Raw genomic sequence first — 56,169 nt, forward strand, 5'->3', positions numbered from 1 at the left:
TCGAGACTTGGGTAAGCAGCGCCGATTCTGGACACCCTCGCCCGTGCCGTCACGCATCCACGCCGGACACCAATCCCCGTGCATCAATCATCTAGATGAGCCCCCCACACCCCCGCCGCACTGTCTCAACCACCCCTCCACGCTGAGCCCGCCCGCCCTGGTCGCCTGCCTCCAGGAAATCCCTCCTAGGAGCGAAATGCCTCGTCAGCGGGTGAAAACCCTCCATCGTCCGACGACAACCGCCGCCCATCAGCTGCCCACACCCCGGCGCGACACAGGCAGGCACCGAAACCCGGCGCGACGAAGTGAGTCGCGGATGCCGTGCCGGGCGGGTACGGCGACTGCGCCATCCGGTGGTTGTCCACAGGCCGCAGATCGTCGACGCCGCGGGCGGCGACGAGGGGCATCTTCTTGGGTGAGGAATTCGCGATCGACGATGGGAGGAGCAGTGGGTGACGAGGTCGGCGTACCTGCAGATGAGGAGCGAACGAGGCGGTTCGTCGAGCTACGGGAGCAACAAAGCGGAGCGTTCAGTCGCGCCCAAGCGCTCGCGTCCGGGATCGGCGACAAGACTCTCGACCGCCGATGCCGGAACCGGCAGATTCAGCGGATCCATCACGGCGTGTACGCGGACTTCACTGGCATCCTGCCGTGGCAGACGCGGGTGTGGGCAGCCTGGCTGGCTGTCGGTCCAGAGGCGGCGCTCACCGCCGACACCGCGCTGCGTTGGCACGGGCTGAGCGGTGACTGGGCGGACTCGCCGATCTTTCTCGCTGTGCCGCAGCAGCGAAGAGTCGAACGCCGGGCCGGTCTCCGGATTTTCCGGCATCAGGACCTGGATGCGTACCTGCAGGTGGGTCGTGAACCACCTGTGGTCCGGCTCGAGCTCGCCGTCCTCACCGCGGCCGCCCGTCGGACCGACCCGGATCGTCGAACTGCGCTGCTCCTCGACGCATGCCGGCAACGGCGCACCACACCTGACCGGCTGCTCGCGGAGTTGGAGCGGCTGCCGCGCCTGCCTGGCCGCAACCTGCTCCGACAGGTGCTCGCCGACGCTGCCTCGGGCGTGCATTCGTTCCTCGAGCAGACGTACTCGATCCGAGTTGAACGCGCCCATGGGCTGCCCGTCGGGACCCGGCAGGTCCGGGTGGACGACGGGACGGTGCGGTATCGCGATGTCGAGTACGAGCCGTACGACCTGTTCATCGAGCTCGACGGCCGGACCGGACACGACGATGCACTCTCCACGTGGCGGGACATGCGCCGAGACAACGCCGCGACACTGCAAGGCAAAGCCACGCTGCGGTTCGGATACCAACTGGTGAGCAATCCTTGCGGCGCAGCCGGCCAGGTCGGTGCGGCGCTCGCCCAACGCGGCCGGTCCGGTACGCCGACCCGCTGCTCACCGACCTGCGCCGTCGATGGACAGTTTTCCGCATCTCTTAGGAGGATTCCTGGCGCTGTTCGCGGAAGATCCTCCTAGTTCCCACCTGCCCGCAGCGCGGTGCGGTGCGTGCGCGATGGCGGGGCGGTGTGCGTGGGGCGGGATGCGACAGGAGAGATGCGACAAGCGGGATCGGACGGGCGGGATGGGACGGGCGGGATGCGACTGGTCAGGCGAGGGAGCTGGCGTCTGGCGGTACGTCGACGGCGTGGCGGCGCAGGACCGAGAGGGGGATGGTTTCGAGGGCGCGGACGTGGGTGGCTGCGAGGACGACGGGAGCCGCGGCGCCGGCGTGGTACGACTGGAGCCAGCGGGCGGCGACCACGCACCAGCGGTCGCCAGGGACGAGGCCGGGGAAGCTGTACTCGGGGCGCGGCGTGACCAGGTCGTTGCCCACCGAGGCCTGGTGGGCCAGGAACTCGGCCGTGACCACCGAACACACCGTGTGACTGCCGAGGTCCTCGGGTCCGCTCGTGCAGCAGCCGTCGCGGTAGAACCCGGTCAGCGGGTCGGTGCCGCACTCCTCGAGCGGCTCGCCGAGCACGTTCAGGTCGCTGTCCATGCCGCCCATCCTCGCGGCCGACCGGCCGTCAACGCCAACCACCCGTCAACGCCAACCACCTGCCAGCCCCGAACCGGCCGCCACCACCGCCGAAGCGGGCGTCAGGCGCACCGGGGCGGCCGTCGGCGGTGCCGGTGTGGGGCGGAGTGGCAAGTGGTCAGCTGGCCTTGGTGTCGCCGAGGCGGACGTGGTCGTCGACGGACTCGCCGGCCTTGATCAGTTCCTTGGCCTTGTCGGCGTAGATGTCGACGTACTCCTGGCCGGACAGTTCCATCAGCGCGTACATGATCTCGTCGGTCACCGAGCGCAGGACGAAACGGTCCCTTTCCATCCCCTCGTACCGGGAGAAGTCCAGCGGCTTGCCGAAGGCGACGCCGGGGCGCACCAGGCGCGGCAGCAGCTTGCCCTTCTCGCGGTAGAACCATTGCGGCCAGATCCGGCCCGGGGGCTGCAGCTTCTCGGTGTCGATCATTGCGACCGGGATCACCGGGACGCCGGCCACGATCGCCATCCGGGCGACGCCGGTCTTGCCTTTGTAGAGCCGGCCGTCGGGCGAGCGGGTGCCCTCGGGGTAGATCCCGAACAGGCCGCCCTTCTCCAGGATCTCGAGGCCGGTGTTCAGCGCGGCCAGCGAGGCGCGGCCGCCGGAGCGGTCGATCGGGATCTGGCCGACCGACCGGAAGAACGTGGCGACCAGTTTGCCCTTGAGTCCGGGGCCGGTGAAGTACTCCGACTTGGCCGGGAAGACGATCTGCCGCGGCACCGAGACCGGCAGGAAGATCGAGTCGCAGAATGCGAGGTGGTTGGACACCAGCAGCGCGGGCCCCTCGGTGGGGACATGCTCCAGCCCGGTGACCTTGGGCCGGAAGAACAGCTTGATCAGTGGAGCGACCAGGAACCGTCTGAGGAACAGGTACAGCATCCGACTCGACCTCCGTCACTCGCCCGACACCCGACAGCACTCACACCAGGGACTCACCACAACTCACCAAGGTCTCTGGCCCATGGTCAGCCCGTACCCACTTCCGGCACCAGTGCTCGCCGGTGGCGGTCACGCGACGACTCCGGCGCGCCACCTTCCGGTGCGGACACTACGTTCCAGCTTCCCCCTCAGGCAACGTCACCGCAGGGAATGCGGGTGTCGCTGACCGTGTTGTGCCACCGAACGTGCCGGGACGAGGATCTTGATGCGACGATTGTCACGCGCCTTCGGGGCGCGTCGGTGAGGACCGTGAGCGGCGAGGAGTCGAGCGTGCCAGTGCAACCCCACGCGGAGGAGTTTCGCAGTCCCGGCAGCGGGGCGAACGCGGCCGTCGGCGTGCTGCTGAGCCACGGATTCACCGGCTCGCCCCGCTCGATGCGGCCGTTCGCCGAGCATCTGGCCGCCCAGGGGTACGGCGTGGCGCTCCCCCGCCTGCCCGGTCACGGCACCACCTGGCGGGAGATGAACCGGACCGGCTGGCCGGACTGGTACGCAGTACTCGACAACGAGTTCGAACGGCTGCGCAAGGACCACGACCAGGTGTTCCTGATCGGGCTGTCGATGGGCGGCTGCCTGGTCCTGCGGCTGGCCGAGCAGCACGGCGCCGAGGTTTCCGGTCTGGTCCTGATCAATCCGTCGGTGCAGACCGACGACAAGCGGCTGGCGCTGCTGCCGGTGCTGGCGAAGCTGGTCCCGTCCTTCCCGGGCATCTCGAACGACATCAAGAAGCCCGGCGTCGACGAGGGCGCGTACGACCGGATGCCGCTGCGCGCGCTGCACTCGCTGTCGCAGCTGTGGAAGGTCACCCGCGAGGATCTGGCGAAGATCACGCAGCCGGTCCTGCTGTTCCGCAGTACTGTCGATCATGTGGTGGAGCCGAGCTCGGGGCGGACGGTACTGTCCTCGATCTCGTCCCGCGACGTGACCGAGACCCTGTGCGAGGACAGCTATCACGTGGCAACCCTGGACAACGACGCACCGCGGATCTTCGCGGACTCGACCGCCTTCATCAGCCGGCTGAGCGTGCGCACCGATGCGTGACAACGGCCTGACGGCGACGTCGTACACCTCGCTCGGCCGGATCGACCCGCTGGTCGCCGAGCCGGTCCTGGACGCGCTCGCCGCGGCCGGCATCGCGGCGTACTGCGAGAGTCAGAGCGAGGCGCTGAGTGAGGTCGTGGCGCCGGACGAGGCCGAGGAACCGGTCCGTGTTCCGGCCGGGTACGACGAGATCTTCGTCGACGCCGAGGCTGTGGACCAGGCCCGCCCCGTGATCGACCGCAGCACCGAGGACGCCGAGTGGGAGTCGCTGGTCGAGCAGTTCAGCAAGCCGTCCGCGCCCGGGCACGATGGTGCCGATCCGGTGCCGCGCTGGCCGGTGAGCGAGGACGTCGACGACAAGTACGAGCCGCTGATCGACGTCCCGGCCGGGCTGGACGTCGAGGACCGGCCCGCGGCCGACGAGGAGGAGGCCCCGCCGCCGAAGCGGCGGGCCGACGACCCGCACGACCACTATGTTCCGCCGGAGCCGCCGCGCGGCCCGCGGCTGGACTGGATCAGCCGGCTGGCCTGGCTCGGGCTGATCGGCGGGCCGTTGCTGCTGATCGCGGCCGCACTGCTCGACTTCGGCACCGGCAGGATCACCACGCTGGCGGTCGCCGGATTCATCGGCGGGTTCCTCACACTGGTGTTCCGGATGAAGGACCGGCTTCCACCGGATGACCGCGGCGACGACGGAGCGGTCGTCTGAGCTAGAGTGCGAATCGTCGGACAATCCGACAGATTCGCTTCGAGTTGGGGAGGGCGCCCCGTGCAGGTCACCGAGACCGTCGAGATCACCGGCCACCTGATGGACTCCGGGCTGCTGTCCCGCGTCCTCGACGACATCCGCGGCTACGGCGGTGAGTACACGCTGGACAAGTTCGACCTCGGCTACGACAAGGACGACCCGTCCACGGTCCGGATGACGGTCGGCGCCGAGGACGAGGAGTCGCTGCAGCGGCTGCTGATGCGGATCCAGACCAAGGGCGCGAACCTGGTCGACCCGGGGACGCCGGAGATCACCGAGGTCTCTCAGGACGGCGTCTTCCCCGACGGCTTCTACTCGACGACGAACCTGCCGACCAGCGTCCGGCTCGGCGGCCACTGGGTGCCGGTGCAGAACCCGGAGATGGACTGCGGGCTGCTGGTGGAGGGCGACCCGCCGACCAGCGTGCGGACGATCCCGATGTCGGAGGTCCGCGCCGGGATGCGGATCATCACCAGCGCCCAGGGCGTCCGGGTGACGCCGCCGATCACCGTGAACACCGAGGACGGCTTCGGCTTCATGGAGTCGGACGTCTCCTCGGAGAAGCCGCAGCGGGTGCTGGTCAAGCAGGTCGCCGACGGCATGCGCGAGGCGAAGGCGAACGGGCAGAAGGTGCTCTGGGTCGGCGGCCCCGGCATCGTGCACACCGGCGCCGCACCCGCGATGGTCGCGATCGTCGAGGCCGGGTACGTCGACGTGCTGTTCGCCGGCAATGCGCTCGCGACCCACGACATCGAGTCCGCGCTGTACGGGACGTCGCTCGGCGTCGACCTGGCCCGCGGGCGGGGTGTCGAGCACGGCCACGAGCACCACATCCGGGCGATCAACACGATCCGCAAGGCCGGGTCGATCGCGGCCGCGGTCGAGCAGGGCGTGCTGACCTCGGGCGTGATGCACGCGCTGGTGAAGAACGGCAAGCGGTTCGTCCTGGTCGGCTCGGTCCGCGACGACGGTCCGCTGCCGGACGTCTACACCGACGTCCTCGAAGGCCAGCGGGCGATGCGCGCCGAACTGCCCGGCGTCGGGTACTGCCTGATGGCCGCCACCATGCTGCACTCGGTTGCCACCGGCAACATCCTGCCGGCGTCCATCCCGCTGACCTGCGTGGACATCAACCCGGCGACCGTGACCAAGCTGGCCGACCGCGGCTCGTCGCAGGCCCGCGGCATCGTCACCGACGTCGGCCTGTTCGTCGAGCACCTGGCCCGCGAGCTCTCCCCGGCGTACGCCGAGGGCAAGTGACCCCGTCGGCGGTCAGGCTGGAGGTATGAACACCAGCTTCGAAACGTTCCTGCAGCGCTTCGAGGAGGCCAACACCGCGTTCGTGAACGGCGACCCGTCGTTGTGGCTGCCGATGGTGTCGCGGAGCGAACAGAGCTCGATCTTCGGCGGGTTCGGCGGCCAGGAGGTCGGCTGGTCCGAGATCGAGTCCCGGTACCGGTGGGCGTCCTCGCAGTTCCGCGACCTCGGCGGGACGGTCGAGTTCGAATACCTCGACAAGTACGTCGGCGCGGACACGGCGTACACCGTCGCGATCGAGCGCTGCACGGTCCAGCACATCAGCCGGCCCGAACCGGTCCCGCACGAGTTGCGGGCGACGATGATCTTCCGGCTCGAGGACGGTGAGTGGAAGATCACCCACCGGCACGCCGATCCGCTCAGCCCCAAGTCCTCCCCTTCCGGGCCCTGACGGTGTTTGGATGACCGCATGACCGAACTCGTGCACCTGGACGTCGCCGGCGGGGTGGCCACCGTCACCCTGGACTCGCCGGGCAACAAGAACGCCTTGTCGCAGCAGCTCACCGGTGAACTGCTCGAGCGGCTCGAGGCGGCCGGGGCGGACGACGAGGTCCGGGTGATCGTGATCCGGTCGGCGCTCGAGGTGTTCTGCTCCGGCGCCGACCTGTCCGAGGCGACGACGGTCGGGATGGGAGTCGGCGCGCAGCGGATGGTCGACGTGCAGCGGGCGATCGTGGCGAACCCGAAGCCGGTGGTCGCGCGGGTGGCCGGGCCGGTGCGCGCGGGCGGGATCGGGATCGTCGCCGCGGCCGACCTGAGCGTGGCCGGCGAGAGTGCGACGTTCGCGTTGACCGAGGTCCGGCTGGGCCTCGCGGCCGCGACGATCTCGCTTACGGTGCTTCCCCGGCTGACCGACCGCGCGGCGGCGTACACGTTCCTGACCGGCAACGGCTTCGACGCGCTCGAGGCCGCCCGCCTCGGGCTGCTCACGCTGACGGTTCCCGACAGCGAGCTGGACGCAGCCGTCGACACGGTGCTGGAGTCGCTGCTGAAGGGGTTGCCGCAGGGTCTTCGTGAGACGAAGAAGCTGCTGAACCGCGAGCTCCTCGCCGATATCGATGCCCGCGGCAAGGACCTCGCCGAGCTGTCGGCGTCCCTGTTCGCCTCCCCCGCCGCCCAGCAGGCCATGCTCGCGTTCCTCAACCGCAAGAAGCAGTAATTCGGTTGCCGCCCGGCCACGGCGTTGCTGGACTGACCACATGCGGCTGACCGACTCGCACCGTGAGCAGTTCCGGAGCCACGGGTACGTCGTGGTGCCCGGCGTCCTGTCCGACGCGCAACTGAGCGCTGCACGACGGACTGTCGCGACGATGCTCGACCGCGAACCGCCGAACGGTTTCGGCGTGCACTTCCGCTGGCCGTCGCTCGCGAGCGGCCACCCGTTGCTGAAGCTGTACCGAACCGCCAAGATCGCCGAGCTCGCCGCGCAATTGATCCGGCCTGAGCTCCCGCTGCTGGAGCCCGACCAGGCGCAGGTCGCCGTCACGATCCCACCGTGGCCGCACGTGCCGGGCAGCCCGCACGTGGACGGTGTCACGCCGCCACTGGAGGACGGCTCCCCCGGCAGCTTCACCATGCTCGCCGGGCTGTGGCTGACCGCGCACGACCAGGTCGATCGCGGCAACCTGTACGTCTGGCCGGGCACTCACCGCACGCTCGGCAACTACCTCGCCGAGCACGGCGCGGACGCTCTCACGCGGGTCGACGAGATGAATCCGGGGCCGTACCCCGACGTTCCGCTCGGTGATCCGATCCAGGTGACCGGACCGGCCGGCAGCGTGTTGTTCGCGCACTATCTGCTCGCCCACAACATCGGTGGGCATTTCGGCGCCGCCGACGACGTACGGCGAGAGACGCTGTACTACCGGCTGCGGACCGAGACGCATCGCGCCAACTGGCGAGACGTGGTCACGAATCCGCTGCTGGAGTTCCGGTCCTGAGCTCGATCAGCATCGGTAGGTGGTCGGAGGCCGCGGCCAGATCCTCGGCGGCGGCCGGGACCGGGATGATGCGGCCGTCGAGCGTGGGCGACAGATGGGCGCCGTCGATCCGCTTGTGCGGGTCGGTCGAGCTGAACGTCGGTCCGGCGTCGGCGCCCAGATCGGTCAGCCCCTCCTCGGCGAGGCGTTTCCAGACCGGACCGTCGGGCTCCTCGTTCAGGTCGCCGGCCAGCAGGTACGGCGTGCCGAGCGTGCGGCAGCGCTGCAGGATCTGCTCGAGTTCGCGGCGGCGGCCGAGGATGTGCAGGCCGAGATGGCAGCACACGACCGCGGCGCGGGTCGCGCCGACCTGGACGTAGCCGCCGACCGCACCGCCGGGCAGCTGGGTGGCGACGAAGTTCAGCCGGCGCCGGACGAACGGGCGCCAGATCCGCCAGTGCAGCGCCTCGGCCAGCTCGATGCCCTCGGCAACCAGGATCGCGTTGCGCGCGGACGCCGCGACGTACCGCAGGCCGAAACTCGCCGCCATCGCGCGCCGTTTGCGGCGGGTGCCGAACCAGGTCGGCGCCTCCTGCACGAGCATCACGTCCGGAGCGCAGGCCCGCACCACCCGCGCGAGCGCCGTCCGGTCGTCACCCCACCGATGCACGTTGTACGACAGCACCCGCAGGATGCCGCCGTCGGTCATGTCTCGGTGTCGCCCTTCACGTCGGCGTGGTGCAGGCTCGGGTCGGCGCGCATGCCGGTACGGCGGGCCGCGGACTTGCGGGCCGCCCGCTCCAGGCGGGTCGAGCGCCCACGCGCCGCGGCCGTCTTCGCGGTCACCGCGGTGGTCTTCACCCGGACCCGGCGCAGCCAGGTCGCTTCCTCGCGGGCCAGGTCGGCCGCACCGACCAGACCGGCCTCCGGGCCGAGCACCGCGCGGACGATCCGGGCCTCCGGGCGGAACCCGCGGCCGGTCAGCGTCCGCTTGAACGCCTCCCGGGCGGGCGCGAGCAACAGCTCGCCCGCATCGGAGACGCCGCCGCCGATCACGAACGTGCCCGGGTCGAGCGCGGCGGCCAGGTTCGCCAGGCCGACACCGAGCCAGCGGCCGACCTCCTCGAGCAACTCGACCGCCACCGGGTCGCCGTCCTTCGCGAGCTCGGTGACCATCGGGCCGTTGATCTTGGCCGGGTCGCCACCGGCCGCGCGCAGCAGGTTGTGCGCGACCGGGGAACCGGACAGCGCCAGCTCCCGGGCCTCCCGGGTCAGCGCGTTGCCGGACGCGTACTGCTCCCAGCAACCGCGGTTGCCGCACTCGCAGCGGTGTCCGCCCGCTACGACCTGCATGTGCCCGAATTCACCGGCGATGCCGAACTTGCCGCGCTGCAGAGCCCCGTCGTTCAGGATCGCGCCGCCGATGCCGGTGCCGAGCGTGACACAGACCAGATGGCTCTCGCCCTGACCGCCACCGAACCGCCACTCCGACCAGGCCGCCGCGTTCGCGTCGTTCTCGACCACGACCGGCAGGCCGAGCCGGCGCTCGACCGCGTCCCGGAGCGGCTCGTGCCGCCAGGCCAGGTGCGGCGCGAACAGCACCGACGACCGGGTGCCGTCGACGAACCCCGCGGCGCCGATCCCGACCGCGATCACGTCGTGCCGCGACTCGAGATCGTGGACGATCTCCGCGATCGCGTCCTCGGTCTCCTTGGGATCCTTGGTCGGCGTGTCCCGGCGCAACCGGTCCAGGATGTTGCCTTCGGGGTCGACGACCCCGGCGGCCACCTTCGTCCCGCCGATGTCGATCCCGATCGTCAAAGCCTGCGTCAGCGCCAAGGTTCGACCTTCCTCGTGGCCCCCGGACTGGCTCCAGTATCCCAGGTCAGGACAATCACCGTCGTCGGCACCACCCGTCGCCCCGGCGTCGCCTACAGCGCCGGCGCCGGTCGCCGGGCCAGGTCGGCGGCGCCGATCAGCCCGGCGTCGTTGCCCAGCTCGGCGAGGCTGAAGGTGGCGTGCGGTCGGTTCGACCGGGCCGGCAGGTTCTTCTCGAACGCCTGCAGCGCCGACTCCATCAGCAGGTCCTTGGCCGCGCTCACCCCGCCGCCGATGACGATCAGCGTCGGGTCGAACACGGTCGCCAGGCTGGCCAGTCCCTCGCCGAGCCAGCGCCCGAGGTCTTCCAGCAGCTCGACGGCGCACGGGTCGCCCTTGGTCGCCGCCTCGGTGATCATCGGCCCGGTGAGCTCCTCGGGGTCCGTGATCCCGCACACGCTCAGCATCTGCGCGGCCGTCAGCGACCCGGACTCGGCACGCGCCTTGCCCTCGCGGACCAGCGCCCGCCCGGACGCGTACTGCTCCAGACAACCGCGCGCCCCGCACCCGCACCGATGTCCGCCCGGTACGACGCGCACGTGGCCGAGCTCGGCCGCGACGCCGTGTGCACCGCGCAGCAGCTGACCGTCGATGACCACGCCGCCGCCGATGCCGGTACCGACCGTGATGCACACCATGTGGTCGACGTCCTTGGCCGCGCCGAACGCGAACTCGCCCCAGGCCGCGGCGTTGGCGTCGTTCTCGACCACGACCGGGATCTTCAGCTGCTCGGCGACCCGGGCGCCGAGCGGCTCGTCGCGCCAGGCCAGGTTCGGCGCGAACAGCACCGTCGAGCGGTCCGACGAGACGAAGCCGGCCGCGCCGATGCCGACCGCCTCCACCGCGTGGCTGCCGATCAGCTCCGCGGCCGCCGCGCAGATCGTGGCCGCGGTCGCCTCGGTCGAGTCCGCCGGGGTGTCGCGCTGCGTCCGCGCGATGATGGCGCCGGTCTCGTCGACCACGCCGGCGGCAATCTTCGTCCCGCCGACATCGATGCCGATCGTCAGTCCCATGGTTCGGGGTCCTCACTCACGTCGATCCGGTCCACCCGGGACCGGGCCGATTCCTGGGCCGCTTCGGCGGCCGTTTCCTCCGCTGCCGAGGACCGCGACGCTGCGTCCTCCCGCGCCTGCCTGGCCGCCTCCGCGGCGGCCTCGAGCAGCGACCGCACCGAGCCGAGTACATGGGCGGCGGCGGTCGACAGCTGCTCGATGGTCTCCGGGCTGGTACTGCGCACCTTGTGGATCAGCTGACACACCGGGCACCACACGCAGTCCGGGCCCAGCTTGTCCGCCTCCTCGGCGGCGTGCCCCGAGACAGGCTCCGAAACAGGCTCAGCCGCCGGTTCCGAGGTGTGATCCGGCGTGTGGTGGGCGGTGTCGTGGGCGGCGTTCTGCAGCACGGCGAAGAGCTTCGCGGCTTCCTCGGCGACCGAGCCGATCGGTTCCTTGGTCACCGGGCCGCCTCGCGGCGCGACAGCTGCTCGTGGAACTCGGCGGTCAGCCCCTGCGCCAGCTCCTGCGCGGATTCCAGCGGACCGGCCCCGGTCGGCACCTCGGCGGCGGGAGCGACCGGTCGCGCGGGCTGCCGCGGCGAGAACCGCACCTGCAGCCGGCCGTCGTCCAGCCGGGCGCCTGCGACCACACCGCGCGCCAGCGCGGCCGGCAGCGGCAGCACCCGCCGGTACGAGCCGACGGTGATGATCAGCTCGTCGCCGTGCCGGGCCAGGTCCAGCTCATCGGCGGATGCCAACGGCAACGGCATCGTCAGCGTGTACGTGCGGCCGTCGGTGTCGATGTGCCGATCAACCCACAGCGACGTGTCGTCGGTGGCCCGCGCGAACGGGTCGTCACCGCCGTACATCTCGACAGCGAACGCGGCCAGTTCCTCGACGCCGACCGGCTCACAGACGCGGTACGGCGACTCCCAGATCGGCAGCGGGCGAAACGAATCCGCGACCTCCTCGAGGATCCCGCGCTGCGCCGCGACCCACTGCCGCCGCCAGGTGTCCGCACCGGCGGCCGGGAACACGCGGTTCGCCACGACGCCGTCGACGCGGTACCCGTACAACGAAAGCCTGGTCAGCGAGCGCCGCGCCTCGGCGACCACGACCGCCTCCGGCGTCAGCACCAACCGCACCGAGGCGTCCGGGCCGGCCAGCAGCGTCCGGATGTCCGCGAGGTCGGCCTGCAGTCGCCGCAACGCGTCGAAGACGTTGTCGTCCGGCATCGGGATGCTCGACCCGCGGCTCAGGAACGGCCGGAACGTCCGCATCATCTTGCGCTCGGCGTTGAAGATCCGGTCCAGGTACCAGTTCAGGGCCTCGGGCAACGCCAGCAGCCGCAGCGTCTCGGCGGTCGGCGCGCAGTCCACGACGATCACGTCCCAGCGGCCGGACCGGACGTGGTCGCGCACCTCGAGCAGCGCGAGCACCTCCGCGGCGCCGGGCAGGACGGTCAGTTCCTCGGCCTCGATCGGATCCATGCCGACCGTGTGCAGCACCGAGCGCAGATAGTTCTGGATGTCGCCCCAGGACCGCTCGAACTTGCGCTGCGCATCGATCTGCTGGACGAACAGCAGGTCGTCGATCTCGGTCGGCTCCGGACCGGCCGCGGAGTCGAACGCGTCCGACAGCGAATGCGCGGCATCCGTCGACAGCACCAGCGTGCGCAGCCCGCGGAGCGCCGCGAGCGTGGCGGTCCCGGCCGCCGAGGTGGTCTTCCCGACGCCGCCTTTACCCGTGTACAGCAGAACCCGAGTCACTGGTTTACGACTCGACGCGCTTCTTGAGGCCCTTGAGAGCCGTGTCGATGATGACCTTCTCGGCCTTCCGCTTGAGCATGCCGATCATCGGGATCGCCACGTCCACCGCGAGCCGGTACGTCACCTCGGTCCCCGTGCCGCCTTCCTTGGTCAGATCCCGCAGCACGTACGCGCCGTCCATGCCCTTGATCATCTTCGCCTCGACCAGCGTCCAGGTCACCTCGTTGCGGGACCAGACGTAGGCCAGCGTGTACTCGTCGGAGATCGCGCCGGCATCGACCTTGAAGCGCACCTTGTTCGGCCGGCCGGCCTCGTCGGTGGACAGCACCTCGGTCTCCCGCATCGAGTCGGCCCATTCCGGGTACGCCGCGAAGTCCGCGATCACCGCCATGATTTCTTTCGGGGTCGCGTTCACCTGGATGGTCGAGGTGGTCTGTTCCGCCATCGATTCACCTCTTCGCCGGTCGGGTCTGGTGCGAGGGGCCGGCGGTCCGGGTGGTGCCGGTGCCGGGGTCCTCCCCGGAGACTATCGCGGGATCGTGTCCGGCACGGCGTTCGCCCGCCGCGCGGCCTGCCTCGACTTCGTCCTTGAACGCCCACAGCCGCTTCCGGTACGCCGCGACGTACCGCTCCTTGAGCCGTTCGGCCGCGCGGCCGCGGACCGGGCGGGCAGGGTCGACGCGCAAGTACCAGTGCACGACGACGCCGTCGCGGACCTCCTCCAGCCACCATTCCGCGGTCCCGATCGCGGCGCCGGTGACGGCCCACCGAACCCCTTCGCGACCGCGTCGTTCGGTGGGCGTCAGGGTCAGGTCCGGCCACCACTCACGCCAGAGGGTGTCCGACCCGAGCCGCTCGGCGACGTAGGCTGGATCAGCAACGACCAGGTCGTCGCAACTGATGTCGAGCATGGGCATGGCTAGAACCTAGTCTGGTGGATCACATAAACCTGGCTACCTATGGGTAGGTGACTGTAGCGTGCGCCGGAAGTCGACAATTCGTGACCGACTGAGGAGACGCGGATGCGTGAGTACACCGTTCCTGCTGTGACCGAGCCCGCCACCGGGAACCTGAGCGACCCGGTGTGGGCGAACGCGTCCTCCTACCCTGACACCGCCGTCTTCAGCCGCCGGACCGGGACCGGCTGGGTCGACGTCACCGCTGCCGAGTTCGCGCAGCAGGTGATCGGCGTCGCGAAAGGCCTGATCGCGGCCGGGGTGCAGCACGGTGATCGGGTCGCCTTGCTCAGCCCGACCCGGTACGAATGGACGCTGGTCGACTACGCGATCTGGAGCATCGGCGCGGTCACCGTTCCGATCTACGAAACGTCGTCCGCGTCGCAGGTGCAGTGGATCCTGACCGACTCCGACGCCGTCGCCGCCGTCGTGGAGAACGCGACCCACGGCGCGGTCGCCGAGTCCGCCCGCGCCGAAGCGCCGGCGCTGCGGGACATCTGGCAGCTCGAGGCCGGCGCGGTCGACCAGCTCACCGCACTCGGCCAGGACGTCTCCGACGCCGCGTTCGACAAGCGCCGCTCCGCGGTCACCGCCGCCGATCTGGCCACGCTGATCTACACCTCCGGTACGACGGGACGCCCGAAAGGCTGCAAGATCAGCCACGGGAACTTCCTCGACGAGCTCGGGCCCGCGGTGCAGATCCTCGACGACCTGTTCGACACCACCGGCGCGAGCACGCTGCTGCTCCTGCCGCTGGCGCACGTGTTCGCGCGGATCATTCAGGTCGGCTGTGTGATGAAGCGGGTCAAGGTCGGCCACAGCGCCGACGTGAAGAACCTGGTCGCGGACCTCGGCGCCTTCAAGCCGACGTTCATCCTGAGCGTGCCGCGGGTGTTCGAGAAGGTGTTCAACTCGGCCAGCCAGAAAGCGCATGTCGACGGCAAGGGCAAGATCTTCGACGCCGCCGCGGAGACCGCGATCGCGTACTCGCAGGCGCAGGACAAGGGCGGGGCGTCGTTCGGGCTGAAGGCCAAGCACGTGCTGTTCGACCGGCTCGTCTACGGCAAGCTGCGGGCGGTGCTCGGCGGCCAGGTGCAGTACGCCGTCTCCGGCGGCGCGCCGCTCGGTGACCGGCTCGGGCACTTCTTCCGCGGCATCGGCGTACCGGTGCTGGAGGGCTACGGCCTGACCGAAACCACCGCCGCGGTCGCGGTGAACCTGCCCGACGACATCCGGATCGGCACCGTCGGGCGGCCGCTGCCCGGTGTGACGGTGGCCGTCGCGGACGACGGCGAGCTGCTCTTCAAGGGTGGCCAGGTGATGCAGGGCTACTGGAAGAACGACGAGGCGACCGCGGCCGTGATCGACGCCCAGGGCTGGTTCCACACCGGCGACCTCGGTGAGGTCGACGTGGACGGGTTCATCCGGATCACCGGCCGGAAGAAGGAGATCCTGGTGACGGCCGGCGGCAAGAACGTCGCGCCGACGCTGCTCGAGGACCAGATCCGCCTGCACCCGCTGGTCAGCCAGTGCATGGTCGTCGGCGACGGCAAGCCGTTCATCGCCGCGCTGGTCACGATCGACCCGGAGAACATCGTGCCGTGGGCGACCGAGCGCGGGAAGCCGACCGACCCGGCGGCGCTGACCCACGACGCCGACCTGATCGCCGAGGTGCAGAAGGCGATCGACGAGGCGAACGCGTCGGTTTCGCACGCCGAGGCGATCAAGAAGTTCTCGATTCTGCCGGTCGACTGGACCCAGGAGTCCGGCGAGCTCTCGCTCAAGCTCTCGCTGCGCCGGCACGTCGTGATGAAGCAGTACGCCGCCGACGTCGAGGCCCTGTACGCCAAGTAGGACGCCCGAGGACGCCAGGTAGGAGGAGCGGGATCAGCCGATCGGCTGATCCCGGAAGTGGCCGCTCGGGCGATGTGGCCGGGGTGCCCGGGCGGCGATGCTCGAAGCATGATCACGAGCATAACGTCGCCGGTCGTCGAAGTCACCGAGCTGCGCAAGGCGTACGGCGGCCGCACCGTCGTCGACGGGGTGTCGTTCGGGGTCGACGAGGGTGAGATCTTCGGCATCCTCGGACCGAACGGCGCGGGCAAGACCACCACGGTGGAATGCGTCGAGGGCCTGCGGGTGCCCGACGGCGGACGGGTCCGGGTCGCCGGGCTCGATCCGGTCACCGACCACGCCGAAGTCACGCAGGTGCTCGGCGCGCAGCTGCAGGAGAGCGAACTGCAGTCCAAGCTCACGGTCCAGGAGGCCCTCGAGCTGTACGCCGCGCTCTACCCGCACCCGGCCGACTGGCGGCCGCTCGCCGACCGCCTCGGCCTGACCGGCAAGCTCAAGACGCGCTTCGGTGTGCTCAGCGGTGGCCAGAAGCAACGACTGTCGATCGCGCTCGCACTGATCGGCAACCCGCGGGTCGTCGTCCTCGACGAGCTGACCACGGGCCTGGACCCGCGAGCCCGCCGCGAGACCTGGGAGATCGTCGAGGACGTCCGCGACCGCGGCGTCACGGTGCTGCTGGTCACGCACTTCATGGAAGAGGCACAGCGCCTCTGCGACCGGGTCGCCCTGATCGACCAGGGCCGGATCACCGCTCTGGACACCCCGAGCGGACTGATCAGCCGGACAGCCGGAGCCACGATCATCTCGTTCACTCCGTCGACGCCGCTCGACCACGACGACCTGGCCACGTTGCCCGCGGTCGCGTCGGTCGCCTCCAAGGACGGCCGCATCACGCTCGGCGGGACCGACGAGACCGTCACCGCTCTGCTGTCGCTGCTCGCCCGCCACCGGATCACCGCGCATCAGCTCCGCGTCACCGACGCGACGCTCGACGACGCCTTCCTCGACCTGACAGGAGCCCACCGATGAGCTCGATCGCGACCGCCCCGGTCCGCCGGCGCTCGCCGCGGACCGCCGTACTGCGCGCCGAGGCGCGCCTGTTCCTCCGGGAGGGCGGCAGTCTGTTCTGGACGCTCGGCTTCCCGCCGCTGCTGCTGGTGATCCTCGGATCGGTGCACAGCTTCCGGAAGTACGATCCCGGACTGGGCATGCGGCTCATCGACGTCTACGTCCCGACGATCGTGCTGGTCGCGCTGATCACGGCCGGCCTGCAGGCGATGCCGCCGGTCATCACCGGCTACCGGGAGCGCGGCATCCTGCGGCGGATGTCGCTGACGCCGGTCCGGCCGTCCGCGCTGCTGACTGCCCAGATGGGACTGAACGGCGCCGGCGGGGTGCTGTCGGCGGCGGCGTGCCTGATCATCGGCCGGCTCGCGTTCGACGTCCGGCTGCCGCAGCAGGCGATCGGGTACACGCTGGCGTTCCTGCTCACGGTCACCGCCTCGCTCGCCCTCGGTGCGCTGATCGCGGCCGTCGCGCCGACCGCGCGGCTCGCGACCGGGATCGGCATGGTGGCGTTCTTCCCGAGCCTGTTCTCGGCCGGTCTGTGGGCGCCTGTGCAGTCGATGCCGCACACCCTGCGCGAGATCGTCCTGCTGATGCCGTTCGGTGCCGCGTCCCAGGCGCTGGGGCAGGCGGCCGCCGGGCAATGGCCGGCCTGGTCCCACCTGGCCGTGCTGGCCGCGTGGGCCGTGGCGGTCTCGGCGGCTGCGGCACACTGGTTCCGCTGGGAGTAGGACGACGTGCACACTGGGCGAGTGACAACGGTGGACAGCACACTCGAACGCAACGAGGCGGCGTTCCACAAGCTGGTGCCGTACTTCCTGCTCGCCCTCAGCTGCTTGCTGGCGCTGGCGACCACGGATCAGCTCACGCCGACGAGCCCGGAGCAGACACTCGGGTACGCCCTGGTCGGCGCGGCGCTGCTGCTGCAGCTGTGGTGGACCTGGAGCGGCCGGCTGCTTCGCGGCGCGAACGCCGTGTCGGTCACGTACTACGTGGTGCGCTGGGCGCTGGCCGCGGTACTGACGTCACTGAACCCGTTCTTCGCCTTCTATGTCGCGGCCGGGTACTACGACACCGACGAGGTGATCCCCGGCCGCAAGCGGCAGCGACTCGCCTTGTTCGCCAGCTCGATCCCGATCGCGGCCGCACAAACCGGGAGCTTCCCACCCGAAGGGCGCACCAGCTGGCTGGCGTTCGCCGGCCTGCTGGTCGCCAACAACGTGCTACTGGTCGTCCTCAAGCACATGGCCGACCAGCAGGAGGAGCGATCCCGGCTGCGGGACGCGACGATCCGCGAGCTCGAGCAGGCGCACGAGGAGAACGCCGCGCTGCAGGCGCAGCTGCTGGTCCAGGCCCGTGAAGCCGGGATCGCCGATGAGCGCCGCCGGCTGGCCGCCGAGATCCACGACACGATCGCGCAGGGCCTCACCGGCATCATCGCTCAGCTGCAGGTGGTCGCGAACACCAACGACCCGGCCGCGGTCCGCGAGCACGTCGGCCGCGCGACCGAGCTGGCCCGGCACAGCCTCGGCGAGGCCCGGCGCTCGGTGCAGAACCTCGCCCCGGCGGGCCTGTCCGAGGACAACCTTCCCGAGGCACTCCGCAAGGCCGTCGACCAGTGGGCCGAGCGGACCGGCGTCGCTGCCGAGGTCACCGTGACCGGTACGCCGCAGCACTTGCACGGGGAGGTCTCCGCGACCATTCTGCGCATCACCCAGGAAGCCCTCGCGAACGTGGCCAAGCACGCGGCCGCGTTGCGCGTCGGCGTCACGCTCAGCTTCATGGACGACGAGGTGACAGTGGACGTCCGCGACGACGGCAAAGGGTTCGACCCCCTCGAGGTACCGGCCCGCACCGGCACCGGCGGCTTCGGGCTGGACGGGATGCGCGCCCGCGCCGAACGCATCGCCGGCACCCTGACCATCGAGTCCGAACCGAACTTCGGTACGGCGATCTCCGCGCGACTCCCGTTGGTGCTCCATGGCTGATCCGGTCGCTGAGATCTCGCTGCTCCTGGTCGACGACCACCCGGTGGTGCGCAACGGGCTGCGCGGCATGTTCGAGTCGACGCCCGGCTTCACCGTGCTGGCCGAGGCCTCGAACGGCGTCGAGGCGGTCGAACTGGCCGCGGACCTGGAGCCCGACGTGATCCTGATGGATCTGCGGATGCCGGGCGGCGGCGGGCTGGACGCGATCACCGAGCTGACCCGCCGCGGCATCCGGTCCAAGGTCCTGGTGCTCACCACCTGGGACACCGACGTCGACACCCTGCCCGCGATCGAGGCCGGCGCGACCGGCTACCTGCTCAAGGACGCTCCGCAGGACGAGCTGTTCAACGCCGTTCGTCAGGCCGCCGCCGGGCGCACGGTGCTCTCCCCCGCGGTCGCGTCCCGGCTGGTCTCGGCCGTCCGCACCCCTGCTCCCACGCCATTGGCGGCCCGCGAGCGCCAGGTCCTCGAGCTGGTCGCCAAGGGGACGTCGAACCGCGACATCGCCCGCGAACTCTTCATCAGCGAGGCCACGGTGAAGACCCACCTCAGTCACGTCTTCACCAAACTCGGTGTCACCGACCGAGCGGCAGCCGTTGCCAAGGGCTACGACCTCGGCATCCTTGGCAACGGCTGACGCCTGGCTGGGGCCGACTCTCGTCAGCCAGGAAACGGCCCGGCCCGCAGCAGGGAGCTGGGGAGGGGTGTGCCGAGCTGTTTCTCCAGCCAACCGGCCGAGGCGATCGTCGCCTCGAGATCGAGGGTGGTCTGCCATCCCGTGCGCTGCAGCAGGTACAGCAGGTCCTCGGTGGCGAGGTTCCCGGTGGCCGCCGGCGCGAACGGGCATCCCCCGGCACCGCCGATGCTCGCGTCGAGCGTGGTGATGCCGGCGGCCAAAGCTGCGACGGCGTTGGCCGCCGCGGTGTTGCGCGTGTCGTGCAGGTGCACGCGGAGGGGCACGGCCGCCCCGAGGATCTCGCGCGCGAGCGCCGCGCGTTCGGTGATGTCGGCCGGTACGGCGACGCCGATCGTGTCCGCGAGCGCGACCTCATCGGGGCCTGCGGCCACGACTCGTTGCAGGACGTCACGCAACCTGGCCGGTGGCACCTCACCCTCGAACGGGCAGCCGAACGACGCTCCGACGGTGATCGTCGTGAACACTCCCGCCGCGCGTGCCTCGGCGACCACCGACGCGGCGGTGGCACAGGCCTCGGCCGTGGTCATGCCCTGATTGCGCCCGCAGAACGTGTCGGTGGCCACGACCACCACGTCGACCTCGTCGACGCCGCCGGCCAGGGCGCGCTCGAGCCCACGCTGATTCATCACCAGGCCGGCGTACCGCACGTCGTCGTACTTCGGCAGCGCTCGCATCAGTTCGTCGGCGTCGGCGAGCTGCGGGACCCGGCGCGGGTTCACGAAGCTGGTCACCTCGATCCGCCGGGCGCCGGCCCGGACGGCGCGTTCGACCAGCTCGACCTTCGCCTCGGTGGTGAGTACGGCGGACTCGTTCTGCAGACCGTCGCGCGGCGCCATCTCGACGATCTCCACCGCTCCGAGCGGGCTGCTCACGACTGCCCCGCGAAGTAGTCGAGGACGACGGATTCGCCGACGACCTCGGCGTACTTGGCCTGCAGGTCGAAGAGGTTCGCCTCGTGTGGACCCTGGCCGCGATCACCGACGGCGTCGCGGACGACCAGCGGTGCGAAGCCGTACTGGATCGCGTCGACCGCGCTGGCCCGGATGCAGCCACTCGTGCTGACCCCGACCAGGACGACGGTGTCGATGCCCTGCGCCTGCAGGGTCGACGCGAGTGTGGTGCCGAAGAAGGCGCTCGCGTACTGCTTCACCAGCACGAGTTCGTCCGCGGCCGGTGCGACCTGCGGCATCAGTTCTCCCATCGGTCCGCCACCGTCGAACAACTGCTGCAACGCCGGCACCTTCCGGACGAAGACGCCCCCGTCGACCCCACCCGGGCCGTAGGCGACCCGGGTGTGTACGACCGGCACGTCCGCAGCCCGGGCCGCCCCGAGCACGCGGGCCGCCGACTCCAGGCAGTCCTTCGACGGCAGGCACATCGGGCTCGCCGGGTCGAAGTACGCCCGCATCAGATCGACGACGAGCAGGGCCGGCCGGCTGCCCGGTGCCAGCCGGCCGTCGAAGCCGGCGGAGAACGTCATCGCACCACCGGCGGCCGGGGCGCGGCCAGCCCGGTCTCTTCCAAAGCGTTGGCCAGGATCGTGTCGATGTCCGGTCCCTTGTCGAAGGTCGGCAGCGGATCCGGGCGACCCGCGGCGAGCTCGGCACGCAGGGCGGCCGTCGCGTCCGCGTCGACCTTCCCGTCCGCGTCGCACACCACGCCGTACCGCCGAGCGCCGTCGACGGTGACCAGGCCGCGCAGGACTTCGAGAGCGACCAACTCGGGGTCACGGGCCAGCGGGTCACCCCAACCGCCACCGCCCCAGGTCACGAAGTGCAGGAGGTCACCCACGTCGACCGGTACGTCGTGGACCTTGCTGCCGAGCATCTGCGTCGTACCGTCCGCGCGCTCGATCCACTTGCGGCTGCGGGCGCCGGGTTCGCCGCCGTTCACACCCCAGGGGTACGTCAACCAGCGGTCGTCGTGGATCGCGATCGTGCCCGCCTCGAGGAACCGGTACGCCACGTCGACGCCGTTGCCACCGCGGTGCAGGCCCGCGCCGCCGGTGTCGGCCACCGTCTCCCAGCGCTCGATCCGCAGCGGGTAGTACGACTCCAGGTACTCGCACGGGATGTTCACGAACGACGGCCACAGCGAATGCCCGTCCGGCCCGTCGCCGATCGGCCGGCCCGGGATGCCGCCGAAGCCGATCGAGTACAGCTGGAACCATTCGCCCTTGCGTTCCCCGGACCCGTAGTTGCCGGAGTACATGAAGTGCGGCGAGGACGAGAACCCGGCCGCGTTCAGCAGGCTCGGGTTGGTCTGGCCGAGCAGGCCGCCGAACAGGTCGAAGATCCGGCCGATGCCGTGGTTGCGCGCGTTCAGCGCCGCCGGGTACTTCGGTTTCCAGAACGACTCGTCCGGGATCTTCACGTCGACCAGTGGATAGAACCCGTCGTTCCAGAGGATCTGCGGATCGGCGACCGTGATCATGTAGATGCCGAAGAACATCCGGACCAGGTTCTCGTTCAGGAAGTAGTTGATCGGGCCCTGCGCCTGCGGGCTGCTGCCGCTGAAGTCCAGCAGCACCTTCTCCCCGGTCCGGGTCAGGCTGAGCTTCAGCTCGTACGGCCCGTAGCCGAGCCCGTCGTCGCAGATGTAGTCGATGAACGAGATCGTCTCGCCGTCTTTGAAGACCAACTCTAGCAGGGTCTTCATGGCCCGGTAGTTGCGGTCGAGGAGCTGGTCGAGCGCGGAGTTGTAGGTCTCGACCCCGAACCGCGCGCACATCTCCTGGACCCGGCGCGCGGCGGTCCGGCAGGCCGCGACGATGCCGTGCAGGTCGGCGCGGTTCCAGTCCGGCTTGCGGACCTGGTTGAGGATGATCCGCAGCGCGTCCTCGTCCAGCACACCCTTCTTGTAGAGCTTGAAGGGCGGGATCACCACGCCTTCCTCGAAGATCGTCCGGGCGTCGGTCGGCATCGACGCCGGCGTCTTGCCGCCGACGTCGGACATGTGCCCGAACATCGCCGACCAGCCGACGATCCGGCCGTCGACGTAGATCGGCAGCACCACCAGCCAGTCGTTGGCGTGGCTGATCGCGGCACCGCACGAGTACGGGTCCGACGTCAGCAGGACGTCGCCCTCCTCGATGTCACCGGCGAAGTTCTCCAGGAAGTCCGGGATCGACAGCCCGAACTGGCCGACCATCATCTTGCCGTCCGGGTTCGCGATCAGCGGGAACTCGTCGTGCTGCTCGCGGATTCCGGGCGACAACGCGGTCCGGAACAGCACCTCGTCCATCTCGTAGCGGGCGTTCCGCAGCGCGTTCTCGATCAGGTCGAGGGTGACCACGTCGACGTCGACGCGGGCCAGCGGTTCGGTGGCGGTCTCGATCAGGCGGGCCATCTCAGTGCTCCTCGTCGACGGGACGGATCAGCAGGCTGCCGCTGGGATGCACGGTCGCCGCGTGCCCGGGCAGGATCAGGGTGGTCGAGTCCATCTCGGTGACGACGGCCGGACCCGGTACGACGTTGCCGGCGCGCAGCAGGGCGCGGTCGTAGATCGCGGCGCTGACCTCGGTGCCCTCGACCCAGATCGCGGACCTGGAGCGCAGTGCGGGTGCCGGGTCGGTGTCGCCGGCGGGCAGCTCGGCGGCCGCGACGTCGGGGCGTGGTCCGTGCGCGGTCGCCCGCGCGGTGACCAGTTCGACCTCGGCGTCCAGGACGAACGAGAACAGCCGCTCGTGCTCGGCGTCGAACGCCTGCCGCAGTGTGGCGAGTCCGGCGCCGCTCCCGTCGAAGCTGTCCGGATCGACCGTCACCGGGATCTCGAAGCCCTGGCCGTGGTAGCGCAAGTCGACCGAGTACGCGACGGTCTGCTGGTCGTCGGGTACGGCCTGACCGCTCAACGTCGCGCGGGCGTCGGACCCGAGTTCGGCGAGCAACCCCCAGAGGCTGTCGTCGGTCAGTTCACCGAAGCGCCGCACCAGCGTACGCACCGCTTCGTCCCGGAGGTTGGTGGTGGCATCGCCGTACGCGCAGAGCACCCCGGGCGACGGCGGGATGATCACCGGCCACGCACCGGTCAGCTTGCCGAGTGCGTTGGCATGCAACGGACCCGCGCCTCCGAACGCGACGAGCGCGAAGTCGCGCGGGTCGAAGCCCTGCTGGACCGAGACCAGCCGGAGTGCGCCGAACATGTTCTCGTTGACGATGTCGATGATCCCGGCCGCGGCGGCCTCGACCGACGGCAGCCCGGTCGCGTCCGCGATCGGCTTCACCGCGGCGCGAGCGGCCTCCCGGTCCAGCGTGATCTCGCCACCGGCCAGATCGGTCGGGAGGTAGCCGAGGACGACGTTCGCGTCGGTGACCGTCGGCTGCGTGCCACCGGCCGCGTACGCCGCAGGCCCGGGGACCGCACCGGCCGACTGCGGACCGACCCGCAAGGCCTGCGTGAGTTGGGGAACGTGGGCGATCGACCCGCCGCCGGCGCCGACCGTCCGGACGTCGACGGACGTCGCGCGGACCTTCAGGTCGCCGACGGTGGTCTCCCGCCCGACCCGCGGCGTCAGGTTCTGCACCAGTGCGACGTCGGTGGAGGTTCCGCCCATGTCGAAGGTCAGGAAGTCCGGATGGCCGGTCTGCTCGGCGATCCAGGTCGCGCCGGTGACGCCGCCGGCCGGACCGGACAGCAACAGGTTCACCGGGTTGTCGGACGCGACCGCCGCCGACACCAGACCGCCGTCGCTGCGCAGGATGCACAAGCGGCCCTCGACCCCGGACGCCTTCAGCTGCGACTCCAGGTTCGCGACGTACTTGGCGACCTGGGGCTGGACGGCCGCGTTGGCGACTGTGGTGATCGTGCGCTCGTACTCGCGGAGCTCCGGGAGGACGGCGGACGAGCGGGAGACCGGAATACCGGGCAGGATCTCCGCGGCCAGCGCCGCGACCCGCTCTTCGTGCGCAGGGTTGGCGTAGGAGTTGATCAGGCTGATGCTCAGCGCCTCGACGCCGCGCTCCTTCAGCCGGCCGAGCTGGGCCCGGACGTCGGCCTCGTCGAGCTCGGCGACCACCGCACCGTCGGCGCCGATCCGGCCGCGGACCTCGACGGTGTCCTCCAGCGCGGCCAGCGGCTCGGGCTTCGGCCAGATGATCCAGCCCGCCAGGCCACCCGGGACGAACGACCGGGCGATCTGCAGTACCTGGCGGAACCCTTCGGTGGTGACCAGTCCGACCCGGGCGCCCTTGCCTTCCAGGATCGCGTTGGTCGCCACGGTGGTCCCGTGAAAGATCTCCCCGATGTCCGACGGCCCGACGCCGGCCGCCGTACAGGCGCGTTCGATGCCGCGCAGTACGCCGATCGACTGGTCCTGCGGAGTGGACGAGGTCTTGGCCCGGAACGTGCGTCCGGTGTCCTCGTCGATCAGCAGGATGTCGGTGAAGGTTCCGCCGACATCCACGCCGAGCCGATACGTCATGTCTCCTCCTAGATCACTCCGGCCGCGCGCAGCGAGTCGAGCTCGCCGTCGGCGAGGCCCAGCAGGTCGCGGTAGATCTGGTCGTTGTGCTCGCCGAGCTCCGGGCCGACGTGCCGGATCCGGCCCGGTGTGCCGGAGAGTTTGGGCACCACGTTGTGCATGGCGAACTCCCCGAGCTCGGGGTGCAGCAGCCGGACGATCGCCTCGCGGGCCTTGAAGTGCGGGTCCGCGAGCATGTCCTTGGCCCGGTAGATGCGGCCGGCCGGGACGCCGTGGCTGTTCAGCAGGTCCAGCAGGTCGTCGGCCTTCACGGTGCCGCTCCAGGCCGCGATCAGGTCGTCCAGCTCGGCCATCGAACTGCCGCGCGCACCGTGGGTCGCGTACCGCGGGTCGTCGGCCAGCTCCGGCCGCTCCATCGCCACGGCCAGCCGGCGGAACACGGTGTCCTGGTTCGCGGCGATCAGCACCATCTCGCCGTCCGCGGTCGGATAGACGTTGCTGGGGGCAACGTTCGGCAGCGTGGTCCCGGTCCGCTCGCGCTGGTAGCCGGCCACCTGCCACTCCGGCACCAGCGACTCCATCATCGCCAGCACCGCCTCGTAGATCGCCGAGTCGACGATCTGCCCGCAGCCGGTCCGGGTTCGCTGGTGCAGCGCGACCAGGGTGCCCAGGCAGGCGAAGGTCGCGGCGAGGGAGTCGCCCAGCGAGATCCCGGCCCGGGCCGGCGGGCGATCGGGATCTCCGGTGACGTACCGGATCCCGCCCATGGCTTCGCCGATCGAGCCGTACCCGGCGCGTTCGGCGTACGGACCGGTCTGGCCGAAGCCACTGACCCGGGTGACGATCAGTCCGGGGTTCAGCTCCCACAGCTGATCGGGGGCGAGCCCCCACCGCTCCAGCGTGCCCGGCCGGAAGTTCTCGATCAGGACGTCGGCCTTCGCGATCACCTGGCGGATCAGGGCCTGGCCGTCCGGGGTGCGCAGGTCCGCGGTCACCGACAGCTTGTTGCGCGCGACCACCGGCCACCACAGCGACTTGCCGTACGGCCGCTCGCGGCCCCACTGCCGCATCGGGTCGCCGCGCTTCGGGTCCTCGACCTTGATCACCTCGGCCCCGAAGTCACCCAGCAGCTGTCCGCAGAAGGGGCCGGCCAGCAACTGGCCCAGCTCGACCACGCGAACGTCGTCCAACGGCAGCGGTGTACTCATCGACATCCTCAGATTGCATGCAATTTGTGGTTGATTTCTGGGAAGCTACGGCGCAGCTCGGGGCGATGTCAATGGATTGCATGCAATCTGGTCAGGTTGTACGGTGACGTTCACCATGGACGAGAGCACCGCGCAGACCCGTACGACCGACAACGGGCACACCGCTGACGAGGCCTACCGGCTGATTCGCGAGCAGATCCTGACCGGCCGTCGGGCGGGCGGTGAGTGGCTGCGCGAGGGCGAACTCGCGGACTCGATCGGGGTCAGCCGGACCCCGATCCGCGAGGCGCTGCGCCGGCTCACCGCCGAGGGGCTGGTCCGGCACGAGCGGAACCGCGGCGTCCAGGTCCAGATGTGGACCGTGCGCGACCTGGACGAGATCTTCAGCCTGCGATCCGTGGTCGAGCCCTGGGGCTGCCGGCTCGCGGCCGAGTCCGGCCGCGCGGACCTCGACCTGCTCACCGAACTGGCGACCGCGATGGACGCGATCGCTCCGGACGGACACCCGACCGACGTCGACCGGCTGACCGAACTCAACAACCGCTTCCACCGCACGATCCTCGACGCCGCGGACAACTCCCGGCTCACCGCGGTGCTCTCGGCGGTCGTCCAGGTGCCGCTGGTCTGGCGGACCTTCACCCGCTACTCCCCCGAGGCGTTGCTCCGCAGTCTCGCGCATCACCACGAGCTGGTCGCGGCGCTCGCGGCCGCCGATCCGGACTGGGCCGAGTCCGTGATGCGCAGCCACATCCGGGCGGCGTGGGACACCTTGCGCGCCGACCCCGAGGTTAGCGGGCGTACCGGAGCAGCATGAAGGCAGCTCGAACGCCAAAGATCGTTGGTTCGTCCCGCAAGCCCGCCGCACTCGGCGGGCCGTTCGTCTGTAGCTGGAGCGCGGTCGGTGGCTGTGCGGTGATCCGCGTGGCCGGGCGGGTCGACAGCAGCACCACCGAGGCCTTCGCGCACGAGCTCCAGCACGTGATCACGACCAAGCTGTCGCAGGTCGTGGTCGACCTGCGGCGCGTCACCGCCATGGACGCCGGCGGTCTGGACGTCCTCACCGAGGCGTACGAACTCGCCACCCGCCACCAGGGCTGGCTGCGTGTCGCCGGGGCCGGCGAATGGTTCACCGACCTGCTCCGCGCGACCCGGGAGACCCGGCCCTTCGAGCACTACCCCAGCTTGGCCGAGGCGCTGCCGGCGTACCGGCCGGCCGGCGGAGGTTCCGAACTCAGGGCCTGACGCGCGAGCAGCAAGGTGATCACCGTGCCCAGGACGCCGGCCGCGGCGATCGTCAGGTTCGGCGCCACGAAGGAGCCCACGACGCCGCCCAGCGCGATGCTGACACCCTGGATCGCCATCATCCCGCTGCCCTGCACGGTGAAGAGCCGGCCGCGGTACGCCGGGTCCGCGTGCTGCAGGATCAGCGGGTCGATGCCCTGGTTGAACGCGAAGCCGGCGCCCGAGATCGCGAGCAGGACCGCAGCCACCGGAACCGGCGGTACGGCGACGAACGCGATCGCCGGCAGCTGACTGACCAGCAGCAACGGAACGACGAGCCGCCGCCGCACGGAAGGGGTGAACCGTGCGACGACGAGCTCGCCGAGCACTCCGCCGACCGCGTACCCGGTGAACAACGCACCGGCGGCCGCGGCGGCGGTGCCGACCTGTGCGGTGTACGCGACGGCCAGCCCGTCCGGCAGGGACGAGAAGGCCGCGGCCACCCAGCACAGCGGGATCAGGGCGCGGAGCCTCGGGTGGGCGAAGATCACTCGCAGCCCGGACAGCGAGTCGCGGACCGTGCTGCCCACCCGCTCCCCCGGCGGCGTGAACGGCGTACCGAGCCCGATCAGCACCGCCGACAGGACGAAGGTCGCCACCTCGACGACCAGCAGCGCGGTGGCGCCGATCGCCGCCACCGCGAGGCCGCCGACCGCGAAGCCGGTCATCACGGTCACCTGAGCGATGGCCCGGAGCAACGATCTGCCGACCGGAAACAGGTCCGGCGGCAGCAACTGCGCCAGGCCGGCGGCCCGGGCACCGGCGAAGATCGGCGCGATCGCCCCGGTGCCGAGCAGGAGCGCGAGCAGTCCGCCGACCGGCATCCCCGGGATCAGCATGCAGGCCACACAGGTCGCGCTCAGCAGATCGCAGATCACCAGCACGCGCCGCGCCGGGAAACGGTCCGTCACCGAGGACAGCAGCAGCCCACTGACGGCGTAGGGCAGGAACGAACAGACGAGCACGAGCGCCGACAGCAACGGTGAGCCGGTCCGCTCGAAGATCAGGATCGACAGCGCGACCTGCGCGCCGACGGTGCCGAGCATCGACACGGTGTGCGCGGCATAGACGGCACGCAGGCCGGGGACGCGGAGTACAGCTCGGTAGGACCGCACGCCGCGAGCTTGCCCGACCCTCCGATGGTCGGCGTAGAGTTTTGGTTGTGACCGAAAGTTCGCCTTCGTGACGGTGCTGCGCTTCACCCAGGCCGACGCCCTGCGCTGCCGGTTCGGGCTCTCGCCGCTGTGGGAGACGATGTCCGCGGTGCGGGTGCTGCATCGATCCAGGCACCGGTCCCTGTACGACGAGTGGATCGAGTCGAAGCAGGACGCGGCGCGGACGCTCGATCTGCGCGGGCTGCAGGCGGTGCAACCGCTGACCGGCTTCACGCCCGACTTCCTCACGCCGCCACCCAAGGCGTCGCGGGCGAAGTTCGCGACCGAGATCGCACGGGTGCGGAGTACGCCGCTGGACACCGTCCGCGCGGAGCTGATCCGGTCCCGCGACGAGAAGAACAATCCCGCCGGACCGGAGATCGACCGGATGATCGAGGACCCGGCCGGCAGCCGGGACCGGCTCGCCGACGAGATCGAGAGCGCCTGGGAGGCGCTGATCGAGCCGGACTGGCCGCTGATCAGCCGGGTCCTCGAGGACGACATCGCGTATCGCGGGCAGCAACTGACGTACGGCGGACTGGGCGCGCTGTTCGACGATCTGCATCCGGTACTGACCTGGGAGGAGGACCGGCTGATCGCTCCCCGGTACCCGTCCGAGGACCGCGATCTCACCGGCCAGGGTCTGCTCCTGGTACCCGGCGTCTTCGCCTGGCCGCACCTGGTGATCGTGGCGGAGCCGGCGTACCACCCGACGCTCGTCTACCCCGCCCGCGGCGCGGCCCGGCTGTGGTCCGACGTGCCCGCTCCCCCGGGTTCGCTCGCGCGCCTGCTCGGCCGTACCCGCGCCACGCTCCTCGTCGCGCTCGATCCGCCGGCGACGACCAGCGATCTCGCCGCGCAGTACGACCTGGCGCTCGCGACGGTCGCGGAGCATCTCGCGGCGCTGTACGACGCGGGGCTCGCGACCCGTCGGCGTACCGGTCACAAGGTCCACTACCGCCGTACCGAGGTGGGACAGGCGGTCGTCGACGCCTCCGTCGGACAACCGCCCGCCGGGGCGAGAATGCTCAGGTGAACAAGGCCCCACGCACAAGCACCCGCCACACCCGCCGCTGGCCGGCCTCGCTGGCGGTACTCGCGGTGCTGGTCCTGCAACTGCTCGTGCCGACGCAGATCAACGCCCTGCCGCGCTGGCTGATGCCCGCGCTCGGCTTCCTCCTGCTGCTGCCGCTGGTGTGGCTGAACCCGTTCCACCTCCGCCGCGACGAGCCCTGGCTGCGCTGGGTGGAACTGGTGCTGCTCGCGGTGCTCGTGCTGGTGAACGCGTTCTACCTGGCCGGGATGATCTTCTTCCTCAACAACGGCGACGCGGATGAGGGCCAGGTGCTGGTGAAGAGCGCCGTACTGATCTGGGTGACGAACGTGGTGGCGTTCGCGGTCTGGTACTGGGAGATCGACCGCGGCGGACCGTTCGCCCGGGCGCCGGAACACGAGCGGGAGACCGAGCGGCCGGACCTGCTGTTCCCGCAGATGACCGTCGACCTGCCGGGGTGGAACGGCTGGCTGCCCGGGTTCACCGACTACCTGTTCGTCTCGTTCACCGCCGCGACGGCGTTCAGCCCGACCGACACGATGCCGCTGACCGCACGGACGAAGATGCTGATGAGCATCCAGTCGGCGATCGCGTTGCTCACCGTCGCGATCATTGCGGCCCGCGCCGTGAACGTGCTGTGAGAATTCCCCTCGACAGAGATGTAATGAGCATGAGAGCGTTATGCCCATGTACAGCACGAAGTCGGTGGGGTTGGCGTTCGCGATCTTCTCCTCGATCACGTTCGGGGGGTCCGGACCGTTCGCCAAGGCCCTGATCGGGGCGGGCTTCAGCCCGCAGCAGGCGGCCTGGTTACGGATCGTCGGAGCGGCCGCTGTCCTGGTTCCGCTGGTGCTGATCTTCCGCGGCGGCGCCGGGCTGCGCCAGGCGCGGGCGTCCTGGAAGTCGCTGGTGCTCTACGGCCTGACCGGGATCGCGGGCTGCCAGACGCTGTTCTTCATCGCCGCCAGCCGGTTGCCGGTCGGCGTCGCGCTGATGCTGGAGTTCTCCGGCCCGGTGCTCGTGGTGCTGTGGCTCAAGTTCGGCCAGAAGGCCGCCGTACCGCGGTCGGCGGCGATCGGCGTGAGTATCGCGGTCATCGGCCTGGCCACCGTGGCCGAGATCTGGACCGGCTTGAGCATCGACCTGATCGGCCTGATCGCGGGGCTCGGCGCGGCCGCCTGCCAGGCGACGTACTTCATCCTGATCGAACGCCTCACCGGTGCAGCGGATCCGCTCGTGATGACCGCGGCCGGCAGCGTGGTCGGCGCCGTCGTCCTGACGCTCGTCGCGATGCCCTGGGGTACGCCGTGGCACGTGCTCGTCGACTCGATCGCGATCGGCGAGCGGCACGCCCCCGGCTGGGTGATGGCGGCCTGGCTGATCCTGGTCAGCACGGTCGTCGCGTACCTGGCCGGCGCGGCCGCCGTCCAGCGGCTGTCCGCGGCGATCGGCGGCGCGGTCGCGTACGTCGAGGTCGTCGCCGCCTGCGTCTTCGCGCTGATCCTGCTCGGCGAGACGTTGCGCACCAACCAGATCATCGGCGGCGTGATCGTGCTGGTCGGCGCGTTCGTGGCCCAGTCGTCGGTGGGGAAGGTCGTACCGCCGGAGATTCCGGACTCCGACCCGCCCCGCACCGACGTCCTCGAAACGATCTGACCCGGCCGGGCGCTACCGCAGCGAGTCGACGAGTTCACGGGGCAGCCCGTGGGTCTCGTGCAGGTACTCGTAGTCGGTCTCGTCCAGCGACTTGTGGAACCGCTCGTGGCTGAGCACCTTGCGGCCGCGGTCGAGCAGGTTGCTGAACCGGATCTCCTCGTCGATCAGGATCCGCCGGACCATCGTCACCGTCTCGCCCTGGTGGAAGTGGTTCAGCGTGTGCTCGAACAGCTCGATCGGCAGGTCCGCCACCGACCGGGAGTCGTCGTGGCGCCACAGCAGTGTCAGCGCACGGCGGATCAGCCGGCGCAGCACGTACCCGCGGCCGGTGTTCGACGGGTGCACGCCGTCGCCGATGATCACGATGCTCGACCGCAGGTGGTCGACGACGATCCGCTGCGAGCGCTCGTCGAGCGGCCACAGCTTCGGCACGATCCGCAGCCACGGCTCGAACAGCGAGGTCTCGTACACCGAGCTCGCGCCCTCGAGCAGCATGGTCAGCCGCTCCAGGCCGAGACCGGTGTCGATGTTCTGCTGCTGCAGCGGCTCGAGCGAGCCGTCGTCGAGGCGGCGGTAGCGCATCATCACGTGGTTCCAGACCTCGACCCAGCGGTCGTCGGTCGTCGGCGTACCCTCCGGCTCGCCGTCACCGGTCCAGACGAAGATCTCCGAGTCCGGGCCACACGGTCCGGTCGGGCCGTTCGACCACCAGTTGTCGTCGGTGGTCAGCTCGACCGGCACGCCGAGCTCCTGCCAGGTGCGCAGCGATTCCTGGTCGAGCGGCACGCCGTCGGAGTCGTCACCGCCGAACACGGTCACGTACAGCTGCCCCGGGTCGATGCCGTAGCCGCTGGTCAGCAGCTCGTACCCCCAGGTGAGCGTCTGGCTGCTGCCGTAGTCGCCGAGTGACCACGACCCGAGCATCTCGAACACGGTCAGGTGGGTCGGATCCCCCACCTCGTCGAGATCCGTGGTGCGCAGACATCGCTGCACACCGGTGAGTCTGCGCCCCAGCGGATGTGGTTCGCCCTCCAGGTACGGCGTGAGCGGGTGCATACCCGAGGTCGTGAACAGCACGGGATCGCCGAGCCGCGGAATCAGCGTGGACCCGGTCGTCGGGACGTGGTCACGGTCGAGGAAGAAGTCGATGAAGGTTCTGGTGATGCTCATGGTTCTCGTCCTTGTCGATCTCAGGACCGGGAACGGACCACCGGCAGCAGAAACAACAACACCGGCGAACCGTTTCCGGTCGCCGGTGGAAGTGTGCGAATGTCAGGCAGCGGCAGCCGGAGAGCGGAAAGCTCGTACGGCTGCGGCAAGTCGGAACATCCGGTGCATGTCGGCCAGAGTACACGACGCCAGGCGTCAGATGTCCAGTAATTGCCTCAGCACCGCTCCGGAGCGTTGCCACGTCCACTCGGCCTCGACCCAGGCGCGGCCGTTCGCCCCCAGGTCGCCGGGGTTGCCGAGCAGCTCGGCGATCCGGACCGCGACGGCCGTCGGGTTGTACGGATCGACCAGGTAGCCGGTCTCGCCGTGCCGGACGGTGTCGGACGCACCGCCCGAGTCACCGACGACGACAGGCTTCCCGGTCGCCGACGCTTCGAGCGTGACGATGCCCAGCGCCTCGGGTTCCAGCCCGAAGCGGCGCGTCCGGCACGGCATCGCGAACACGTCCGCTGCGTCGACGTACGGCGGGATCTCGGCCCAGGGCACCGGGCCGGTGAACAGGACCGCGTCCGACACGCCGGTGCGGGCCGCGAGTTTCTCGAGGTACTCACGGTCCGGGCCGCCGCCGACGAGCATCAGCCGCGCGCCGGGCACCTGCCGGCGGATCTGCGGCCAGGCGCGAATCAGCGTGTCCTGGCCTTTGCGGCGGATCAGCCGGGAGACGCAGACGACGAGCGGAACCCCTTCCAGGCCGAGCTTTCGGCGGACATCGTCTCCCCCGCAGCCTGGGGCGAAACGTTGGGTGTCGACTCCGGGTGTGAGCCGTCGCATCCGTTGGGCAGCCTGCGGTGCGAGCGCGGGCGCGATCTGATCGGCACACCACGAGGAGACCGTGGTGAGGGTGTCGGCGGCGTCGCCGATCTTCCGGAGCGCCTGCCGCGCGCCCGGTACGCCGGCCCACCAGGTCTCGTGCCCGTGGGTCATCGCAACGATCTTGTGGGCACCCGCCCGGCGCAGCGCCGTACCCATCAGCCCGAGCGGCGCGGCCGCGCCGAACAGGATCCGGCCGGCGCCGTAGTCGTGCATCAGCTGAACGGCGCGCCGGGTGACGCGGGCCGTGGGCAACAACATTGTGTTCCGGTCGCGGATCACCGGGAACGGCAGCGTCGCGTCGTACTGCAGGTCGCCCGGTTCGTGCGAGGTGTAAACGACCACATCCGGCAACTGATCGCAGAGGGAACGGACGAAGGTCTCGATCCCGCCTTGCCGGGGCGGGAAGTCGTTGGTGACGAGCAGGACCGTCATCGCTGTGCGAGCGGCGGGACCGTGCTGCCGTTCTGCTCGGCCCACGCGCGGCCCATCGCGATCCGCTCCGGCGCGGTCGGGTGACTGGCAAACATCCAGTACCGCCAGGGACTCGGCTCCAGACCGGAGATGTTCCGGACGGCGAGATCGTGCTGCATCGCGACGAAGTTCCGCGGGTCGTTGGTCAGCCGCAGCGAGTGGTAGTCGGCGCGGGCCTCGATCTTGCGGCTCACCAGGTTCTGCACAGGGCTCGCCAGGGTCGTCGCGCCGACGATCAGCGCGACCAGCACCGCCGTACGCCGTGGATCGGCCAGCCGGGGGCCGAGCAGCAGGTACAGGACGGTGATGCCGAACGCCGTCCCGAGGACACCGATCAGCGTGCCGTGCAGGACGTCGTCCTCCGCGGCGTGACCGAGCTCGTGCGCGACGACCAGCCGGACCTGCGCGGGCGGCGTGTCCTTCAGCAGCGTGTCGTAGACGACCAGCCGGCGCGTCGAGCCGAAGCCGGACACGTACGCGTTCAGCGCGGTGGTGCGCTTCGACGCGTCCGCGACCAGGACGTCCTTGACCGGGACGCCGTCCTCGGCCGCGAGCCGCAGGAAGTCGTTGCGCTGGGCACCGGCCGGCAGCGAAGTGAACTCGTTGAACCGCGGCTCGACCAGCACCGGGTACGCGAATGAGACGCCCAGCACGAGCAGCGCGGAGACGATTGCTCCCGGCAACCACCAGCCCTGCGGACGGCGTTTCGCCAACCCGATCAGGACGGCCGCGAGCAGACCGACACCGAGCGAGATGATCGCCCAGTTCACGCCGCGGTCCCAGACCCAGAGCCGCCAGTTTTCGACCGCGAGACCGTACTTGATGCTCACCCGCTGGGCGAGAACGTCGGTCGGGACGGTGAGCAGGCTGGTGATCAGGGCGATCGCCGCGACCGTCACCGGTACGGCGACCGGCCACCAGCGGATGCGCAGACCGTCGTACAGGCGGCGGCCGAGCGGGCTGAAGCCGATCGCCAGCGGAACCACGACCGAGATGACCCACGACGTCGTCGACCAGCGCAGAATCTCGTGCCGGTAGGCGTTCTGGCGGGCGATCTCGGCCGCGGTGAAGTCCAGCGCGGGATCCGGCGACGGCAGGTCGATCAGGTGCCAGGGCGTGGTAACGGCGATCGTGAAGACCAGCGCGAGCGCAAGCAGGCCGGCCGCGATCCGCGGCTTGGAGGTTGCTCTAGGCACCGGCCAGCCGTTCGAGGTACTTCTGCCACTCATCGACGAACTCCGCCTCGGTGGTGCCCAGCACGTTCTTGAACGCGTCAGCCAGTCCGGTCGACGTCCGCGACGCATGCACGGCCCGGTAGAACTGCACCAGCTTGTCCTCCCCGTCGCGCTCGGCGATCATCCGGCACGCCAGCCACGCCGACTCGTACGCCTCCGGCAACTCCTTCGCCGAGGCCGCGAACGCCTCCGGCGTCGGCAGGGTCTTCGGGACGTGGCCTGCCCGGATCGCCTTGAACAGTTCCTTGGCGGCCGACTCGTCCTGCACCGGGACGGCGGAGAACGCGACGTAGTCCGCGAAGCCTTCGGCCAGCCACAACGGCACCGGCGACGCGGTCGCCGTCGACGCGACATGCGTGGTCTCGTGCGTCAGCACGATCCGGCGGCCCTGTTTGCCGAGCTCCTCGAACAGCTTCGGGTTCGCCACGATCCGCACCGGAGCACCGACGGCCGGCGTGTCCAGCTCCGCCATCGTCACGGCCGCGATCTGCGTGTAGGTGTTCGGGCGGGCGCCGAGCACGGCCTCCATCTGGGCCTGCTTGGCGGGCAGGTAGACGACGACCTTCTGCTGCCAGCGTTTGCCCCACACGTCGGTGACCGCCTCGACGGCGCGGTCGGCCACCGAGACGTAGCTCCTGGCCTCCGACTCCGAGTCGAGGCTGACGACCAGGCTGTTTCGCCCCTTGGCCAGGTCGAGCGGGCCGAGCGCCCAGACCGGACGGCGCTGTCCCGCCACGAACCGCTCCGAGAACGAGGCGGCGTACGTCTTGCCGCCCCGGGTGACGAAGGTCACCGGCAGCGTCTCGCGGGCCGGTTTCGCGTCGTACCCGCTGAGTTGCCAGGACACCTCCACCTGCGCGAGCCAGGACTGCGTCCCGCCGAGCTCGGCCTGCCGGTCCGGCGTCAGCGCGCCAACGTCGTCGCTCAGGTAGCGCAACTCGAAGCTGCCGAGCGGCAGCAGGCTCAGGTTGCTGAAGATCGTCCGTGCACTGGTCCGGAACTGGGCGGCCTTCGGGTCGATCGTGGCCAGGAACTCGGCACGGTCCTCGTTCTGGACCGCGGCAGTCATCTTCTGCAGGACCGCCTCGCCGGCCACCGCGCGCTGGACACCGGCCTCGGCGTCGTCGGGCGTCGTCGGGCTCGACGGTGGCGCTTGACTCGCTCCGGGCGCGTTCGGATCGGCCGGTGCGTCGGCGACGTACTCCAGACCGGCGTACCCGGCGCCGGCGGCCAGGCAGACGGCCAGGCCGAGCGCGACCTTTTTCAGGATCGGTGCGAACGGCGGGCGTCGCGGACCGTCGCCGGACGACTCCGGGCGGTGCTCGATCGGCTCCTCAGCGTCACCGATCGACGGGATCGCCGGCAGCGGAACCGTATCGCCCTGTTCGTCGATCACCTCGGCCCTTCGCTGCTCACCTGCCCCGACCAGGCGGAACACTACGTGCCTCCTTCGACACTACGGCACCGCCTGAGGCCCGTGAAACGGTGCGGCTCCGGGGAGCACCCGGAGCCGCAGAGTATGTCAAGGTCGCAGGTCAGCCCGGACGGGACGCACCGGCGTACGGCATCGTGTCGATCGAGGTGATCGTCACGCTCTTGCCCGGGCGGGGTGCGTGCACCATCCGGCCGTTGCCGATGTACATCCCGACATGCGAGATCGGCGAGTAGAAGAAGACCAGGTCACCGGGCATCAGCTCGGACTTGCTCACCCGGCGGCCCTCGTTGATCTGCGCCTTCGAGGAGTGCGGCAGCGACACGCCGGCCTTGCCCCAGGCGTACAGCATCAGGCCGGAGCAGTCGAACGAGCTCGGGCCCTCGGCGCCCCACACGTACGGGTCGCCCATCTGGGCCATCGCGGCGCTGACCGCGATCTTCGCGCGGCCGCTGGCCGGTACGTTCGGCAGGTCCTCGTCGGAGCGCTCGCCGTCGCGGGACGCGCGCTGCTTGCGCGCCTCCTCGGCCTCGCGGGCGTTCTCCTCCTCGATCTTGCGGCGCTGGTCGTCACTGAGCTTGTCGAGGACCTGCTGCGCCTTGTCGAGGTTGTCCTGCAGCTGCTTCTTGAACGCGTTCTGCTTCGCCTGGACGGCCTGCAGGGCAGCCAGCTCGGCCTGCTCGCCGGCCTGCAGGTCGGTGAGCTTGCCCTGGGCGACCTGGTAGCGGCGCAGTGCCGAGTTCTGCTGGCCGGCAAACGCCTGGGCCGTGGACGCCTGGCTGAGGAACTGGTCCGGGTTGTTCGACAGCAGCAGCTGCGCCGTCGTGGAGATGCCCGAGGTTTGGTAGCCGGCCACCGCGAGCGAACCGATCTGCCGCTTCACCGCGTCCACCTGGGCCTGCTGCTTGGCGATCCCCGCCTGCAGCGCCTTCACGCGCGTGCTCGCAGCGGTGATCTGGCCACGCAGATCGTTCGCGGACTCGCCCGCCACTTCGGCCTTGTGCTGGAGGTCGGCGACCTGCTTCTTCGCCTGCTCCAGAGTGGGCGCGGGGTCGGCGTCAGCCGCTCCCTGGATCAGGAACACACCCGCAGCGACGGCCGTGCTGGTGATGGCGGCGAGGGCGATTCCCTTGGTGCGGTTGATGCGTCCGGTGGACACAGCCCGGTCGGTCCCTTCCTCTGCTCGCGCCGTCCCCGTTGATCAGGCCGCTCCGCGGACGCCGGTCCGCGGGATCCGCCGATCACTCCCTCGGCTTGCTGCTGCCCGGTCGGCCGGAGCGGCCGACACCCTGAGGCAACGAGAGGTAACAGTAGTGACCGTTTCGTGACCAGTGCAATTCGCCCCTCGGGTTTGATCGAAAATTAACGCAGGCCGGGCCCGGCCAAACGATCGTTTCGCCTGCTCTTACAGGGGTTCTCGGCGCTGATGGTCCTGACAAGGAACGGGGTCAGCCGGTCTGCTCCTCGGGCGCGTCGCCCGGCTCGATGCTGTTCACCGCATGCACCAGGCGCAGCGGCGGGACCAGACCCGAGCCGGCCAGCACGTCCAGCGCCGCCAACTCGTCGTCGTCGATGCGCATGGCCCCCGGACCGTGTCCCTCCGAGATGGCGAGCACCGCCGTGACGACACAGTCCTGGCAGCCCGGGCCTTTCATCACACACGCGTCACAGTCGATCAGCACAACATCCTCCAAGTGGGGAAGCGCCGGACTTGCACCCGGCTGAGAAGGACGCTAAAGACCCCCACCGACAATTTCCGTGGCCGTGCCGATCCGGGCCTGCCGTCCCGGCTCACGTCCCGGCTCACGTCCCGGCTCACGTCCGGGCTCACGGCCGGGCTCAAGGCCGGGCGATGCCGCCGGGCTCACGGCCGGGCGATGCGGGCGATCAGGCTGGTCGCGGTGAGCGAGCGGGCGCCGAGCTGGATGATGCTGTCGGCAACTTCGCGGTCGGTGGACACCACGACGACCGGGCGTCCCGGCGGCTCGGCCCGAACCAGTTGCCGGATCACCTCGTCCGCGATCACCCCGGCGGGACTGAACCGGACGCGCACACCGCGTGGTGGGTTCAGCTGGACCGGGCCGGACAGTTCGGCGCCGTCGAACACCACAGTGACTTCGATACGACGTTGCGCGACCAGTGCGCCGAGAGCTGTCACCAGACGCTGACGCTGTGAGTGCAGAGGCGAGTTCGGCCAGGCCGTCTTGGTCACGTTGTAGCCGTCGATGATCAGATGCACCTGCGGCAACGCGAGCAGCTCGTCGAACAACGCCGGGTCGTCCTCGGGCGCCGTACGGCCGACCGGCGCCGCGTCCGGCTCGGAGCCGGCCACGGTGTCCGCGGGACGGAGCTCTCCCCCGGGCGGCAACGCCAGCTCACGACGCAGACCACTGGCTGCCTCGAGCAACGTGTCCAGCAGCAGTCTGGTCCGGGTGGAGGCCAGCTCCCGCTCCTGTCCCGCCGTACGACGCGCCGCGTGCTCGACCGCTTCCAGTTCGGTGATGCGGGCGCGCAGCTTGCGCAGCTCGCGTTCCACGTCGGCGCGGGCGGCGTCGACGCGTTCGTCCGCGGACTCTGCTTCCTTGGTGCGTTGCTCGAGCTCCGTCTGCAGGCCGCCGATGCGCTGGCGCGCCTCGTTCAGCTTGCGGCGGAGCGTGACGTTCTCGGCCTTGAGTTCGTTGACCTGTTCACGGAGGCGTTCACGGACCTGCCGGGTTTCCGTGCGTGCCTGGTCGAGCTGGTCGGCGAGCCGGCCCACGGCTTCGGCGTCCGCCTGCGGCTTCTCCACAGGCACCTGCGCGGCCGCGGCGACCAACTGCTCCCAGCCGTCCGGGCGGAGCAGGTAGGCGAGCGCAGCGGCCTCCACCGGGTCCGCGGCGGGTACCGGTACACCCTCTGCGATCGCGTCGCCGAGCTCCGGGTGCTCCCGCCGTACCTCGAAGGCTGCCAGCCTGCGGAAGTGCTCGTCGGTCTCCAGAATCGGCCCGAGCACCGACGCGGACAGCTTCGCCCGTTTGGCCGGCGCAAAGCTGGCGAACCGGCGCAGCGGCGCCGGGATGTCGGACGCCGGCAGCTGGCCGAGTGCATGCGCGGCCAGCGTCAGGACGCGTTGCCGGACCGGTTCAGGCAGAGTCGTAGCGGCGGAGCTCGCGGCGGTGCCTGCCTCAGTCACCGGTCCGCAGTCCGCTTGCAACGACGACCTGGCAGCTCATCGGCCAGTGACGCAGACCACAGCGAGCGGGCAACGGGCCCGGTTGCGCGGTGATCGCCTGTGTACGCATACAGAGAGCCTAGTCGACTCTCCTGCGTGTCACCTGCGGAATTGTCGGTGGCGGCTCCTAGCGTCGTGGCCATGAGCAGTCCAGTGCCCACACCGCCCCCGGATCCGACGGCGCCGATCCGTGGTGTGCAGCACAGTTTCGACGACCTCGGTACTCCGCTGCGTGACATCACGTTCTGCGTCGTGGACCTGGAGACCACGGGCAACCCGCCGGGCGAGGGCGGCATCACCGAGATCGGTGCGGTGAAGGTGCGGGCCGGTGAGGTGGTCGGCGAGTTCCAGACCCTGGTGAACCCGTCGGAGGCGATTCCGCCGTTCATTGCGGTGCTGACCGGCATCACCAACGGGATGGTGGCCGCGTCGCCGCGGATCGAGTCGGTGCTGCCTGCGTTTCTGGAGTTCGCCCGCGGCTGCGTGATGGTGGCGCACAACGCGCCGTTCGACATGGGCTTCCTGAAGCACGAGACGCAGGTGCACGGGTACGACTGGCCGGACTTCGCCGTCGTCGACACCGCCCTGCTCGCCCGGCGCGTGATCACGCCCGACGAGGCGCCGAACTGCAAGCTCGGCACGCTGGCGAAGTTGTTCCGTACGACGACCACGCCGAACCACCGCGCGTTGTCCGACGCCCGCGCCACGGTCGACGTGCTGCACGGGCTCTTCGAGCGGGTCGGGTCGCTGGGCGTGCAGACACTGGAGGACCTGCAGACGTTCTCGTCGCGGGTCGCGCCGGCCGTCCGTGCCAAGCGCCACCTGGCCGAGTCGTTGCCGCACGCACCCGGTGTGTACCTGTTCACCGACGACCGCGGCGAGGTGCTGTACGTCGGGAAGTCCAAGGACCTGCGCACGCGCGTCCGCTCGTACTTCACCGCCTCCGAGACCAGGAACCGGATCGGCGAGATGGTCGGCATCGCCACCGGCGTCCGCGGTATCGAGTGCGGGACGCCGCTGGAGGCGGAGGTCCGGGAGCTGCGGCTGATCGCGGAGCACAAACCGCGGTACAACCGGCGCTCGAAGTTCCCGGAGCGGCAGCATTGGCTGAAAGTCACGGTCGAACCGTTTCCGCGGCTGTCCCTGGTCAAACAGGTGCGGGACGACGACGCCGGGTACCTCGGGCCGTTCAGCTCGCGGAAGACGGCGGAGCGCGCGATGGCCGCGCTGCACGAGGCGTTCCCGATCCGGCAGTGCACCGCTCGGATGTCCAAGAAGCCGTCCCTGTCGCCGTGTGTGCTGGCCGAGATGGGGCGGTGCGTTGCGCCGTGTGACGGCCGCATCTCGGTCGATTCGTACGGCGAGTTCGTGACCGCGCTGCGGGCCGCGCTGACCGTGGACCCGACGCCGGTCGTCCAGGCGCTGGACCGGCGGATCGACGTACTGTCCGCGGACGAGCGCTTCGAGGACGCCGCCGTCCACCGCGACCGGCTGAGCGCGTTCGTGCGCAGCTCGGCGCGAATGCAGCGGATGGCGTCGGTGACCGCGTGCGCCGAGATCTGCGCCGCCAGGCGGACCGACGACGGCGGCTGGGAGCTGCACGTCATCCGTCACGGTCGTCTGGCCGCTGCCGGCTTCAGCCCACGGGGCACCGACCCCAGACCGCATCTCGAGATGCTGCGTGCTTCGGCCGAGACGGTCCTGCCCGGCATCGGACCGGTTGCGTCGGCGTCACCCGAGGAGATCGAGCTGGTGCTCCGCTGGCTGGAACTGCCCGGTGTTCGTCTTGTCGAGATGGACGGGACCTGGACCTGCCCGATCAGTGGCGCCGGGCGCCACCTCACCCGCCTCGACAACGCGCACTCCGACCAGCACCAGCACCCCACCGAGCGCCGCCGCCGGCTGCGCCCGCTCGGTCCGGCCCGGGCCAGCTGACTTTCTTGCCGTAGGCACCTGCCTTCGTTGACCGGCGGGTCGCAGGCCAGGGGCTGTGGACGGGCGGCAGGGTCACGCTGGGGCGCGCACTATGCTTCAGCGCGTTGAGATGTGTTCCGGATGGGAGCGAGGAGAGGACCGCATGGTCACCGCGATCGTGTTCATCAAGGCCGACGTCGCGCGGATCCCGGAGGTCGCCGAACAGGTGGCGGCGATCGACGGCGTCAGCGAGGTGTACTCCGTGACCGGCGGGCTCGACCTGATCGCCCTCGTCCGGGTCGCCCGGCACGACGACCTGGCCACGGTCATCCCCGAGCACGTCAACCGGGTGCCGGGCGTGGTCAGCACCGAGACCCACATCGCGTTCCGCGCGTACTCCAGCCACGATCTGGAGGCCGCCTTCAGTCTCGGCCAGGAGGACGGCGCCTGAACCGGCCCGACTGACACGAGCAAAAGTTACGGTGAACCCATGAACGTTCGGGGTCAGTTCCGTGCCGAGCAGGTCCGCGCAGCAGCGCCGGCATCCGAGCGAGGACGCGGATGAGCAACCCGCCCGTCGGCTGGTACCCCGACCCCACCGGCCAGCCGCACACCATCCGCTTCTGGGACGGCGCGAAGTGGACCAACAAGACCAAACAGGAAGACCCCACCCTCGAGGCCGCCCCCGCTGAGCCCGGTCCCACTGAGCCCGGCCCCACTGCCGTCGCGCCGCACGACCGCGCGCCGGACCGTGGTGTGCCGGACCGTGTGCCGGACCGTGGTGTGCCGGAGCAGGACACCGCACCGACACGTGAGCCTGCGGCCTCCCAGCAGGACGCCCCTGCCCATCAGCCGTGGCCGGACTCTCAGGCGCCCTCCCAGGCCGGCCCCTGGTCCGCAGACCAGCAGCCCTGGGCACCGGACCAGTTCAGCTCCTACGAGCAGCCGCAGCAGGAGACGCCGCCGAGACAGGAGCCGCCACAGCAGCAGCCCTGGCCTGCGCAGCAGCCGCAGCAGGGGCCTGACTCCCAGGGACCCGCGTGGTCAGCGGACTCCCAGCCCTGGTCCCCCGACCAGTTCAGCTCTTACGACCAGCCCGCTCCCGACGCTGGACAGCCTCAGCAACAGGACTGGTCCGGCCAGCCGCCCCAGCAGCACCCCGACGCCAACCAGGGCCCCTGGACAGCGGCCGCGCAGCCGCAGCCCCAGCAGCCCGACGCGAACCAGGCACCCTGGACGGCTGAGCAGCCGCAGCAGGACTGGTCGCAGCAGGGTTGGTCGCAGCAGGGTTGGTCGCAGCAACCACAGCAGCAGTCCAACAACGCACCGCAAGGGACGTGGACTGCGGACCCACAACAGTGGTCAGCTGACCAGTTCACGTCGTACGACCAGCCCGCCCCGGACGCAGTACAACCCGCCCAGGACGCCGTACAACCCGCCCAGGACGCCGTACAGCCCGAGCAGCAGCCGTGGCCAACCCAGCAACCGCCGCGGCAGCCCGAGGCGAACCAGGGACCGTGGACAGCCGAGCAGCCGCAGCAGGACTGGTCGCAGCAACCACAGCAACACTCCGGCAACGCACCGCAAGGGACGTGGACTGCAGACCCACAACAGTGGTCGGCAGACCAGTTCACGTCGTACGACCAGCCGGACCCTGACACCGAGCAGACCCAGCAACAGCCGTGGACTGCTCAACAGGACTGGTCTCAGGCACCGACCGAGCACCCCGGGCCACCCGATCCCAGCCAGCACTACCCGGCAGGAGACCAGCAGCCCTGGACAGCGGACGCCCAGCAATGGTCCGCAGACCAGTTCACCTCCTACGACCAGCCCGCCCCGCACCAGCCCGCCCCGCCCCCGTCCGACCCGCACGCTGGTGAGGGGGTGCAGCCGACGCCGCTTCGGACGGTTCAGGGGGACGAGGCGGGTGGGCCCAATCTGCGCGCGGTGCATGGGGCCGGTGCGGCTGCGGGCAGTGGTGGTGACGCGGACCGTCCGGATGACGGCGGCGGGTGGTGGCAGCCGACGCCTACGGCGGATCTGTGGGCCTCCGCGCCGTCCTCGAACGACACGTCCGGGAACGGTGGCGCACGTCTGCGCGCAGTCTCGCCGGACGAATCCGTCCCGACCCACCTGACCGCGAACCAGCCGGTGACAGTCGCGGGTCAGTCGGCTCAGCCGGGGATTCAGCCGTCGATCCAGCCGGCGGACGACCTGACGCAGCCCGGTGAATCGGCACGAACAGCCACCACCGAAGCAGCTGCGCGAGCGCGCGCGACGTGGGGTGCCCCGGAACTCGCTCCTGCTCCCCCGGAACACTGGACGCAGCGCGAGATCTCGCCGGAACTCGAGGAACCTGCACACGCGGAAGCCTCGCTGGACGCAGTACCCGCCGCGAGCACCGCCGACGTACAACAAGAACAGCCACGCTGGACACTCCGCCTCGCACCGGACCCCGCCGACGCCCAGGTCGCGGAGTCTGGTACCCCACAGGCGGCGGAAACTCAGCAAGTCACAGCCGACACTTCGGCCGACGCCGCAGCCGATGCTGCGGCTGACGATGCTGCGGCTGACGATGCTGCGGCTGACGATGCTGCGGCTGCTGCGTTGATGCAGCCTGACTGGGGTAGTCAGGGTGGAGACGAGCAGGAGGACGCGGGCGACGTACCTGCGTGGGGCGTCGAGGCCGACGACGAAGCCGACTCCAAGAGCGCGGAGGAGGGCGGTCCGCTCTGGACTGTTCCGCAGCCGACGGACGCTCCTCAGGAGCAGCCCGTACAGCTCTGGGGCGACAAGCCGAACCAGACCGCGACCACGCCCGAGCCCGCGCAACCCAACCTGTGGGGCACACCGCAGGCACCTGACCAGCAGAACGGTCAGTCGTGGGAGGGGCAGTCCTGGCCCGTACAGCAGGTCGACCAGCAGGGCGCGAGCGCCTGGAACCAGTCGCCGCCACAAGCCGGCCCGCAAACCCAGCTGCAGACCACGCCACAGACCATGCCACAGACCAGGCCACAGACCGGTCCGCACGCCCAGCCGCAGTGGAACGGCGGCACCCAGCAGGCGTGGGGCGATCAGCAGGCGCAGCCTGCGTGGAGCGAGAACGCGAACGAGCCGTGGGGCGGTCAGGCCGACCTGAGTGTGGGCGTCGGCAAGCGCGACGGCGGTAAGGGCAAGAAGAAGTCCAAGGGCTCCGGTGGCGGCGGTCCGCTCGGCGGCGCGAAGCTGCCGCTGGTGATCGCCGGCGGTGTCGCGCTGGTGATGCTGATCGTGGCCGCGGTGGTACTGCTCACCAACGGCGACGACAAGACCGCGAACCCGGAGCCGACCGGTACGCCGACGCAGAGCACCACACCGACGAACCAGTCGAGCACGAAACCCGGCCAGTCGAAGAACCCGGCGCTGCACGAAGGCGCCGACCGGATCTCCTCGGACGCGATCTCGTTCCCACGGCGCAACCCGCCGTGGTCGGACCGCAAGCGCCTCGTACCGCAGCTGCTGAACTCGAACGGTCAGCGGATCGTCCTGAAGGAGAACGCCGCTCAGGAGGACGACTGGTCTGCGGACATCTTCGTCGGTGCGCTCGGTACCGGCTCCGGATTCCGCGGTGACCCGAAGGCGACGGCGTCGTCGTTGTCGCTGCGGATCCGGACCGGCATGTACGGGAACATCCCGGTCACCTACAAGACGGTCGCGAACGGTCCGGTGAAGCGGTCCGGCAAGTCCGGCTGGGTTTTCGTCCAGACCGTGACGACGACGGCCGCGGTGACCGATCGAGTGCTTACCCTGACGGTGGCCGTTTTCGACCTCGGCGACGGGACGGCGGTCGCATACATCAGCGGCATCCCGAACACCCGCCCGGACCTGAAGACGGCCGCGGACCAGGCTTACCTAGGAATCCAAGTTGGCTGACGACGAGAACCAGACCCCGAACCCGCCAGACCCCCTGGCAGGCACCCCTCAAGCACCCCCGGTCCCGCCTCGCGCACCAAGCGAAGAGCCGGACAGGTACGGCGAGGCTCAGTACGGCGGCGCGCCACACCACGAAGCGCCGCGGGAGCGCCCGCCGGGGCAGTACGGCCAGGTGGAGGGGCAGGGCCGGCCTCCGTACGGTGGGGTGCCGGGAGGGTCTTCGGATCCGCTGTTCGGACAGTCGCCGGCTCCGGCACCGCCTCCCCCGCCGCCGATCCGTCCGCAGCCGGCGGCGCCGCAGCAGCGACAGCCGTGGACCGGACCGCCTGAGCAACCCACGTCGTACGGACCGCCGCCTTCACACCAGCCCGGTGCGCCGCAGCATGGTGGGCAGCGGCCGGCGGCGTGGCAGGGCGGGCCTCAGCAGGCGCGCGGGCAGCATTCGGCTCCGCCGGCTGGGGCGCAGTACGGCACGCAGCGCCCGCCGCAGCCCGGCCAACCGCAGGCCGCACCGCCAGACGGCCGGTACGGGCAGCGACTCTCGCAGCCTGGGCAGCCCGGTACAGGACAGCCCGCTGGCGGACAGCCGGGTGCCAGGCCGGTAGGTGCTGGTCAGCAGGGTTCGCCGTACCGCGGCGCGCAGGCTGGGCCGCAGGGTGGCCAGTCTGGTACGCCGCAGGGTGGGCAGGCTCGTGGGGCTCAGGGGCGACCGGCGTTTACTGAGGTGGTTGCGCCGACGGCTGGGGCGGGAGCTTCCGGCGATGGAACTGGGCGTAGCGGTGGTCAAGGCACTGGTGTCGGCGGGTACGCCGGTGCGTACGGTGCCGGAGGTGGATACCCCGGTTCGCAAGGCCCTGGTGGGAATGCCGGGCAGGGGGCTTGGGCTGCGCAGGCCGGTCCGGTTCCTGGTGCGCAAGGTGGCGCGTGGGGCGCTCAGCCGGCGAGTGGGGCTGAGTCCGAGCCCGCCGGCGCTGAGGCCGACCCCGCCGGCGCGGAGGTGGGCGGTGCCAACCCGCGGGCTCGGGCTGTGGGAGCCGTGGTGCTGGTGCTGGCAGCTATTGCTGTGACCGGGTTGAGTGTGGCGTGGCTGGTCAATCGGGCCGACGCGATTCAGCCGGTGGCGTTGCCGACGGCGGGGAAGTCGATCGAGACAGTCAGCCCCTCGGTGAAGCCGTCTGAGACGCCGGTGCCGAACGGGCGGGTGGTCGGCACGCAGATGATGGCCGGGAACAGCGACACGATGCCGGTGATGAGCTCGGCGTGGGGCAACGCCGTCGAGCGGACCGGGCTGACCGGTGGGGCCGCGGTGTTCCTGGTCGTGCACCCCAACTACAACGGCAAGAAGTCCAACTGGGGCAACTACGTGTCGTTCGGTCAGTTGCCGGTGGAGATCCCGTTCAGCACCACTCCGGCCGGGATGAAGCAGGCGGCGATCCAGATCGGTGCCCGCGCGATCGCGAACCTGTACGACAAGGACGCGGTGATCCTGAAGGGGACGAAGCACACGCCGATCACGGTCGCGGGCCATCGCGGTCACGAGATCGTGGCGCGGGTCCAGGTCAAGGAGCCGATGCTGAAGGAGACGTTCTCGACGGTGATGATCGCGGTGATCGACCGCGGCAACGGCACCGCCGCGGTCTCGATCGCCGACATCGCAGGTTCCACGCCCGCCTGGCAGAACGTCTGGCGCTTCAAGGTCAGCCAGATCAAGATCAACCCGTAGCAAAGGGGCCGGCAACCGCCGGCCCCTTTCCGCGAGCACCTCTCAGCCGCGCACCTCGGCACACGTCGCGATCCACCGCTCCAGCACATCCTTCGCCGCGCCCGAGTCGATCGCCTCGGCGGCGCGGTCCATGCCGGCCCGGATCCGCTCGGTGACGGTGCCGGCCTCGGGCGTGTACGCCGCCAGCGCCGCGCCGGCGTTCAGCAGTACGACGTCGCGCACCGCACCGGGCTCGCCGTCGACGAGCGCCCGGACAACCTTCGCGTTGAACGTCGCGTCGGCGCCCTTCAACGCCGCGGCGTCCACCGGCGCGATGCCCAGCTCGCGCGGATCCAGCGTCACCGGCCCTTCGACCTCGCCGCCGCCGACCGACCACACCTGCGACGTCGTCCGCGTGGTGAGCTCGTCGAGACCGTCGTCGCCGTGGAACACCAGCGCGTCGATCCCGCGCCGCGCCAGCACACCGGCCATCAGCCCGGCGATCCGGCTGTCGCCGACACCGACCGCCTGCGCGGACGGGTTGCCCGGGTTTGCCAGCGGGCCGAGGAAGTTGAACGTCGTCGGTACGCCGAGCTCGCGCCGCGGTACGGCGGCGTGCCGCAGCGCGGGGTGGAACGCCGGGGCGAAGCAGAACGTGATCCCGGCCCGCTCCCCCACCTCGGCGACCTGTGCCGCGGTCAGGTCGAGCGGGATCCCGAGCTCCTCGAGGACGTCGGCCGCACCGCAGGCCGACGACGCGGCGCGGTTGCCGTGCTTCAGTACCTTGGCGCCGGCGCCCGCGGCGACGATCGCGGACATCGTGCTGATGTTCACCGTGTGCGCCTGGTCACCGCCGGTACCGACCACGTCGAGCGTCCGGCCGGGCACCGAGATGCGGGTGGCGAAGTCGCGCATCGTCGCGACCAGCCCCTCGACCTCGACCACGGTCTCGCCCTTGGAGCGCAACGCGATCACGAACCCGGCGAGCTGCGCGGGCGAGGCGGACCCGGACAGGATCTGCTCCATCGCCCACGCGGTCGCCGCGGCATCCAGATCCTGGTGCCGCAGCAGCGGGTTCAGCACCTGCGGCCAGGTGTAGGACCCCATGACGCGTCAGGCGGTGGTCGCGGGGAGCTTGGCCAGCCGCGCGCGGAGCAGCTGCGCGGTCACCTCGGCCAGCTTCAGCGGATCGATCGGGTGCGAGACCACGCCTTCGGCCCGCGACCAGGTCGCCAGCCAGGCGTCCTGCGGACGGCCGGTGATGACCAGCACCGGCGGGCACTGGAAGATCTCGTCCTTCAACTGGCGGGCGATCCCCATGCCACCGGCCGGGACGGCCTCGCCGTCGAGGATGGCCAGGTCGATCCCGCCCTTGTCCATGGTCTTGATGACGGCCGGCTCGGTCGCGCACTCGACGTAGGAGAGCTCGGGCAGATCGGCGGCCGGCCGCTTCCCGAGGGCCAGCCGAACGGACTCCCGCGTCGTGCGGTCGTCGCTGTAGACCAGGACCTTCAGCGGACGCTCTGAACTCATCGATCCATCCCAAGCTGTGTTCTGACGAAGACTGGACACCGGAATGCTACCGGGGAGACCGTTCAGCCCGGCGGGCCTGTTCCTCCAAGCGGTCCAGGCGGCGGTCCTCGCGCCGTGCCTCGCGCTGCGACTCGCGCACCCACTGGACGAACAATGTGCCGAAGAACACCAGACCGACGATGTCACCCGAACCCCACAGCAGACCGCCCGCGATGTACTGGTCACGCAGCGGCGACGGCGACCAGGCCCGGCCGAACGCGGTGTACCAGTCCTCGGCGATCAGCCGGTTCGCGGACATGATCGTGATCCCGAGGAACGCGTGGAACGGCAACGTGAGGAACGTCATCATCAGCCGGAACGGGTAGACCACCCGCCCGGGCACCGGGTCCAGGCCGACCAGCGGCCAGAAGAACACCGCACCGACCAGGATGAAGTGCAGGTGCAGCAGGTCGTGCAGTACGGCGGACCGCAGCGTCGCCTCGTACCAGCCGCTGAAGTACAGCACCCACGGGCTGATGACGAACAACGTGAAGCCGACCAGCGGGAAGCAGATCACCTTCGCGAACCGCGAATGCAACACGGAGAGCAACCACTTTCGCGGACGTTGCGGCAAGGTCCGCAACGCCAGCGTGATCGGCGCGCCGAGCGCCAGCGCGAGCGGCGTCAGCATCGACAGGATCATGTGCTGGGCCATGTGCACGCTGATCAGCACGGTGTCGTACGTTCCGAGCGCGGACTGCGTGGCGATCACGGCGCTTCCGAGACCGACGCCGACGAACGAGAAGGTGCGCGCCCGGGACCACTTGTCACCACGTTTGCGCAGCTTGTGGACGCCGTACAGGTAAATCGCGCCCAGGGCGATGATCACGCCGAGTAACACCGGTTCGAAGGTCCAGGCCGTCAGCAACCGGACCGGCGTCAACGGCGCGATCTGGTCTCCCGGCGTGGCGTGGAGGGGAAGCACGCTTCCACAGTAGGAACAACGGTTCGGCGACATGCACGGGGGTGGTCGTGGCGCTGAACGAGGCGACCGACATAATGACCGCGTGGCCACTGCAACCGCACTCCCAGCGTCCCGTGAACACGGACACCATGACCGTCCCAGCATGGTCAGTGTCGGCACGATCGTCTGGCTCTCGAGCGAACTGATGTTCTTCGCCGCCCTGTTCGCGGCGTACTTCACGATCCGGTCGGTGACGACCGCTGCCGCCGCTCCGGGAACGGAGACCCTCTGGCAGGCGATGACGTCCGAGTTGAACGTCCCGTTCGCCGCGGTGAACACGACGATCCTGGTGGCGTCGTCCTTCACCTGCCAGTTCGGTGTCTTCGCGGCCGAGCACGGCCGGGTGGGCCGGACCGGCTCGCTGCTCAACATCCGGGCCTGGGGCATGCGTGAGTGGTTCATCCTCACGTACGTGATGGGCGCGATCTTCATCGCCGGCCAGGTGACCGAGTACGCCGAGCTGATCCACGAGGGCATCACGATCTCGTCCAACGCCTACGGATCGGTGTTCTACCTGGCCACCGGCTTCCACGGTCTGCACGTGACCGGCGGCCTCATTGCTTTCGTGTTCGTCCTGGCCAGGACGTACATGGCTCGAAAATTCACCCACGAACAGGCCGTCTCGGCGATCGTCGTGTCGTACTACTGGCACTTCGTCGACGTGGTCTGGATCGCCCTGTTCGCGACCATCTACCTGCTCAAATGAGTGAGAAGAGACCTTCCTTGTCACCGGCGCGCTTTCTCTCCGCGCGACGACGGCACCGGTCCGCCGGCCTCGTCGTGCTCCTGTTCGGCCTCCTGGCAGTGGGCTCGGCGTACGCCGCCTTCGCCCCTGACAACGCGGTGGCGGACAACTCGGCCCAGTCCCAGCAGATCGAGGAGGGCAAGAAGCTCTTCGCGGTCGGCTGCTCCAGCTGCCACGGCCTGAACGCCGAGGGTGGCGGGAACGGCGAGGGCGACATGGCCGGCCCGTCCCTGATCGGTGTCGGTGCCGCCGCGGTCGACTTCCAGGTCGGTACCGGCCGGATGCCGGCGGTGCAGCCGGGCGCGCAGATCCCGCGCAAGGCCCCGGTGTACACGCAGGAGGAGATCGAGGCGCTCGCGGCGTACGTCGCGTCGCTGGCCCCCGGCCCGGCCGTCCCGGCCACGGACGCGTACGACGTGAGCAAGGCCACCGACGAGCAGGTGACGCGCGGTGGTGAGCTGTTCCGCACCAACTGCACCGCGTGCCACAACTTCGCCGGCAGCGGCGGCGCCCTGCCGAACGGCAAGTACGCGCCGAAGCTGATGGGCGTCGACGAGAAGCACATCTACGAGGCCATGCTGACCGGCCCGCAGCAGATGCCGGTCTTCTCCGACCAGGTCATGCAGCCCGAGGACAAGCGCGACATCATCGCGTACCTGAAGGCACTGGAGAACCAGAAGAACCCGGGCGGCTTCGGCCTCGGCCGGCTCGGACCGGTGTCCGAGGGCCTGTGGGGCTGGGTCGTCGGCATCGGCGTCCTGGTGTGCATTGCGGTGTGGATCGGCGCCAAGGGCGTCAAGGCCAAGGGAGCGAAGGCCGAATGAGCGACGAGAAGAACCTCCCGGCGACGCCGGAGGAGGAACAGCACGGCAGCGCCGTCGAGGTGGCGGAGCCGATCCCGGACCCGGGTCTGGAGCCGCACGAGCCGCGGATCACCGACATCGACGCCAAGGCCGCCGACCGGGTCGAACGCCAGGTGTCGGCGATGTTCGGCCTGGCGACCGTGCTGGTGATCGGTTCCTGCGTGGCGTACTTCGCGATTCCGCGGGACTCGGTGCTCGAGTTCGGCCCGCTGACCGGCAACGCGAACAACATGGTGATCGGCCTGTGCATCGGGCTCGCGCTGTTCCTGATCGGGGCGGGCGCGATCCAGTGGGCCAAGAAGCTGATGGTCGACGAGGAGATCGTCGAGGACCGGCACCCGGCACACTCCTCGCCGGAGCAGATCGCCGAGATCTCCGAGGCGTTCAAGCAGGGTACGGCGGAGTCCGGCTTCACCCGGCGCAAGATGATCCGCAACTCGCTGATCGGCGCCCTCGGCGTGCTCGGTCTGCCGGCCATCATCCTGCTGCGTGACCTCGGTCCGCTGCCGGGCCGGGCGCTCTACAACACGATCTGGGCGAAGGGCATCCGGGTCGTCAACGACGTCACCGACCGTCCGATCAAGCCGTCCGACCTGGTCGTCGGCCAGCTGGTCAACGCGGCGCCGGCCAACCTGGCCCCGCTGCAGGAGGAGGACCCGACCGAGTACCAGAACGCCAAGGCGAAGGCCGCGGTGATCGTGGTCCGGATCAAGCCCAGCGAGATCCGCACCCCACCGGGCCGGGAGAACTGGGGCGTCGACGGCATCCTCTGCTACTCGAAGATCTGCACCCACGTCGGTTGCCCGATCTCCCTGTACGAGCAGACCACCCACCACGTGCTCTGCCCGTGCCACCAGTCGACCTTCGACCTGGCCGACGGCGCCAAGGTCGTCTTCGGTCCTGCCGCCCGTCCGCTGCCTCAGCTACCGTTGGCGGTGGACAGCGAGGGCTACCTGGTTGCGCAGAGCGGCTTCCACGAGCCGGTCGGCCCGAGCTTCTTCGAACGAGGGTGACAACAGTGTCAACAAGCACAGAGTTCCCTGGACCGGTCAAGTGGTTCGACGATCGCCTCGGCATCGCGAAGATCGGGAAGAAGAACCTCCGCAAGGTCTTCCCCGACCACTGGTCCTTCATGCTGGGCGAGATCGCGCTCTACAGCTTCATCATCCTGATCCTCACCGGCACCTTCCTGACGTTCTGGTTCAAGCCCTCGATGGCCGAGGTCGAGTACCAGGGTTCGTACAGCCTGCTCAAGGGCCTGCACATGTCCGAGGCGTACGCCTCGACACTGGACATCACGTTCGACGTCCGCGGCGGCCTGCTGGTCCGGCAGATCCACCACTGGGCGGCCGTGCTGTTCATCGCCGCGATGATGGTGCACCTGCTCCGGATGTTCTTCACCGGCGCGTTCCGTAAACCGCGCGAGCTGAACTGGCTGATCGGCTTCGGGATGCTGTTCCTCGGCATCGTCGAGGGCTTCCTCGGGTACGGCCTCCCCGACGACCTGCTGTCCGGTACCGGTCTACGAATCACCAACGGCATGATCCAGGCCTCGCCGGTGGTCGGCACGTACATGAACTTCTTCATCTTCGGCGGTGAGTTCCCCGGCAACGACTTCGTGGCCCGGTTCTTCATCGTCCATGTACTGCTGATACCCGGGATCATCCTCGCGCTGGTCACGGCCCACCTGTTCCTGGTCGTGTACCACAAGCACACGCAGTACGCCGGTCCCGGCCGCAAGCAGAACAACGTGGTCGGCTACCCGCTGTTCCCGGTGTACACGGCCAAGGCCGGCGGCTTCTTCTTCGTGGTCTTCGGCATCACCGCGCTGATGGGTGCGCTGATGCAGATCAACCCGGTCTGGCTGTACGGCCCGTACAACCCGGCCGAGGTGACCGCGGGATCCCAGCCCGACTGGTACATGGGCTGGCTGGAAGGCTCGGTGCGTATCTTCCCAGGCTTCGAGTCGACGTTCTGGGGCATCACACTGAGCTGGAACCTGATCATCCCCGCGCTGATCATCCCGCCGGCGTTCGTCACCCTGGTCGCGCTGTATCCGTTCATCGAAGGCTGGATCACCGGTGACAAGCGCGAGCACCACCTGCTCGACCGCCCGCGGGACGTCCCGACCCGGACCGGCATCGGCGTCGCGTTCATCGTGTTCTACGCGCTGCTGTGGGTCGGTGGCGGTAACGACCTGATCGCCACCCACTTCGACGTCTCGCTGAACGCGGTGACCTGGTTCCTGCGGTTCGCGGTGATCCTCGGCCCGATCCTCGGGTTCTGGATCGCGCGCCGCTGGGCCATCTCGCTGCAGCGCGCCGACCAGGAGCGGCTGCTGCACGGCCTCGAGACCGGTGTGATCATGCGCGACGCGGACGGCAAGTACACCGAGAAGCACCAGCCGATCTCGACGTACGAGGCGTACTCGCTGACCGCCCGCGATCGCGTCGTACCGCACGAGATCGGCCCGGAGACCGACGAGAACGGCGTCCGCGCCCCGCGCCGCGCGATCAACAAGGTCCGCGCCGCACTCTCCCGGTTCTACTACGCCGACGCGGTCCAGAAGCCGACGGCCCAGGAGATCGAGGAGGCGCACGAGCACGCTCACGACGCCGACGAGATCCACGAGCTGACCGAGGACACGGAGACGTACCGCGAGGTCACGAGCGACCGCTCCTGATCTGTAGCGTTATCTGTGGCGTTCGAAAGCGCCCCGGCCGATTGCGGCCGGGGCGCTTTTCGTTCAACCGAGCGCTTCGGTGACGGCTTCGAGGTAGGCGCGGGCGCCGGCCTGTTGCTGCTTGTCGAGCGCCTGGGTGGCCGCGATCATGCGGTCCAGGAGCGGGCCGAAGAACTGCCAGCCGAGCTCCACCGCACTGTCGGACACCTGCAGCCGGGCGCTGCGACCGTCTGTGCGGCTTCCGAGGCGCTGAACGTGTCCGGCGCCTTCCAGCCTGTGGATGACCGCCGTTGTCGCCTGAGAGGTCATTCCAAGCCGCTGAGCGAGCCAGGTGGGCGTCGCCTCCACTCCGGCGCGTTCGGCGTCCAGGAGGCTGACGAGGGCCCGTACGTCGGTGCTGTGCAGCCCCGTGGTCCGCGCGAACTCGGCGATGGCCAGCTCGAGCTTCAACGCCGCGTCGCGCAGCAGGTGGACGAGCTCCAGCGCTGCGGCCCGCTCGGGGTCGGACGGTGTGACGCCTTCTCGCGTGGCGGGTTCTGGCATGCTTAGCAATTTACCTCACTGAGTGAGTTATTCTCGGCGGCATGGGCTTTCAGGACGGCGGGGCGTGTCAGGACGGCGGCGCGCTTCAGGAGGTGTACGACGGTTTGCTGGCCCGGTGGGGTGTCGAGGTTGAGCCGCTGTCTGTGCGCTCCGAGTTCGGGACGACCCGGGTGAATGCGTGCGGCCCGGCTGACGCGCCGCCCGTCGTACTGCTGCCGGGGCATGGTGCTACATCAGCGGTCTGGTTCACGGTGGCGCCGCGGTTGGCGTCTCAGTACCGGGTGTACGCCGTCGACCTGATCGTCGACGCCGGGCTCGGCGTACCCTCCGGCCCGGCGCCCCGCACACCGGCCGATCTCCACATCTGGTTGTCCGGGGTACTCACCGGCCTTGGTGTCGAGCATGGCGCTTTGGTCGGTCACTCCTATGGGGCTTGGGTGGCGCTGACCTACGCGATCGCGCACCCGGAGCGGGTACGGCGGTTGGCGCTGCTCGACCCGACAGACTGCTACCTCGGCCTGCGGGTCCCGTACGTCGCTCGTGCCCTGCCGAGCTTGCTGCGTCCGTCTGCCGGGCGAGTTCAGTCGTTCCTGCGCTGGGAGACCCAGGGAGTCACTCTGGACCCGCTAGTCCTCGAACTCGCCGGCCTGGCTGCCGTAGAGCCCGCACCGCCCGTCGTCCGCCCCAAACGCCCCACCGCTGGCGAACTCCGACCGCTGGCGCCCCTCGTCTTCGTAGCCAACCGCAGCAAATGCCACAACACCGCCCGCCTGACCCGCCGAATCACCACCCTCTCCCCCAACGCCACCGTCGTCCCCCTGCGCACCGCCACCCATCACTCCCTCCCCACCCTCCACACGAGCGACCTACTCCCACCCCTACTGACCCACCTCTCCGCCGAATAACCTGCCGCAGTCCGCGCTCAGAGACGCACGACCACGGCCGCACTACGAGCGCCGCACGCACAGTCGCACCAGCAGGTGGACCAAGCAGATCCAGCGCACGTGAGCGGTCACGCTTCCTGCTAGCCGAAACCGAGCACGTCCACCCCTCCGCAGCACCGGGCTCTGTGCGCACAGACACAGCCAAGCCGCCACCCGCCGCGCCAACCCGGCGCGCCCCGGCGCAGAACGCCCGGCCCTCAAACAGCCGAAGCACGTCTCGCCGACTGGACCGGCCCTTCGGGCACACGAGGGCGCCAGCGCACCGCTCTGCCATCCCATCCGCTTTGTAGACCCACCACTCTGTCAACCGCATTGCCACCCCTGCGCTGCCTACCGACGCGCGCGTCGGGCACCTGGGCGCTACGACTGACGCACCACCCGACCAGATCACCACCGTTTGAGATCAGCCAAGATCCCCGCTATGCCGCCGATCGTGTCGGTAGCTGGAGTCGCCCTGAGCCAGAACGGTTGCCACTAGCAACATCAGCGTGGGCAACAGCACGGACAGCAGCACGGGCAACAGCCCCGCAACAGCACGGACAACAGCACGGACAACAGCCCCGCAACAGCACGGACAACCGCCCCGCAGCAGCAACGGCGGGACCGAAGGCAGCAGCGTAGACAGCAGCAAGGGCGGCAGCGTCGCCGGCGGCACGGGCCTTCAGGGTTGCCAGCAGCACCGGCTCAGACGATGCCAGCGCGACGAGCCCGATCGCGAGTCGACTGCTCCCGCTCCGAGACGCCTGGGGCCCACCCCACAACGTCGACCGGCCGCACAAGCTCAAGCGTGGACCGGCAGTCCCGATGCCTCAAGTGCGGGTTGGGTGTGGGCTGGGTGTTTGCTGGTGTGGGCCCACAAACAGCCCACAAAATAAAGGGAATCGAGCTCGAAAACTGTCGGAGGCCGTGCCTACAGTTGACGGCATGGAACTCCTGGGCGAACGGCCGG

53 protein-coding genes are annotated in these 56,169 nt (G+C 69.9%); 26 read left to right on the forward strand and 27 right to left on the reverse strand.

All coding sequences use genetic code 11. The features are described 5' to 3' along the window. Positions 1–436: 436 nt before the first annotated feature. Complete coding sequence (locus tag AB0B82_RS21235; RefSeq protein WP_360170949.1) at positions 437–1,483, forward strand: type IV toxin-antitoxin system AbiEi family antitoxin domain-containing protein; 1,047 nt, start codon at positions 437–439, stop codon at positions 1,481–1,483. Between the two features lie 130 nt (positions 1,484–1,613). On the opposite strand, the gene AB0B82_RS21240 is transcribed toward AB0B82_RS21235, so the two are convergent. Next, positions 1,614–2,006, reverse strand: a complete 393-nt coding sequence (locus tag AB0B82_RS21240) for a DUF2237 domain-containing protein (protein ID WP_360170952.1) — start codon at positions 2,004–2,006, stop codon at positions 1,614–1,616. Positions 2,007–2,163: 157 nt separating this feature from the next. Next, positions 2,164–2,928: a lysophospholipid acyltransferase family protein gene (locus tag AB0B82_RS21245; protein ID WP_360170955.1), complete on the reverse strand. Its 765-nt coding sequence runs from the start codon at positions 2,926–2,928 to the stop codon at positions 2,164–2,166. 330 nt (positions 2,929–3,258) lie between these two features. On the opposite strand from AB0B82_RS21245, the gene AB0B82_RS21250 reads away from it, so the two are divergent. Genes AB0B82_RS21250 through AB0B82_RS21275 form a run of 6 tightly spaced genes read left to right on the forward strand, consistent with a single transcriptional unit; the run spans position 3,259 to position 8,034 of the window. Next, on the forward strand, positions 3,259–4,029 hold the full coding sequence (locus tag AB0B82_RS21250) for an alpha/beta fold hydrolase (protein ID WP_360170958.1): 771 nt from the start codon (positions 3,259–3,261) through the stop codon (positions 4,027–4,029). Further along, positions 4,022–4,738 (forward strand): hypothetical protein, encoded by a 717-nt coding sequence (locus AB0B82_RS21255; protein ID WP_360170961.1) that lies wholly within the window; start codon positions 4,022–4,024, stop codon positions 4,736–4,738. Before AB0B82_RS21250 ends, AB0B82_RS21255 begins: the two co-directional genes overlap by 8 nt. A gap of 60 nt (positions 4,739–4,798) precedes the next feature. Next, entirely contained in the window at positions 4,799–6,037 is a 1,239-nt protein-coding gene (locus AB0B82_RS21260) for a TIGR00300 family protein (RefSeq protein ID WP_360170964.1), read from the forward strand. Between the two features lie 25 nt (positions 6,038–6,062). Further along, the gene (locus AB0B82_RS21265) at positions 6,063–6,485 is read left to right on the forward strand and encodes a nuclear transport factor 2 family protein (RefSeq protein ID WP_360170967.1); all 423 of its coding nucleotides are present in this window, start codon (positions 6,063–6,065) and stop codon (positions 6,483–6,485) included. An 18-nt stretch (positions 6,486–6,503) separates the two neighbouring features. After that, positions 6,504–7,253 carry an enoyl-CoA hydratase-related protein gene (locus AB0B82_RS21270; RefSeq protein ID WP_360170969.1) on the forward strand — a complete coding sequence of 250 codons (750 nt, stop codon included), beginning with the start codon at positions 6,504–6,506 and terminating at the stop codon, positions 7,251–7,253. A gap of 40 nt (positions 7,254–7,293) precedes the next feature. After that, the gene (locus tag AB0B82_RS21275; protein ID WP_360170972.1) at positions 7,294–8,034 is read left to right on the forward strand and encodes a phytanoyl-CoA dioxygenase family protein; all 741 of its coding nucleotides are present in this window, start codon (positions 7,294–7,296) and stop codon (positions 8,032–8,034) included. Here the strand turns inward: AB0B82_RS21275 and AB0B82_RS21280 are convergent. The 7 genes from AB0B82_RS21280 to AB0B82_RS21310 form a co-directional block, all read right to left on the reverse strand. After that, on the reverse strand, positions 8,003–8,722 hold the full coding sequence (locus AB0B82_RS21280) for an endonuclease/exonuclease/phosphatase family protein (protein WP_360170975.1): 720 nt from the start codon (positions 8,720–8,722) through the stop codon (positions 8,003–8,005). The genes AB0B82_RS21275 and AB0B82_RS21280 overlap by 32 nt on opposite strands. Beyond that, entirely contained in the window at positions 8,719–9,852 is a 1,134-nt protein-coding gene (locus AB0B82_RS21285) for an ROK family glucokinase (RefSeq protein WP_360170978.1), read from the reverse strand. Before AB0B82_RS21285 ends, AB0B82_RS21280 begins: the two co-directional genes overlap by 4 nt. 92 nt (positions 9,853–9,944) lie before the next feature. Continuing rightward, positions 9,945–10,904 (reverse strand): ROK family glucokinase, encoded by a 960-nt coding sequence (locus AB0B82_RS21290; protein WP_360170981.1) that lies wholly within the window; start codon positions 10,902–10,904, stop codon positions 9,945–9,947. Then, on the reverse strand, positions 10,895–11,347 hold the full coding sequence (locus AB0B82_RS21295; RefSeq protein WP_360170984.1) for a hypothetical protein: 453 nt from the start codon (positions 11,345–11,347) through the stop codon (positions 10,895–10,897). The genes AB0B82_RS21290 and AB0B82_RS21295 overlap by 10 nt, the downstream gene beginning before the upstream one ends. After that, positions 11,344–12,654, reverse strand: a complete 1,311-nt coding sequence (locus AB0B82_RS21300; RefSeq protein WP_360170987.1) for an ArsA family ATPase — start codon at positions 12,652–12,654, stop codon at positions 11,344–11,346. Before AB0B82_RS21300 ends, AB0B82_RS21295 begins: the two co-directional genes overlap by 4 nt. Before the next feature lie 4 nt (positions 12,655–12,658). Beyond that, on the reverse strand, positions 12,659–13,099 hold the full coding sequence (locus AB0B82_RS21305; protein WP_360170990.1) for an SRPBCC family protein: 441 nt from the start codon (positions 13,097–13,099) through the stop codon (positions 12,659–12,661). A gap of 4 nt (positions 13,100–13,103) precedes the next feature. Next, a complete protein-coding gene (locus AB0B82_RS21310) occupies positions 13,104–13,571 on the reverse strand; it encodes a hypothetical protein (RefSeq protein ID WP_360170993.1) in 468 nt (155 codons plus the stop codon). 105 nt (positions 13,572–13,676) lie between these two features. On the opposite strand from AB0B82_RS21310, the gene AB0B82_RS21315 reads away from it, so the two are divergent. The 5 genes from AB0B82_RS21315 to AB0B82_RS21335 all read left to right on the forward strand — a co-directional run bounded on the left by AB0B82_RS21315 (position 13,677) and on the right by AB0B82_RS21335 (position 19,154). Further along, positions 13,677–15,464, forward strand: coding sequence for a long-chain fatty acid--CoA ligase (locus tag AB0B82_RS21315; protein WP_360170996.1), 1,788 nt, complete (start codon positions 13,677–13,679; stop codon positions 15,462–15,464). Between the two features lie 108 nt (positions 15,465–15,572). Then, on the forward strand, positions 15,573–16,493 hold the full coding sequence (locus AB0B82_RS21320; protein WP_360170999.1) for an ABC transporter ATP-binding protein: 921 nt from the start codon (positions 15,573–15,575) through the stop codon (positions 16,491–16,493). After that, the gene (locus tag AB0B82_RS21325; protein ID WP_360171002.1) at positions 16,490–17,260 is read left to right on the forward strand and encodes an ABC transporter permease; all 771 of its coding nucleotides are present in this window, start codon (positions 16,490–16,492) and stop codon (positions 17,258–17,260) included. Before AB0B82_RS21320 ends, AB0B82_RS21325 begins: the two co-directional genes overlap by 4 nt. Positions 17,261–17,281: 21 nt before the next feature. Continuing rightward, positions 17,282–18,517 carry a sensor histidine kinase gene (locus tag AB0B82_RS21330; RefSeq protein ID WP_360171005.1) on the forward strand — a complete coding sequence of 412 codons (1,236 nt, stop codon included), beginning with the start codon at positions 17,282–17,284 and terminating at the stop codon, positions 18,515–18,517. Then, the gene (locus AB0B82_RS21335) at positions 18,510–19,154 is read left to right on the forward strand and encodes a response regulator transcription factor (RefSeq protein WP_360171008.1); all 645 of its coding nucleotides are present in this window, start codon (positions 18,510–18,512) and stop codon (positions 19,152–19,154) included. Before AB0B82_RS21330 ends, AB0B82_RS21335 begins: the two co-directional genes overlap by 8 nt. A 23-nt stretch (positions 19,155–19,177) precedes the next feature. On the opposite strand, the gene AB0B82_RS21340 is transcribed toward AB0B82_RS21335, so the two are convergent. From AB0B82_RS21340 to AB0B82_RS21360, 5 genes are read right to left on the reverse strand one after another with little or no spacing between them, the layout of a single operon-like run. Then, on the reverse strand, positions 19,178–20,086 hold the full coding sequence (locus AB0B82_RS21340) for a hydroxymethylglutaryl-CoA lyase (protein ID WP_360171011.1): 909 nt from the start codon (positions 20,084–20,086) through the stop codon (positions 19,178–19,180). Continuing rightward, a complete protein-coding gene (locus AB0B82_RS21345) occupies positions 20,083–20,694 on the reverse strand; it encodes an isochorismatase family protein (protein WP_360171014.1) in 612 nt (203 codons plus the stop codon). The genes AB0B82_RS21340 and AB0B82_RS21345 overlap by 4 nt, the downstream gene beginning before the upstream one ends. Beyond that, positions 20,691–22,562: a hydantoinase B/oxoprolinase family protein gene (locus tag AB0B82_RS21350; protein ID WP_360171017.1), complete on the reverse strand. Its 1,872-nt coding sequence runs from the start codon at positions 22,560–22,562 to the stop codon at positions 20,691–20,693. Before AB0B82_RS21350 ends, AB0B82_RS21345 begins: the two co-directional genes overlap by 4 nt. A 1-nt stretch (position 22,563) precedes the next feature. Beyond that, positions 22,564–24,633 carry a hydantoinase/oxoprolinase family protein gene (locus AB0B82_RS21355; protein WP_360171020.1) on the reverse strand — a complete coding sequence of 690 codons (2,070 nt, stop codon included), beginning with the start codon at positions 24,631–24,633 and terminating at the stop codon, positions 22,564–22,566. An 8-nt stretch (positions 24,634–24,641) separates the two neighbouring features. After that, positions 24,642–25,841 (reverse strand): CoA transferase, encoded by a 1,200-nt coding sequence (locus AB0B82_RS21360; RefSeq protein ID WP_360171023.1) that lies wholly within the window; start codon positions 25,839–25,841, stop codon positions 24,642–24,644. Positions 25,842–25,944: 103 nt separating this feature from the next. Here AB0B82_RS21360 and AB0B82_RS21365 point away from each other — a divergent pair, with 103 nt between their 5' ends. Beyond that, positions 25,945–26,655: a GntR family transcriptional regulator gene (locus tag AB0B82_RS21365; protein WP_360171026.1), complete on the forward strand. Its 711-nt coding sequence runs from the start codon at positions 25,945–25,947 to the stop codon at positions 26,653–26,655. After that, positions 26,652–27,083: an STAS domain-containing protein gene (locus AB0B82_RS21370; protein ID WP_360171029.1), complete on the forward strand. Its 432-nt coding sequence runs from the start codon at positions 26,652–26,654 to the stop codon at positions 27,081–27,083. The genes AB0B82_RS21365 and AB0B82_RS21370 overlap by 4 nt, the downstream gene beginning before the upstream one ends. Here the strand turns inward: AB0B82_RS21370 and AB0B82_RS21375 are convergent. Beyond that, positions 27,014–28,237, reverse strand: coding sequence for an MFS transporter (locus tag AB0B82_RS21375; protein WP_360171032.1), 1,224 nt, complete (start codon positions 28,235–28,237; stop codon positions 27,014–27,016). The genes AB0B82_RS21370 and AB0B82_RS21375 overlap by 70 nt on opposite strands. 67 nt (positions 28,238–28,304) lie before the next feature. Between AB0B82_RS21375 and AB0B82_RS21380 the strand changes: the two genes are divergently transcribed. From AB0B82_RS21380 to AB0B82_RS21390, 3 genes are read left to right on the forward strand one after another with little or no spacing between them, the layout of a single operon-like run. Further along, positions 28,305–29,312 (forward strand): DUF5937 family protein, encoded by a 1,008-nt coding sequence (locus AB0B82_RS21380; RefSeq protein ID WP_360171035.1) that lies wholly within the window; start codon positions 28,305–28,307, stop codon positions 29,310–29,312. Next, positions 29,309–29,971, forward strand: coding sequence for a hypothetical protein (locus AB0B82_RS21385; RefSeq protein ID WP_360171038.1), 663 nt, complete (start codon positions 29,309–29,311; stop codon positions 29,969–29,971). Before AB0B82_RS21380 ends, AB0B82_RS21385 begins: the two co-directional genes overlap by 4 nt. A gap of 46 nt (positions 29,972–30,017) precedes the next feature. After that, on the forward strand, positions 30,018–30,986 hold the full coding sequence (locus tag AB0B82_RS21390; protein ID WP_360171041.1) for an EamA family transporter: 969 nt from the start codon (positions 30,018–30,020) through the stop codon (positions 30,984–30,986). Positions 30,987–30,998: 12 nt separating this feature from the next. On the opposite strand, the gene AB0B82_RS21395 is transcribed toward AB0B82_RS21390, so the two are convergent. The 7 genes from AB0B82_RS21395 to AB0B82_RS21425 all read right to left on the reverse strand — a co-directional run bounded on the left by AB0B82_RS21395 (position 30,999) and on the right by AB0B82_RS21425 (position 39,339). Beyond that, on the reverse strand, positions 30,999–32,156 hold the full coding sequence (locus tag AB0B82_RS21395) for an alanine--tRNA ligase-related protein (RefSeq protein ID WP_360171044.1): 1,158 nt from the start codon (positions 32,154–32,156) through the stop codon (positions 30,999–31,001). 195 nt (positions 32,157–32,351) lie between these two features. Further along, a complete protein-coding gene (locus AB0B82_RS21400) occupies positions 32,352–33,461 on the reverse strand; it encodes a glycosyltransferase family 4 protein (RefSeq protein WP_360171047.1) in 1,110 nt (369 codons plus the stop codon). Beyond that, positions 33,458–34,729, reverse strand: a complete 1,272-nt coding sequence (locus AB0B82_RS21405; protein ID WP_360171050.1) for a M48 family metallopeptidase — start codon at positions 34,727–34,729, stop codon at positions 33,458–33,460. Before AB0B82_RS21405 ends, AB0B82_RS21400 begins: the two co-directional genes overlap by 4 nt. Further along, positions 34,689–36,173: a hypothetical protein gene (locus tag AB0B82_RS21410; protein ID WP_360171053.1), complete on the reverse strand. Its 1,485-nt coding sequence runs from the start codon at positions 36,171–36,173 to the stop codon at positions 34,689–34,691. The genes AB0B82_RS21405 and AB0B82_RS21410 overlap by 41 nt, the downstream gene beginning before the upstream one ends. 97 nt (positions 36,174–36,270) lie before the next feature. Beyond that, positions 36,271–37,326, reverse strand: a complete 1,056-nt coding sequence (locus AB0B82_RS21415; RefSeq protein ID WP_360171056.1) for an NlpC/P60 family protein — start codon at positions 37,324–37,326, stop codon at positions 36,271–36,273. A 289-nt stretch (positions 37,327–37,615) separates the two neighbouring features. After that, the gene (locus AB0B82_RS21420; protein ID WP_360171059.1) at positions 37,616–37,849 is read right to left on the reverse strand and encodes a hypothetical protein; all 234 of its coding nucleotides are present in this window, start codon (positions 37,847–37,849) and stop codon (positions 37,616–37,618) included. 182 nt (positions 37,850–38,031) lie between these two features. Beyond that, the gene (locus AB0B82_RS21425) at positions 38,032–39,339 is read right to left on the reverse strand and encodes an NYN domain-containing protein (RefSeq protein WP_360171062.1); all 1,308 of its coding nucleotides are present in this window, start codon (positions 39,337–39,339) and stop codon (positions 38,032–38,034) included. Between the two features lie 180 nt (positions 39,340–39,519). On the opposite strand from AB0B82_RS21425, the gene AB0B82_RS21430 reads away from it, so the two are divergent. The 3 genes from AB0B82_RS21430 (at position 39,520) to AB0B82_RS21440 (ending at position 45,204) form a co-directional block, all read left to right on the forward strand. Beyond that, positions 39,520–41,313 carry a DEDD exonuclease domain-containing protein gene (locus tag AB0B82_RS21430; RefSeq protein ID WP_360171065.1) on the forward strand — a complete coding sequence of 598 codons (1,794 nt, stop codon included), beginning with the start codon at positions 39,520–39,522 and terminating at the stop codon, positions 41,311–41,313. Positions 41,314–41,455: 142 nt separating this feature from the next. Next, positions 41,456–41,743: an Lrp/AsnC ligand binding domain-containing protein gene (locus tag AB0B82_RS21435; RefSeq protein WP_360171068.1), complete on the forward strand. Its 288-nt coding sequence runs from the start codon at positions 41,456–41,458 to the stop codon at positions 41,741–41,743. A gap of 110 nt (positions 41,744–41,853) precedes the next feature. Next, the gene (locus AB0B82_RS21440; RefSeq protein ID WP_360171071.1) at positions 41,854–45,204 is read left to right on the forward strand and encodes a hypothetical protein; all 3,351 of its coding nucleotides are present in this window, start codon (positions 41,854–41,856) and stop codon (positions 45,202–45,204) included. A 358-nt stretch (positions 45,205–45,562) separates the two neighbouring features. Here the strand turns inward: AB0B82_RS21440 and AB0B82_RS21445 are convergent, their stop codons facing one another. Further along, positions 45,563–45,991 (reverse strand): hypothetical protein, encoded by a 429-nt coding sequence (locus AB0B82_RS21445; RefSeq protein WP_360171074.1) that lies wholly within the window; start codon positions 45,989–45,991, stop codon positions 45,563–45,565. 240 nt (positions 45,992–46,231) lie between these two features. Between AB0B82_RS21445 and AB0B82_RS21450 the strand changes: the two genes are divergently transcribed. Beyond that, positions 46,232–46,927 (forward strand): hypothetical protein, encoded by a 696-nt coding sequence (locus AB0B82_RS21450; RefSeq protein ID WP_360171077.1) that lies wholly within the window; start codon positions 46,232–46,234, stop codon positions 46,925–46,927. A 42-nt stretch (positions 46,928–46,969) separates the two neighbouring features. Here the strand turns inward: AB0B82_RS21450 and trpD are convergent, their stop codons facing one another. Genes trpD through AB0B82_RS21465 form a run of 3 tightly spaced genes read right to left on the reverse strand, consistent with a single transcriptional unit; the run spans position 46,970 to position 49,403 of the window. Next, positions 46,970–48,013: an anthranilate phosphoribosyltransferase gene (trpD, locus tag AB0B82_RS21455; protein WP_360171080.1), complete on the reverse strand. Its 1,044-nt coding sequence runs from the start codon at positions 48,011–48,013 to the stop codon at positions 46,970–46,972. A gap of 6 nt (positions 48,014–48,019) precedes the next feature. Next, positions 48,020–48,439, reverse strand: a complete 420-nt coding sequence (locus AB0B82_RS21460; protein WP_360171083.1) for a hypothetical protein — start codon at positions 48,437–48,439, stop codon at positions 48,020–48,022. 46 nt (positions 48,440–48,485) lie between these two features. Then, complete coding sequence (locus AB0B82_RS21465) at positions 48,486–49,403, reverse strand: cytochrome c oxidase assembly protein (RefSeq protein WP_360171086.1); 918 nt, start codon at positions 49,401–49,403, stop codon at positions 48,486–48,488. 82 nt (positions 49,404–49,485) lie between these two features. Between AB0B82_RS21465 and AB0B82_RS21470 the strand changes: the two genes are divergently transcribed. The 4 genes from AB0B82_RS21470 to AB0B82_RS21485 are packed head-to-tail and all read left to right on the forward strand — an operon-like array spanning position 49,486 to position 53,733. Next, the gene (locus AB0B82_RS21470) at positions 49,486–50,148 is read left to right on the forward strand and encodes a heme-copper oxidase subunit III (RefSeq protein WP_360171089.1); all 663 of its coding nucleotides are present in this window, start codon (positions 49,486–49,488) and stop codon (positions 50,146–50,148) included. Further along, complete coding sequence (locus tag AB0B82_RS21475) at positions 50,145–51,011, forward strand: cytochrome c (protein ID WP_360171092.1); 867 nt, start codon at positions 50,145–50,147, stop codon at positions 51,009–51,011. Before AB0B82_RS21470 ends, AB0B82_RS21475 begins: the two co-directional genes overlap by 4 nt. Beyond that, positions 51,008–52,063, forward strand: a complete 1,056-nt coding sequence (locus tag AB0B82_RS21480; RefSeq protein WP_360171095.1) for a Rieske 2Fe-2S domain-containing protein — start codon at positions 51,008–51,010, stop codon at positions 52,061–52,063. The genes AB0B82_RS21475 and AB0B82_RS21480 overlap by 4 nt, the downstream gene beginning before the upstream one ends. Continuing rightward, on the forward strand, positions 52,060–53,733 hold the full coding sequence (locus AB0B82_RS21485) for a cytochrome bc complex cytochrome b subunit (RefSeq protein ID WP_360171098.1): 1,674 nt from the start codon (positions 52,060–52,062) through the stop codon (positions 53,731–53,733). The genes AB0B82_RS21480 and AB0B82_RS21485 overlap by 4 nt, the downstream gene beginning before the upstream one ends. A 63-nt stretch (positions 53,734–53,796) precedes the next feature. Here AB0B82_RS21485 and AB0B82_RS21490 read toward each other — a convergent pair whose 3' ends face one another. Then, positions 53,797–54,276 carry a MarR family transcriptional regulator gene (locus AB0B82_RS21490; protein ID WP_360171101.1) on the reverse strand — a complete coding sequence of 160 codons (480 nt, stop codon included), beginning with the start codon at positions 54,274–54,276 and terminating at the stop codon, positions 53,797–53,799. A gap of 41 nt (positions 54,277–54,317) precedes the next feature. On the opposite strand from AB0B82_RS21490, the gene AB0B82_RS21495 reads away from it, so the two are divergent. Beyond that, a complete protein-coding gene (locus AB0B82_RS21495) occupies positions 54,318–55,181 on the forward strand; it encodes an alpha/beta fold hydrolase (protein ID WP_360171104.1) in 864 nt (287 codons plus the stop codon). Positions 55,182–56,169 lie beyond the last annotated feature (988 nt).

Source organism: Kribbella sp. NPDC048915 (assembly GCF_040649595.1).
GTDB lineage: Bacteria > Actinomycetota > Actinomycetes > Propionibacteriales > Kribbellaceae > Kribbella.

Coding starts and splice junctions, on each gene's coding strand:
- AB0B82_RS21235 (WP_360170949.1), top strand. CDS start 437: ATGGGAGGAGCAGTGGGTGACGAGGTCGGCGTACCTGCAGATGAGGAG.
- AB0B82_RS21240 (WP_360170952.1), bottom strand. CDS start 2,006: ATGGACAGCGACCTGAACGTGCTCGGCGAGCCGCTCGAGGAGTGCGGC.
- AB0B82_RS21245 (WP_360170955.1), bottom strand. CDS start 2,928: ATGCTGTACCTGTTCCTCAGACGGTTCCTGGTCGCTCCACTGATCAAG.
- AB0B82_RS21255 (WP_360170961.1), top strand. CDS start 4,022: ATGCGTGACAACGGCCTGACGGCGACGTCGTACACCTCGCTCGGCCGG.
- AB0B82_RS21265 (WP_360170967.1), top strand. CDS start 6,063: ATGAACACCAGCTTCGAAACGTTCCTGCAGCGCTTCGAGGAGGCCAAC.
- AB0B82_RS21270 (WP_360170969.1), top strand. CDS start 6,504: ATGACCGAACTCGTGCACCTGGACGTCGCCGGCGGGGTGGCCACCGTC.
- AB0B82_RS21275 (WP_360170972.1), top strand. CDS start 7,294: ATGCGGCTGACCGACTCGCACCGTGAGCAGTTCCGGAGCCACGGGTAC.
- AB0B82_RS21280 (WP_360170975.1), bottom strand. CDS start 8,722: ATGACCGACGGCGGCATCCTGCGGGTGCTGTCGTACAACGTGCATCGG.
- AB0B82_RS21290 (WP_360170981.1), bottom strand. CDS start 10,904: ATGGGACTGACGATCGGCATCGATGTCGGCGGGACGAAGATTGCCGCC.
- AB0B82_RS21305 (WP_360170990.1), bottom strand. CDS start 13,099: ATGGCGGAACAGACCACCTCGACCATCCAGGTGAACGCGACCCCGAAA.
- AB0B82_RS21310 (WP_360170993.1), bottom strand. CDS start 13,571: ATGCCCATGCTCGACATCAGTTGCGACGACCTGGTCGTTGCTGATCCA.
- AB0B82_RS21315 (WP_360170996.1), top strand. CDS start 13,677: ATGCGTGAGTACACCGTTCCTGCTGTGACCGAGCCCGCCACCGGGAAC.
- AB0B82_RS21320 (WP_360170999.1), top strand. CDS start 15,573: ATGATCACGAGCATAACGTCGCCGGTCGTCGAAGTCACCGAGCTGCGC.
- AB0B82_RS21325 (WP_360171002.1), top strand. CDS start 16,490: ATGAGCTCGATCGCGACCGCCCCGGTCCGCCGGCGCTCGCCGCGGACC.
- AB0B82_RS21335 (WP_360171008.1), top strand. CDS start 18,510: ATGGCTGATCCGGTCGCTGAGATCTCGCTGCTCCTGGTCGACGACCAC.
- AB0B82_RS21345 (WP_360171014.1), bottom strand. CDS start 20,694: ATGACGTTCTCCGCCGGCTTCGACGGCCGGCTGGCACCGGGCAGCCGG.
- AB0B82_RS21350 (WP_360171017.1), bottom strand. CDS start 22,562: ATGGCCCGCCTGATCGAGACCGCCACCGAACCGCTGGCCCGCGTCGAC.
- AB0B82_RS21355 (WP_360171020.1), bottom strand. CDS start 24,633: ATGACGTATCGGCTCGGCGTGGATGTCGGCGGAACCTTCACCGACATC.
- AB0B82_RS21360 (WP_360171023.1), bottom strand. CDS start 25,841: ATGAGTACACCGCTGCCGTTGGACGACGTTCGCGTGGTCGAGCTGGGC.
- AB0B82_RS21370 (WP_360171029.1), top strand. CDS start 26,652: ATGAAGGCAGCTCGAACGCCAAAGATCGTTGGTTCGTCCCGCAAGCCC.
- AB0B82_RS21390 (WP_360171041.1), top strand. CDS start 30,018: ATGTACAGCACGAAGTCGGTGGGGTTGGCGTTCGCGATCTTCTCCTCG.
- AB0B82_RS21395 (WP_360171044.1), bottom strand. CDS start 32,156: ATGAGCATCACCAGAACCTTCATCGACTTCTTCCTCGACCGTGACCAC.
- AB0B82_RS21400 (WP_360171047.1), bottom strand. CDS start 33,461: ATGACGGTCCTGCTCGTCACCAACGACTTCCCGCCCCGGCAAGGCGGG.
- AB0B82_RS21405 (WP_360171050.1), bottom strand. CDS start 34,729: ATGAGTGGCAGAAGTACCTCGAACGGCTGGCCGGTGCCTAGAGCAACC.
- AB0B82_RS21430 (WP_360171065.1), top strand. CDS start 39,520: ATGAGCAGTCCAGTGCCCACACCGCCCCCGGATCCGACGGCGCCGATC.
- AB0B82_RS21435 (WP_360171068.1), top strand. CDS start 41,456: ATGGTCACCGCGATCGTGTTCATCAAGGCCGACGTCGCGCGGATCCCG.
- AB0B82_RS21440 (WP_360171071.1), top strand. CDS start 41,854: ATGAGCAACCCGCCCGTCGGCTGGTACCCCGACCCCACCGGCCAGCCG.
- trpD (WP_360171080.1), bottom strand. CDS start 48,013: ATGGGGTCCTACACCTGGCCGCAGGTGCTGAACCCGCTGCTGCGGCAC.
- AB0B82_RS21460 (WP_360171083.1), bottom strand. CDS start 48,439: ATGAGTTCAGAGCGTCCGCTGAAGGTCCTGGTCTACAGCGACGACCGC.
- AB0B82_RS21475 (WP_360171092.1), top strand. CDS start 50,145: ATGAGTGAGAAGAGACCTTCCTTGTCACCGGCGCGCTTTCTCTCCGCG.
- AB0B82_RS21480 (WP_360171095.1), top strand. CDS start 51,008: ATGAGCGACGAGAAGAACCTCCCGGCGACGCCGGAGGAGGAACAGCAC.
- AB0B82_RS21490 (WP_360171101.1), bottom strand. CDS start 54,276: ATGCCAGAACCCGCCACGCGAGAAGGCGTCACACCGTCCGACCCCGAG.
- AB0B82_RS21495 (WP_360171104.1), top strand. CDS start 54,318: ATGGGCTTTCAGGACGGCGGGGCGTGTCAGGACGGCGGCGCGCTTCAG.